General features: G+C 67.4%; 56 protein-coding genes and 2 tRNA genes (2 of these 58 only partly in view). 27 read left to right on the top strand and 31 right to left on the bottom strand.

What is annotated here, in order from left to right; all coding sequences use genetic code 11:
* Nucleotides 1-135: the 3' portion of an undecaprenyl-diphosphate phosphatase gene (locus HW466_RS23650; RefSeq protein ID WP_059448117.1), read on the top strand. 696 nt of this gene lie to the left of the window's left edge; only the last 135 of its 831 coding nucleotides appear in the window; its start codon lies off the left edge, out of view; the stop codon is at nt 133-135.
* Between the two features lie 118 nt (nt 136-253).
* On the opposite strand, the gene trmB is transcribed toward HW466_RS23650, so the two are convergent.
* Entirely contained in the window at nt 254-1,021 is a 768-nt protein-coding gene (trmB, locus tag HW466_RS23645) for a tRNA (guanosine(46)-N7)-methyltransferase TrmB (RefSeq protein ID WP_059507083.1), read from the bottom strand.
* 133 nt (nt 1,022-1,154) lie between these two features.
* Nucleotides 1,155-1,229: transfer RNA gene (locus tag HW466_RS23640), tRNA-Gly, on the bottom strand.
* 281 nt (nt 1,230-1,510) lie between these two features.
* Here HW466_RS23640 and HW466_RS23635 point away from each other — a divergent pair.
* Entirely contained in the window at nt 1,511-1,855 is a 345-nt protein-coding gene (locus HW466_RS23635; protein WP_059448122.1) for a cupin domain-containing protein, read from the top strand.
* Between the two features lie 218 nt (nt 1,856-2,073).
* Here the strand turns inward: HW466_RS23635 and HW466_RS23630 are convergent, their stop codons facing one another.
* The 4 genes from HW466_RS23630 to HW466_RS23615 are packed head-to-tail and all read right to left on the bottom strand — an operon-like array spanning nt 2,074 to nt 3,078.
* On the bottom strand, nt 2,074-2,280 hold the full coding sequence (locus tag HW466_RS23630; protein ID WP_059507087.1) for a hypothetical protein: 207 nt from the start codon (nt 2,278-2,280) through the stop codon (nt 2,074-2,076).
* 9 nt (nt 2,281-2,289) lie between these two features.
* Nucleotides 2,290-2,502 carry a 30S ribosomal protein S21 gene (gene rpsU / locus HW466_RS23625; RefSeq protein ID WP_059448124.1) on the bottom strand — a complete coding sequence of 71 codons (213 nt, stop codon included), beginning with the start codon at nt 2,500-2,502 and terminating at the stop codon, nt 2,290-2,292.
* Nucleotides 2,503-2,536: 34 nt separating this feature from the next.
* Nucleotides 2,537-2,746 (bottom strand): hypothetical protein, encoded by a 210-nt coding sequence (locus HW466_RS23620; protein WP_059448125.1) that lies wholly within the window; start codon nt 2,744-2,746, stop codon nt 2,537-2,539.
* Between the two features lie 47 nt (nt 2,747-2,793).
* The gene (locus HW466_RS23615; RefSeq protein WP_060346012.1) at nt 2,794-3,078 is read right to left on the bottom strand and encodes a hypothetical protein; all 285 of its coding nucleotides are present in this window, start codon (nt 3,076-3,078) and stop codon (nt 2,794-2,796) included.
* A 480-nt stretch (nt 3,079-3,558) separates the two neighbouring features.
* Here HW466_RS23615 and HW466_RS23610 point away from each other — a divergent pair, with 480 nt between their 5' ends.
* On the top strand, nt 3,559-4,719 hold the full coding sequence (locus HW466_RS23610) for an enolase C-terminal domain-like protein (protein ID WP_151005988.1): 1,161 nt from the start codon (nt 3,559-3,561) through the stop codon (nt 4,717-4,719).
* Between the two features lie 148 nt (nt 4,720-4,867).
* Here the strand turns inward: HW466_RS23610 and HW466_RS23605 are convergent, their stop codons facing one another.
* The 3 genes from HW466_RS23605 to HW466_RS23595 all read right to left on the bottom strand — a co-directional run bounded on the left by HW466_RS23605 (nt 4,868) and on the right by HW466_RS23595 (nt 6,872).
* A complete protein-coding gene (locus HW466_RS23605) occupies nt 4,868-5,404 on the bottom strand; it encodes a chromate transporter (RefSeq protein ID WP_174905721.1) in 537 nt (178 codons plus the stop codon).
* Nucleotides 5,401-5,988, bottom strand: coding sequence for a chromate transporter (locus HW466_RS23600; protein ID WP_151006579.1), 588 nt, complete (start codon nt 5,986-5,988; stop codon nt 5,401-5,403). Before HW466_RS23600 ends, HW466_RS23605 begins: the two co-directional genes overlap by 4 nt.
* A gap of 128 nt (nt 5,989-6,116) precedes the next feature.
* Entirely contained in the window at nt 6,117-6,872 is a 756-nt protein-coding gene (locus tag HW466_RS23595; protein ID WP_151006578.1) for a DeoR/GlpR family DNA-binding transcription regulator, read from the bottom strand.
* An 81-nt stretch (nt 6,873-6,953) separates the two neighbouring features.
* Between HW466_RS23595 and HW466_RS23590 the strand changes: the two genes are divergently transcribed.
* From HW466_RS23590 to HW466_RS23575, 4 genes are all read left to right on the top strand, one after another.
* Complete coding sequence (locus HW466_RS23590; RefSeq protein ID WP_059543637.1) at nt 6,954-7,559, top strand: NUDIX domain-containing protein; 606 nt, start codon at nt 6,954-6,956, stop codon at nt 7,557-7,559.
* Between the two features lie 79 nt (nt 7,560-7,638).
* Nucleotides 7,639-8,523: an SIR2 family NAD-dependent protein deacylase gene (locus HW466_RS23585; RefSeq protein WP_174905722.1), complete on the top strand. Its 885-nt coding sequence runs from the start codon at nt 7,639-7,641 to the stop codon at nt 8,521-8,523.
* Between the two features lie 263 nt (nt 8,524-8,786).
* Nucleotides 8,787-9,173 (top strand): fluoride efflux transporter CrcB, encoded by a 387-nt coding sequence (crcB, locus tag HW466_RS23580; protein ID WP_059448132.1) that lies wholly within the window; start codon nt 8,787-8,789, stop codon nt 9,171-9,173.
* Nucleotides 9,174-9,197: 24 nt separating this feature from the next.
* Complete coding sequence (locus HW466_RS23575) at nt 9,198-9,548, top strand: DUF190 domain-containing protein (protein WP_059448133.1); 351 nt, start codon at nt 9,198-9,200, stop codon at nt 9,546-9,548.
* Nucleotides 9,549-9,557: 9 nt separating this feature from the next.
* On the opposite strand, the gene HW466_RS23570 is transcribed toward HW466_RS23575, so the two are convergent.
* Both HW466_RS23570 and HW466_RS23565 read right to left on the bottom strand, forming a co-directional pair.
* A complete protein-coding gene (locus tag HW466_RS23570) occupies nt 9,558-10,121 on the bottom strand; it encodes a YggT family protein (protein ID WP_059448134.1) in 564 nt (187 codons plus the stop codon).
* 76 nt (nt 10,122-10,197) lie between these two features.
* Complete coding sequence (locus HW466_RS23565; protein WP_174905723.1) at nt 10,198-11,127, bottom strand: Rossmann-like and DUF2520 domain-containing protein; 930 nt, start codon at nt 11,125-11,127, stop codon at nt 10,198-10,200.
* A 518-nt stretch (nt 11,128-11,645) separates the two neighbouring features.
* Between HW466_RS23565 and HW466_RS23560 the strand changes: the two genes are divergently transcribed.
* Complete coding sequence (locus HW466_RS23560) at nt 11,646-11,939, top strand: hypothetical protein (RefSeq protein WP_059448136.1); 294 nt, start codon at nt 11,646-11,648, stop codon at nt 11,937-11,939.
* A 108-nt stretch (nt 11,940-12,047) separates the two neighbouring features.
* On the opposite strand, the gene HW466_RS23555 is transcribed toward HW466_RS23560, so the two are convergent.
* Both HW466_RS23555 and HW466_RS23550 read right to left on the bottom strand, forming a co-directional pair.
* Nucleotides 12,048-12,719 carry a LysE family translocator gene (locus HW466_RS23555; RefSeq protein WP_174905724.1) on the bottom strand — a complete coding sequence of 224 codons (672 nt, stop codon included), beginning with the start codon at nt 12,717-12,719 and terminating at the stop codon, nt 12,048-12,050.
* A 32-nt stretch (nt 12,720-12,751) separates the two neighbouring features.
* Nucleotides 12,752-14,308, bottom strand: coding sequence for a UbiD family decarboxylase (locus HW466_RS23550; protein WP_059448138.1), 1,557 nt, complete (start codon nt 14,306-14,308; stop codon nt 12,752-12,754).
* A 596-nt stretch (nt 14,309-14,904) separates the two neighbouring features.
* On the opposite strand from HW466_RS23550, the gene HW466_RS23545 reads away from it, so the two are divergent.
* On the top strand, nt 14,905-16,032 hold the full coding sequence (locus HW466_RS23545; protein ID WP_059543645.1) for a lytic transglycosylase domain-containing protein: 1,128 nt from the start codon (nt 14,905-14,907) through the stop codon (nt 16,030-16,032).
* A 105-nt stretch (nt 16,033-16,137) separates the two neighbouring features.
* On the opposite strand, the gene HW466_RS23540 is transcribed toward HW466_RS23545, so the two are convergent.
* From HW466_RS23540 to HW466_RS23500, 9 genes are all read right to left on the bottom strand, one after another.
* Nucleotides 16,138-17,334 carry a pyridoxal phosphate-dependent aminotransferase gene (locus tag HW466_RS23540; protein ID WP_059448140.1) on the bottom strand — a complete coding sequence of 399 codons (1,197 nt, stop codon included), beginning with the start codon at nt 17,332-17,334 and terminating at the stop codon, nt 16,138-16,140.
* 69 nt (nt 17,335-17,403) lie between these two features.
* On the bottom strand, nt 17,404-17,841 hold the full coding sequence (nusB, locus tag HW466_RS23535; RefSeq protein WP_059507099.1) for a transcription antitermination factor NusB: 438 nt from the start codon (nt 17,839-17,841) through the stop codon (nt 17,404-17,406).
* The gene (ribH, locus tag HW466_RS23530; protein WP_040143614.1) at nt 17,838-18,353 is read right to left on the bottom strand and encodes a 6,7-dimethyl-8-ribityllumazine synthase; all 516 of its coding nucleotides are present in this window, start codon (nt 18,351-18,353) and stop codon (nt 17,838-17,840) included. The genes nusB and ribH overlap by 4 nt, the downstream gene beginning before the upstream one ends.
* 53 nt (nt 18,354-18,406) lie before the next feature.
* Nucleotides 18,407-19,549 (bottom strand): bifunctional 3,4-dihydroxy-2-butanone-4-phosphate synthase/GTP cyclohydrolase II, encoded by a 1,143-nt coding sequence (gene ribBA / locus HW466_RS23525; RefSeq protein WP_151006415.1) that lies wholly within the window; start codon nt 19,547-19,549, stop codon nt 18,407-18,409.
* Between the two features lie 187 nt (nt 19,550-19,736).
* Nucleotides 19,737-20,255: a DUF1993 domain-containing protein gene (locus tag HW466_RS23520; RefSeq protein WP_059448143.1), complete on the bottom strand. Its 519-nt coding sequence runs from the start codon at nt 20,253-20,255 to the stop codon at nt 19,737-19,739.
* Nucleotides 20,256-20,435: 180 nt separating this feature from the next.
* Nucleotides 20,436-21,065: a riboflavin synthase gene (locus HW466_RS23515; protein ID WP_059448144.1), complete on the bottom strand. Its 630-nt coding sequence runs from the start codon at nt 21,063-21,065 to the stop codon at nt 20,436-20,438.
* A 14-nt stretch (nt 21,066-21,079) separates the two neighbouring features.
* Nucleotides 21,080-22,201: a bifunctional diaminohydroxyphosphoribosylaminopyrimidine deaminase/5-amino-6-(5-phosphoribosylamino)uracil reductase RibD gene (ribD, locus tag HW466_RS23510; RefSeq protein WP_174905725.1), complete on the bottom strand. Its 1,122-nt coding sequence runs from the start codon at nt 22,199-22,201 to the stop codon at nt 21,080-21,082.
* Nucleotides 22,202-22,215: 14 nt separating this feature from the next.
* A complete protein-coding gene (gene hemL / locus HW466_RS23505; protein WP_151005974.1) occupies nt 22,216-23,499 on the bottom strand; it encodes a glutamate-1-semialdehyde 2,1-aminomutase in 1,284 nt (427 codons plus the stop codon).
* 172 nt (nt 23,500-23,671) lie between these two features.
* Complete coding sequence (locus tag HW466_RS23500) at nt 23,672-24,124, bottom strand: hypothetical protein (RefSeq protein WP_059448147.1); 453 nt, start codon at nt 24,122-24,124, stop codon at nt 23,672-23,674.
* Between the two features lie 250 nt (nt 24,125-24,374).
* Between HW466_RS23500 and HW466_RS23495 the strand changes: the two genes are divergently transcribed.
* Complete coding sequence (locus HW466_RS23495) at nt 24,375-25,592, top strand: Bcr/CflA family multidrug efflux MFS transporter (RefSeq protein ID WP_151005975.1); 1,218 nt, start codon at nt 24,375-24,377, stop codon at nt 25,590-25,592.
* Nucleotides 25,593-25,704: 112 nt separating this feature from the next.
* Here the strand turns inward: HW466_RS23495 and HW466_RS23490 are convergent, their stop codons facing one another.
* The 3 genes from HW466_RS23490 to zwf form a co-directional block, all read right to left on the bottom strand.
* Entirely contained in the window at nt 25,705-27,633 is a 1,929-nt protein-coding gene (locus tag HW466_RS23490; protein ID WP_059507104.1) for a bifunctional transcriptional regulator/glucokinase, read from the bottom strand.
* Nucleotides 27,611-28,291, bottom strand: a complete 681-nt coding sequence (gene pgl, locus HW466_RS23485; RefSeq protein ID WP_060297543.1) for a 6-phosphogluconolactonase — start codon at nt 28,289-28,291, stop codon at nt 27,611-27,613. The genes HW466_RS23490 and pgl overlap by 23 nt, the downstream gene beginning before the upstream one ends.
* Nucleotides 28,292-28,377: 86 nt before the next feature.
* Complete coding sequence (zwf, locus tag HW466_RS23480) at nt 28,378-29,847, bottom strand: glucose-6-phosphate dehydrogenase (protein WP_060346021.1); 1,470 nt, start codon at nt 29,845-29,847, stop codon at nt 28,378-28,380.
* Nucleotides 29,848-30,277: 430 nt separating this feature from the next.
* Here zwf and HW466_RS23475 point away from each other — a divergent pair, with 430 nt between their 5' ends.
* From HW466_RS23475 to HW466_RS23460, 4 genes are all read left to right on the top strand, one after another.
* Nucleotides 30,278-31,525: an ABC transporter substrate-binding protein gene (locus HW466_RS23475; RefSeq protein WP_059847672.1), complete on the top strand. Its 1,248-nt coding sequence runs from the start codon at nt 30,278-30,280 to the stop codon at nt 31,523-31,525.
* 138 nt (nt 31,526-31,663) lie between these two features.
* Entirely contained in the window at nt 31,664-32,602 is a 939-nt protein-coding gene (locus tag HW466_RS23470; protein WP_011883674.1) for a carbohydrate ABC transporter permease, read from the top strand.
* Nucleotides 32,592-33,449: a carbohydrate ABC transporter permease gene (locus HW466_RS23465; protein WP_059448153.1), complete on the top strand. Its 858-nt coding sequence runs from the start codon at nt 32,592-32,594 to the stop codon at nt 33,447-33,449. The genes HW466_RS23470 and HW466_RS23465 overlap by 11 nt, the downstream gene beginning before the upstream one ends.
* Nucleotides 33,450-33,560: 111 nt before the next feature.
* Entirely contained in the window at nt 33,561-34,679 is a 1,119-nt protein-coding gene (locus HW466_RS23460; RefSeq protein WP_059448154.1) for an ABC transporter ATP-binding protein, read from the top strand.
* 97 nt (nt 34,680-34,776) lie between these two features.
* Here the strand turns inward: HW466_RS23460 and HW466_RS23455 are convergent, their stop codons facing one another.
* The 3 genes from HW466_RS23455 to trxB form a co-directional block, all read right to left on the bottom strand.
* On the bottom strand, nt 34,777-35,400 hold the full coding sequence (locus HW466_RS23455) for a trimeric intracellular cation channel family protein (RefSeq protein WP_059448155.1): 624 nt from the start codon (nt 35,398-35,400) through the stop codon (nt 34,777-34,779).
* Nucleotides 35,387-36,166, bottom strand: coding sequence for a Smr/MutS family protein (locus HW466_RS23450; RefSeq protein WP_059448156.1), 780 nt, complete (start codon nt 36,164-36,166; stop codon nt 35,387-35,389). The genes HW466_RS23455 and HW466_RS23450 overlap by 14 nt, the downstream gene beginning before the upstream one ends.
* 135 nt (nt 36,167-36,301) lie before the next feature.
* Nucleotides 36,302-37,264, bottom strand: a complete 963-nt coding sequence (gene trxB / locus HW466_RS23445; protein ID WP_059448157.1) for a thioredoxin-disulfide reductase — start codon at nt 37,262-37,264, stop codon at nt 36,302-36,304.
* A 287-nt stretch (nt 37,265-37,551) separates the two neighbouring features.
* Here trxB and HW466_RS23440 point away from each other — a divergent pair, with 287 nt between their 5' ends.
* The 3 genes from HW466_RS23440 (at nt 37,552) to HW466_RS23430 (ending at nt 42,191) form a co-directional block, all read left to right on the top strand.
* Entirely contained in the window at nt 37,552-39,861 is a 2,310-nt protein-coding gene (locus tag HW466_RS23440) for a DNA translocase FtsK (RefSeq protein WP_059448158.1), read from the top strand.
* A gap of 46 nt (nt 39,862-39,907) precedes the next feature.
* Nucleotides 39,908-40,597 carry an outer membrane lipoprotein chaperone LolA gene (gene lolA, locus HW466_RS23435; RefSeq protein WP_059467031.1) on the top strand — a complete coding sequence of 230 codons (690 nt, stop codon included), beginning with the start codon at nt 39,908-39,910 and terminating at the stop codon, nt 40,595-40,597.
* Between the two features lie 283 nt (nt 40,598-40,880).
* Entirely contained in the window at nt 40,881-42,191 is a 1,311-nt protein-coding gene (locus HW466_RS23430) for a replication-associated recombination protein A (protein WP_059800358.1), read from the top strand.
* Between the two features lie 25 nt (nt 42,192-42,216).
* On the opposite strand, the gene HW466_RS23425 is transcribed toward HW466_RS23430, so the two are convergent.
* Nucleotides 42,217-42,483 carry a DUF2164 domain-containing protein gene (locus HW466_RS23425; protein ID WP_059448161.1) on the bottom strand — a complete coding sequence of 89 codons (267 nt, stop codon included), beginning with the start codon at nt 42,481-42,483 and terminating at the stop codon, nt 42,217-42,219.
* 250 nt (nt 42,484-42,733) lie between these two features.
* Between HW466_RS23425 and serS the strand changes: the two genes are divergently transcribed.
* From serS to HW466_RS23405, 4 genes are all read left to right on the top strand, one after another.
* The gene (serS, locus tag HW466_RS23420; RefSeq protein ID WP_059507111.1) at nt 42,734-44,035 is read left to right on the top strand and encodes a serine--tRNA ligase; all 1,302 of its coding nucleotides are present in this window, start codon (nt 42,734-42,736) and stop codon (nt 44,033-44,035) included.
* Nucleotides 44,036-44,166: 131 nt separating this feature from the next.
* Nucleotides 44,167-44,257 (top strand) — tRNA-Ser (locus tag HW466_RS23415).
* A 139-nt stretch (nt 44,258-44,396) separates the two neighbouring features.
* On the top strand, nt 44,397-45,344 hold the full coding sequence (locus HW466_RS23410; protein WP_239005925.1) for a phosphatase PAP2 family protein: 948 nt from the start codon (nt 44,397-44,399) through the stop codon (nt 45,342-45,344).
* Nucleotides 45,345-45,553: 209 nt separating this feature from the next.
* Nucleotides 45,554-47,089 carry a methyl-accepting chemotaxis protein gene (locus tag HW466_RS23405; RefSeq protein WP_174905726.1) on the top strand — a complete coding sequence of 512 codons (1,536 nt, stop codon included), beginning with the start codon at nt 45,554-45,556 and terminating at the stop codon, nt 47,087-47,089.
* Between the two features lie 93 nt (nt 47,090-47,182).
* Here HW466_RS23405 and HW466_RS23400 read toward each other — a convergent pair whose 3' ends face one another.
* Nucleotides 47,183-48,343, bottom strand: a complete 1,161-nt coding sequence (locus HW466_RS23400; protein ID WP_151006461.1) for an alkane 1-monooxygenase — start codon at nt 48,341-48,343, stop codon at nt 47,183-47,185.
* Between the two features lie 527 nt (nt 48,344-48,870).
* On the opposite strand from HW466_RS23400, the gene HW466_RS23395 reads away from it, so the two are divergent.
* The 5 genes from HW466_RS23395 to HW466_RS23375 all read left to right on the top strand — a co-directional run bounded on the left by HW466_RS23395 (nt 48,871) and on the right by HW466_RS23375 (nt 52,159).
* Nucleotides 48,871-49,524 carry a GNAT family N-acetyltransferase gene (locus tag HW466_RS23395; RefSeq protein WP_230940509.1) on the top strand — a complete coding sequence of 218 codons (654 nt, stop codon included), beginning with the start codon at nt 48,871-48,873 and terminating at the stop codon, nt 49,522-49,524.
* Between the two features lie 163 nt (nt 49,525-49,687).
* Nucleotides 49,688-50,458: a septum site-determining protein MinC gene (gene minC / locus HW466_RS23390; protein ID WP_059448166.1), complete on the top strand. Its 771-nt coding sequence runs from the start codon at nt 49,688-49,690 to the stop codon at nt 50,456-50,458.
* A 59-nt stretch (nt 50,459-50,517) separates the two neighbouring features.
* A complete protein-coding gene (minD, locus tag HW466_RS23385; protein ID WP_059448167.1) occupies nt 50,518-51,333 on the top strand; it encodes a septum site-determining protein MinD in 816 nt (271 codons plus the stop codon).
* Between the two features lie 12 nt (nt 51,334-51,345).
* On the top strand, nt 51,346-51,600 hold the full coding sequence (gene minE / locus HW466_RS23380; RefSeq protein ID WP_006486661.1) for a cell division topological specificity factor MinE: 255 nt from the start codon (nt 51,346-51,348) through the stop codon (nt 51,598-51,600).
* 157 nt (nt 51,601-51,757) lie between these two features.
* Nucleotides 51,758-52,159: a YXWGXW repeat-containing protein gene (locus HW466_RS23375; RefSeq protein WP_060346023.1), complete on the top strand. Its 402-nt coding sequence runs from the start codon at nt 51,758-51,760 to the stop codon at nt 52,157-52,159.
* A gap of 117 nt (nt 52,160-52,276) precedes the next feature.
* Here the strand turns inward: HW466_RS23375 and HW466_RS23370 are convergent, their stop codons facing one another.
* Nucleotides 52,277-53,827 carry a chloride channel protein gene (locus tag HW466_RS23370; RefSeq protein ID WP_174905727.1) on the bottom strand — a complete coding sequence of 517 codons (1,551 nt, stop codon included), beginning with the start codon at nt 53,825-53,827 and terminating at the stop codon, nt 52,277-52,279.
* 175 nt (nt 53,828-54,002) lie between these two features.
* Between HW466_RS23370 and waaC the strand changes: the two genes are divergently transcribed.
* On the top strand, nt 54,003-54,044 hold the start of the coding sequence (waaC, locus tag HW466_RS23365) for a lipopolysaccharide heptosyltransferase I (RefSeq protein ID WP_151004163.1). 957 nt of this gene lie beyond the right edge of the window; the window shows 42 of its 999 coding nt (coding positions 1-42); it begins with the start codon at nt 54,003-54,005; its stop codon lies beyond the right edge, outside the window.

Raw genomic sequence — 54,044 nt, 5'->3', positions numbered from 1 at the left:
AGCGCGTTCGTGTGCGTGCGCTGGCTGCTGCGTTTCGTCGCGACGCACGACTTCACCGTGTTCGCGTGGTATCGCATTGCGTTCGGCCTGTTCGTGCTGTTAGTGGGTTACAGCGGATGGCTGAACTGGGCGTGATGCCGGGGCGGGGGCAACGGCGCTTCCAATAGCAAACGGCCCGATCGGCAGCAGATGCCGGTCGGGCCGTTCGTCATTGCGCGGCGGGCAGCGTGCGTTGTGCGCGCTGCGTGTTGTATCAGCCGGCGCGTTTGCGGAACACCAGGTCCCACACGCCGTGGCCGAGCCGCAGCCCGCGCCGTTCGAACTTCGTGACGGGGCGGTAGTCGGGGCGCGGCGCGTAGTCGGCGGCCGTGTTTTCGAGCGTCGGTTCGGCGCCGAGCACTTCCAGCATCTGCTCCGCGTAGTTTTGCCAGTCGGTCGCGCAGTGCAGGTACGCGCCGGGCTTCAGGCGCGATGCGAGGTGCGCGACGAGCGGCGGCTGGATCAGCCGGCGCTTGTGGTGGCGCGCCTTGTGCCACGGATCCGGGAAGAAGATGTGCACGCCGTCGAGGCTTTCCGGCGCGAGCATGTGCTCGAGCACCTCGACCGCGTCGTGCTGGATGATGCGGATGTTCGTCAGGTCCTGCTCGCCGATCAGTTTCAGCAGCGCGCCGACACCCGGCTCGTGCACTTCGACGCCGAGGAAGTCGTCGCCCGGGCGATGCGCGGCGATTTCTGCCGTCGATGCGCCCATCCCGAAGCCGATTTCCAGGATGCGCGGCGCGCGGCGGCCGAACACGGCGTCCCAGTCCGGGATCTCCGCCGCATACGGGACGACGAAGCGCGGACCGAGCTCGTCGAGCGCGCGGCGCTGGCCGGTCGACACGCGGCCGGCACGCGTCACGAAGCTGCGGATGCGGCGGCGGTGCAGCGGGTTGACTTCGTCGGCGCCGTCGGCGGCTTCGTCGGGAAGGGCGGCGTCGTCCGGCGGCAGGCCGGCTTCGTTCGGATCGTCGTGCATCATCGGTGACAGAGAAAGGCTCGGTTCGGGCGTGGGCCCGTCATGCGCAGCGGTGCTGCCGGATGAACCGGCAGATGGTACAAAAAAGCCGCCTTCGACGAGGCGGCTCTTGCGCAGGCTGCCGGGCAGCCGAAGGTGGAGCGGGCGATGGGAATCGAACCCACGTCATCAGCTTGGGAAGCTGAGGTAATGGCCATTATACGACGCCCGCAGAACGCGTAATCATACAGGGTTTGCGCCAGATGTTGCAAGCGAGGCGATTTTGGCCGCTTGCGCCGAAGCCGACGGGTTGCGGCGGCGGGCGATGGATGGCAAGGGAACGGACGTCGGGAATCGGTCCATCGCAACACCGACCGGAACCCGCAGCCCGCGCCCCCGCACACAAGCGTCTTGTCGAAAATAGACGAGTCGGTGTCGGACGCATACAAGCCGCGGCGCAGCTTTCGAACTAACGTGACAGACCTCTTACCCGATCGTTAGTCTGGAGCCGACATGTCCGATTTCATCACCGTTCTGCGCAAAACCTGCCCGACCCCGGTCGTCGACGCGACCAAGTGGAAGCGCATCGGCGGCGATCCACACACCGTGAACCTCAACGCCTACGTGTCGAAGGATGGCAGCAAGATCATGGGCACCTGGATCTGCACGCCCGGCAAGTTCGAGGTGAATTACGAGAAATGGGAGTACTGCCACTTCCTCGACGGCTATTGCATCATCACGCCGGAAGGCGAGGAGCCGGTGCACCTGAAGGCCGGCGACGTGTTCGTGATCGAACCCGGCATGAAAGGCACATGGGAAGTGGTCGAGACGGTGCGCAAGTATTTCGTCTTCGCGTGAGCGGGCCTGACGGCCCGACTCGCGCCCCGGCGTCGGTTGATTCGATGCGTTGAAACGCATCCGTACCCGTGCCAACGAGCACGGGTTTCAGCCGGGATCGCCAGCACGTGATTCCAGCTGGACAAAACTCACGTCGACCCGAAATAACGCGCCGAGCGTGGTCGCGCATCCGCGCCACGCCGACCGTCACGACGCGATCCAATATCGTCGAGCGCCGCTCACTGCTCGATGCTCAGCGCCTTTTCGATCGCGGCAATCAATCGGAATGCATCGTCCCGGCCGATCAGGAGGCCGCGACTGGTGTACTCGCAGCCGAACGCGTAGAAACTCGGCAGAAGCGTGATCGCATCGTTCTGTCGATCGAAATCGACCTCACATTTCGTCAACGGGAAGAATGGACGGTCCTCGACGGTCGGCTGGTACACGGCGTTCTCCTAATAGAGCTTGCGAGGCGGCAGCATGCGTTTCGCGCGCAGGCGCTGTCTCGCGACGGCGCTGGCTTTCTTGCGCTTGCGCTCCGTGGTCGGCTTTTCATAGCCGGTTCGACTGCGCAGTTCGCGGATCAGGCCCGTCTTCTCGATGTCTCGCCGGAAGCGCCGGAGCGCGACATCGACAGGTTCGTTGGGCTTGAGGATGATCGTCGTCATGTAGGTCCTGTTTCAAGACGTGCGTGGAGAAAAGCTAGCCGAGCCGGGTCATTACGGCGCTCGCGATCCCGTCGGATTCGAATTCGGAATATCCGGCACGAATCGACAGTGCGCGCACGGCAGCGAACATCTGCAACTCGGGTTGATGCCGCAACGCGGAACCGACGAGACCATCGTGCGGGACGGCGTCTGTCGCGGAGATTTCGCGCCGTTCGATCAGGCGCAGGAGTTCGTCGATGATCATTTCGTCGTCCGAATCAGAATGCCGCCGTAGTGCGGCGGCAGGAGGCGTCAATGGGAATCGGCGAAGAGCGGCTGCTTGCCGCCATTGCCATCGATGATCTCCTCCGCGTAGCGAACGGACGCCCGACGGGCTTCGCCTGCCGATTCGAACGGCGCGTTCTCGAGGAGCCGGAATGTTTCGCTGCGGGTCAGCGTGTCGGTGGTGCCGCGCAGGCAGATCTTCACGGCCGCGTCGAAGCCGCCGGCGTAGTTGTGCGGATTGCCGTTCTGCGACGGAATGTGCGGGTAGATCAGCGGGTAGATTTCGAAGCCGCGATAGAGATGCATGCTCATGATGAACTCCTGGGTTCGGCCGCGACGAATCGCGTGGACGAACGCATCCGACCGGTATCACCGCAGTGCGGCGTGACGGGTGGGGTGAAAAGGGCAGCAATGCGTGCGGGTAACGGCGCGACGCAGCGAGAGGGCAGACGGCGGGGCGAGCGGCGAGTTGAGTGACGCAGGCTCGGACAAAATTCATCATACGCGCTTCGCGTCGGATGTCCATCTAATTCGCGGTGGCGCCACCACGGCGCGAGAGCCGGCGTCGACGCGCCGCGCGCCCCGCGCATGACGCAGAATTCATCCACGCTCCGATGCGGTGCGGCGCGATTCGCGCGATCTCGATCGACCCGGATCGCTTCACCGCATCGCGACGGCCGCGAGCCTGCACGACATCGCGCAAGCGCCTATGATGCAGCGATCCGCCGGTCGCGCCGGCATGCGATGCGCGCATGGCCCGCGAGCGCCGAACGTTTTCCCGGAACCCTGACCATGCGCATCACCGACATCCGCGAGCAAGCGATCCCGGTTTCCCGTTATGCCGATCCGGCGATTCCGTCGGGCGGCCTGACGACGAGCGTCGTCGCGATCGTCACCGACGTCGTGCGCGATGGCCGGCCGGTCACGGGTTACGGCTACGCGTCGGTCGGCCGTCATGCGCAGGGCGGGCTGATTCGCGAACGGTTCGCGCCGCGTCTGCTGGCCGCCGCGCACGCCATCGCGGACGACGCCGGCACGAACCTCGATCCATTTCGCGCATGGCGCGCGATGATGGCGGGCGAGAAGCCCGGCGGGCACGGCGAACGGTGTGTCGCGGTCGGCGTGCTCGACATGGCGATCTGGGATGCCGCCGCGAAGATCGCGGGCCTGCCGCTCCATCGCTTCGTCGCCGACCGGCTCGCGCGCCATGCCGCGCCTCGCGTGCGTGTCTATGCGGGCGGCGGCTACCGTTATCCGCACGACGATCTCGCGCGCCTGTCGGACGAGATGCGCCGCATCGCCGATCTCGGCTACACGCGCGCGAAGATCAAGATCGGCGGCGCGGATGTCGACGACGACCAAAAGCGCATCGAAGCCGCCGCGGCGTGTCTGGCGGACAGCTCGCATCTCGCGGTCGACGCGATGAACATGTACGACGCGACGAGCGGCCGCGCTGCCGCCGCGATGCTGGCACCGTTCGACCTCTGGTGGTTCGAGGACCTTTGCGATCCGCTCGACTTCCCGCTTCACGCGGAGCTTGCCGCGCAATACACGCCGCCGGTCGCGGCCGGCGAGGCATTGTTCTCGCTCGCCGAAGCGAAGCTGCTCGAACGCTACGGCGGCCTGCGCCCGGACCGCGACTTCCTCGTGTTCGATCCGGTGCATTGCTACGGCCTGCCGGGCTATCTGCAGATCGTCGATCATTTCGTGTCGAACGGATGGCGGCGCGACGCATTCTGGCCGCACGGCGGCCATCTGTTCTCGCTGCACGTCGTGTCGGCGCTCGGGCTCGGCGGAGCAGAAGTCAGCCCGTTCGCGTTCCACCCGTTCAACGGGCTGGTGGACGGCGAATCGGTCGATGCCGGTTGCGCGGCCGTGCCGCAGGCGCCGGGCATCGGCTTCGAGCTTCATGCCGCTGCGTACCGCACGTTTCGTGCGGTAGCCGGCTCGTGATCGGCGCGGCTGGCTTGCAGCGCGCGCCGAACGCCAAGCGGGCCGCAAACCCGGGCATCCTCGCCGCGACGAGCCCGTCGAGCGAACGCCCCGCGAGCGCGCGCTCGAACCCTGCGCGGCAGGTCCGTGCGCCGCAGGCGAGCCGCCGTCACCCGATCGCGTGCACGCCGACCAGCAGCAACGCGCCGACGACGATCAGCATCAGCGCGTGGATGCGCGTGACCATCACGCATACCGTCGACGCGACCGCGATCGCCCGCGCGGGCCAGCCGCCGTCGAGCGCCTGCAGCAGCACCCAGACCGACGCGAGGATCATGCCGGCCGCGACCGGGCGCAGGCCGGCCTCGAGCGCGACCTGCCAGCGCGCGCCCTGGTGGCGGCGCCACACATGCGCGATGCCGTAGATCAGGAACGCGGTCGGTCCGAACAGCGCGAGCGTCGCGACGACCGCGCCCCAGAAACCCGCCACCTGCCAGCCGATCAGCGTCGCGAGCAGCGAGCCGGGGCCCGGCGCCATTCGCGCGATCGCGAAGTCGTTCACGAATTGCGTGGCCGTCATCCAGTGATGCACGTCGACGACCTGCCGCTGGATGTCTGCGATGATCGCCTGCCCGCCGCCGATCGTCGCGATCGACAGCGGCGCGAACACGCCGAATAGCGCGGCGCAGCGTGACGGGGCCGTCATCGTTCGTCGCCGCCGACCGTGGCGCCTGCGCGGCGATATTCGAGCGCGACGCTCAGCGTGCCGCCGATCAGCACGGTCCACACGAGCGGCCAGTGCAGTACCGCCACCGACACGAACGTGAGCGCCGTCACCGCGAACGGCAGCGTGCGGCGCGGCAGGCGTCGCACCGCGGTGATCGCCATCGAGATCGACAGCCCGATCGCCGCGGCGGCCGCGCCCGCGAGCGCGACGTGCGTGAGCGTGAAGCGCGTCAGCGTCGAGAACGCGACGCCGAACAGCACGATCAGCACGGCCGGCGGCGCGATGATGCCGGTAAAGCCGGCCACCGCGCCGCGCCATCCGGCCAGCCGGTAGCCGATCCAGATCGCGAGATTCTTCACGTTGACGCCCGGCAGCGCCTGCGACAGCGCAAGGCCGTTGAGGAACGCTTCCTCGTCGAGCCAGCGCCGCACGTGCACGAACTCGCGCAGCATGCGCCCGCTCAGCCCGCCGCCGAAGCTGGTCAGGCCGATCTGCGTAAACGCGACGAACAATGCGAGGACGCCGGGTGGCGCGGCTGTGGGCGGGGCGGAGGATGACGGCATCGGCGAGCGGGACGTGGCAGGTGGGCAGTCGCCCATCGTAGCAAGCGTCACCTGTCGGCACGCTGACATCACGCCGGCGGCGATGTCGGTGCCGCCCACCGCGGGCAGACCTCGAAGCCGCCGCCCGGCTAAGCGCGCACCACGGTCACGCCCGCGGCCTCGATTGGCTCGGTCAGCGCTGCATCGGTTTCACGTTCGACCACGATCGCCTGCGCGAGCGCGAGCTCGCCGATCACGAACTGCGACGCCGCTTGCAGTTTGGATTGCGAAGCCAGCACGACGGTCTCGCCGGCGCGCCCGGCCAGTGCGCGCTTGATCGCGGCTTCCTCGAAATCGCCGGTGCTCAGGCCCGCGACCGGATGAACGCCGGTCACGCCCATGAAATACAGGTCCGCGTGGATGCGCGAGATGCCTTCCATCGCCGCGGCGCCCACCGCGACGATCGAATGCTTGTACAGCCGTCCGCCGATCAGGATCACATCGATCGACGGATGCGCGGCCAACGCGACCGCGACGCTCGGGCTGTGCGTGACGATCGTCGCGCGCAGATCGGGCGGCAACTGGCTGACGAGCAGCGCCGACGTCGTGCCGCCGTCGACGATCACGACCTGCCCGGGCGCGATCATTTGCGCGGCCCGGCGCGCGATGCGCCGCTTTTCGGCGGTTTCGAGCGTTTCGCGTTGCGCGAACGGCGCAACTGCCGGCGACGCCGGCAGCGCGCCGCCGTGCACGCGCTGCAGCAGGCCCTCGGCCGCCAGCTCGCGCAGGTCGCGCCGGATCGTGTCCTCGGACACGCCGAATTGCGCGCTCAGCTCGACGGCCAGCACCTGGCCGTCGCGGGCGAGCGCATCGAGAATCGCCTTCTTGCGTTGGGTGGTCAGCATCGGTTTTGCACGAAATTTCTTGAAATTGCGCGAAGCTGCACGTTACCATGAGCGCCCTCACTTGTCGAATGGGAGACCACCATGGCTGCAACGCGGGAGCGCGTCCGCATCGTCGATACGACGGTGCTGTCCGACGACTGGTATGTGCTGAAGAAGGTAACGTTCGATTTCCAGCGCCGCGACGGCACGTGGCAGCGCCTGAGCCGCGAAACGTACGACCGCGGCAACGGCGCGACCATCCTGCTGCGCAACGCGGCGACGGGCGACGTGCTGCTCACGCGGCAGTTCCGGATGCCGGCGTTCGTCAACGGGCACGACGGGATGCTGCTCGAAGCCGCCGCCGGCCTGCTCGACGACGCGACGCCCGAAGCACGCATCCGCGCGGAAGCCGAGGAGGAAACGGGCTATCGCGTGCGCGGCGTGCGCAAGGTGTTCGAGGCGTTCATGAGTCCGGGCTCGGTGACGGAAAAGCTGCATTTCTTCGTCGGCGAATACGATGCGTCGCTGCGCACCGGCGACGGCGGCGGCATCGCGGAAGAGGGCGAGGATCTCGAGGTCGTCGAGATGCCGCTGCGCGCGGCGCTGGATGCCGTCGAGCGTGGCGACATCGTCGACGCGAAGACGATCATGCTGCTGCAGTACGTCGCGCTGCGCGAACCTGCGGCCGGGCGCACCGCGACTGCGTGATAGCGCGGCGCGGCGCCCGAACCGGCGTATGATCGCGCGACGCCACTCGCGCACCATTCGACGCTCCCGCTGCTTCATCATGCCGATTTCAGATTCGTCCGCTTCCGCCGGTTCCACCGATTCCGGCACCGTCACCACATCGTTGCCGGCCCATCTGGTCGCGACCGCCGTCGAGGCGCTCGCGCGCGCCGACGCGTTGCTCGTGACGGCCGGCGCCGGCATCGGCGTCGATTCGGGGCTGCCCGATTTTCGCGGCACGGACGGCTTCTGGCGCGCGTATCCGGCACTGCGCCACGAGCGTTTCGAATTCCACGAGATCGCTTCCCCGCAGGCGTTTCGCGCGCATCCGCAGCTTGCGTGGGGCTTTTACGGCCACCGTCTCGGACTCTACCGGCAGACGGTGCCGCACGCGGGCTTCGCGATCCTGCGGCGCTGGATGGACGCGATGCCGAACGGCGGCTTCGTGCTGACGAGCAATGTCGACGGCCAGTTCCAGAAGGCCGGTTTCGACCCGGCACGCATCGTCGAGATTCACGGGTCGATTCATGCGATGCAGTGCCTGCGCCCGTGCTCGGACGACACCTGGGACGCCGCGCCGTTCGTGCCCGACGTCGACGCGGCCGCGTGCCGGCTGGTCGGCGAGCTGCCGCGCTGCCCGCGCTGCGGCGGCCTCGCGCGGCCGAACATCCTGATGTTCGGCGACAACGGCTGGCTCGGCGAGCGCTATGAGGCGCAGGCGCGCGCGCTGGAGGACTGGATCGCGCAGGCGGGATGGGTGACCGTCGTCGAGATCGGCGCGGGCACCGCGATTCCGACCGTGCGTCTGTCGAGCGAACGGCTCGGTGCCGACGTGATCCGCATCAACGCGCGCGAAGCGCACGCGCGTCGCGCGGACGTGATCGGGTTGCAGGGCGGCGCACTTACGACGCTCGCCGAGCTCGACCGCGCATGGCGCGGCGGCTGAGCGGCGCGGGACGAATCGTCCGGCCGCGCGCTCACGGCTGCGCGACGAGTGCCTGGACGAGCGCCGGCGCGATTGGCGAGCCGAGGCCCGTCACGTAGTCGTAGCCGCCCGCCGCTACCACGCACGGCGACGCCGTCGGGTACCGGGCGCCGGTGCCGCGCGCTGGACGAACGCTACGAATGTGACGCCCGTCGCGGCGCGATTACGCTTACAGTTCTGCATGGACCGCATCCGCCATGCGGCCTCGTCAGCGAGGAGCTCCCTTGTTCTATTCGATCGTCGCGATCTTCGTCGGCGCCGGGCTCGGCGCATTGCTGCGCTGGTTCCTGAGCCTTGCGCTCAACGCGTTCTTTCCCGCCGTGCCGCTCGGCACGCTCGCCGCGAACCTGATCGGCGGCTACCTGATCGGCATCGCGGCCGTCGCGTTCACCACCCGTGTCGGTCTGCCGCCCGAATGGCGGCTGTTCGTGATCACCGGCTTTCTCGGCGGCCTCACGACCTTCTCGACCTATTCGGTCGAAGTGATGACCCACGCGGTGCAGGGCGAATTGGGATGGGCGTTCGCGGTGGCTGCCCTACACTTGACTGGATCGTTCACGCTGACGGCGCTCGGCATGTGGACCGCGCGTGCGTGGTTCGCGACGGCCTGAGCGCGCCGGCATCGGGAGGACGCGATGGACAAGGTCTTCTTGCGCTTCTACGTGCACGAGCAGCACCGGCTGCACTGGAAGCCGCTGTGGGAATGGTTGCTGGAGGAGGGTAGCCGGATGGGCGTCGCGGGCGGTTCCGCGTTTCGTGCAATGGCCGGCTTCGGCCGGCATCGCGTGCTGCACGAGGACCGCTTCTTCGAGCTGCAGGGTTCGCTGACGATCGAGGTCGAGTTCATCGTCACCGAGGACGAGGCGCAACGGCTGATCGAGCGGGTGGCGCGCGAGAAGGTGCGCGTGTGCTACGCGATGATTCCGGCGCGCTTCGGGGTGATCGACACGCTCGAGGCGCCGCCGGCGCAGGGGCCGGCGGCGTAGCGCAACACGTCAGATGCCGAACATCGTCAGCGACACGGCCGCGCGCGTGACGATCATCAGCAGCACTTGCACGATCACGAACAGCAGGATCGGCGACAGGTCGATGCCGCCCAGGTTCGGGATCACGCGGCGCAGCGGGTTCAGGAACGGCGCGGTGAGCTGGTAGAGGATCGGCATTGCCGGCGAGCGCGGATTGAGCCACGACAGCAGCGCCATCAGGATCGTCATCCAGATCACGAGATTGAGCGCCCACTTCACGACGGTGAGCAGCGCGACCACGACGAGCGTCGCGATTACCGAGGCCGGATCGAAGCCGGCCATCACGACCATCAGTACCACATAGACGAGCGCGGTGAGAAGGGCGGCGACGACGCTTGCCCAGTCGATGCCGCGCACGCCCGCGATTACGCGGCGCAGCGGCAGCACGAGCCAGTTGGTCGCCTGCAGAACGGCCTGCGTGACAGGGTTGTACGGCGGCACGCGAACGGCCTGCATCCAGACACGCAGGATCAGTGCGGCGCCGAACAGCGTGAAGACGGTATTGAGCAGAAAACGGGCGATCTCGCCGAACATCGTTGGCATCCTTTTTATACAGTCGAGTAGCGTGCGGCCGCCAACGCCGGATGGCGGCGCATCGGCCGACACCTTATCACGCCTCGTCTCGCGGCGGGGAGGGGTGCCCGGTCGTGCGCGCGACGAACGTTTCGACGGCCTGCGCAAGCGCCGGCAGCGCGGCCGGCGGCGACGTGCGCTTCGCCGCGAGCGCGACCGCGCGGCGGGTCATCAGCGCATACAGCGTTGCGTGGTCGCCGCCGCGCGCCTCGAGCAGCGCGAGCTGGCGCTCGACGATGCCGGTGTCGCCCCGCGAGACCGGGCCCGCCAGCGCGTTCGCGAGCCCCCTGTCGCGCGCGGTCTCGATCGTGCCGGCGAGCATCGGCAGCAGCGCGCGCAACGCGGCTTCCTCGTCGAAGCCGAGGCCGCGCCACAGCTCGACGGCTTCCGACAGCCCGCACAGCGCGAAGCTCGCCGCGTAATGCGCGGCCGCGTGATACAGCATTCGGCCGCCGGCCGGAATCGACAGCGGATGGCACCCGAGTGCGGCAGCAAGTCGCAGCAGCGTCGCGTGTAGCGCGCCATCGGCTTCGAGCGTGACCGAGCAGCCGTCGATGCGGGCGAGATCGGCGTCCGTGCCGCCGAACAGGTAGAGCGGATGGAAGCCGCCCGTGGCCACGCCTTGGCGCTTTGCCGGGTCAAGCAGTTCGATGGACGACGCGCCGCTGCAATGAACGATCGCCTGGCCCGTCGCGCGCGCCGCGTCGAACCGCAGCGCCGCGGCGGTCGACGCGAGATGGTCGTCGGGTACGGTCAGGAAGAGCAGGTCGGCGGCGTCGACGACCTGCTGCGGCGTGTCGACCGCCCGGCAGCCGTCGATGCGCGCCGCGAGTCCCGTGGCCGATTCCGTCGTGCGGCTCGCGATCGCGACGACCGGAAAGCCGGCCGCGGCGAAACGCCGCGCGAGGCAGCGCGCGAGGCGGCCGGCGCCGATGAAGCCGAGGCGGGGAACGTCGGGAAGAGACATGGCGGGTCGTGAAGCGAAAATGGAGCAGCCGCCAGTATCGCAGGAATGATGCTGCGGTCGCGGATGCGCGTTGGCGGCGCCGGAGAGCGGCCGGGACGCCGGCGTCCGCTCTCGGCACAACCGATGGCAAATATGCGCGGCGGCTCGCCCCAAGAAACGACGGTTCAATCCGGCCCCCAATCTTGCGAGCGCGATGTCCCGCCTGATTTGTCGGCGACTTGTCTCGAATTTGTAATCGTTCATTACGGAAGCGTGCGCGCCGCGCTTGCCGGATCCGGTAAGACTGACCGATCGGCATGTCGCGATATCGCTGGTCCGACGGAATCGCGGCATCCGCACGGGAGAGCGCCGGGCGGCGCGGCGCAGCCGCCCGGTGGCGACAGGCGCGTGGAATTGCAATTTGCAACAAATGCACGATACGCGAGCGCCGGGTTTTCGCTACATTGCATCCATGCGACGTGCATGCCCGCCGTTGCCGACAGGAGCGCACAAATTACCGCTCCAGCAGGAGAATCGAAGTGAAAAAGCTCATTCCGTTCATCGCCGCCGCCGCGCTGGCCCTCGGTGCCGCAAGCGCCGCGCAGGCTCACGTGTCGATCGGGGTCGGCATCGGTATTCCGGTCGCGCCCGCGTATCCCGTCTATGCGCCGCCGCCGCCCGTGTACTACGCACCGCCGCCGCCCGTGTATTACGCGCCGGCGCCGGCCTACTATGCGCCGCCGGCCGTGGTCGTCGGCGGTTACGGCGGCTATTACGGCCGTCCGTACTGGCGTCACGGCTACGGCGGCTGGCACCACGGCTGGCGTCGTTGACGCATTCCGCGCGGCGGCCCGGCCGCGCGCGGCAAAACGGCGCAACGTCCCTCGCGGGGCGTTGCGCCGTTTTTCATTTCGGGCGCGTCGCGGCGCGGCGTGCGGCGGTCACGCCGCGTGGACGATCAGGTCGCGATAGCCGCCGACGATCACGCTGTACGAGAAATACGCGAACAGCAGCGCCGACGCGACGTGGCACGCGCGCATCATCCCGGCGCCCGCGCGCTTGCGGCCCTGGCTCGCGAGCGTGCACATGAAGAGCGTCCACGCGAGGCCGCCGAGGAAAAAGCCGGACAGGAACACCGACGCCGTCGCCGGCGTGGTCGCGCCGGCTTTCGCAATCAGCGCGCCGCCGACGGCCGCGAACCACAGGATCGCGCTCGGCGACGACATCGCGAGCAGCATCCCGCGCACGAAGCTGCGCCGCGCGCTGGCACGCGGCTGCGGCGTGTCGTTTGCCGCGCCGTCGTTGGCGCCGCTGGCCGGCGCGAGCGCTTCACGCGCCATCTTCCACGTGAGGAACAGCAGCACCGCACCGCCGCCGATCCAGACGATCCAGCGCACGGCCTCGAACTGCAGCAGCACGGCCATGCCCGCGAGCGCGAGCGCCGCGTAGACGAGATCGCCGACGCACGAGCCCACGCCGAGCCAGAAGCCCGGCCGGAAGCCGTGCGACAGCGTCAGCGACAGCATCGCGACATTGACGAGGCCGATATCGAGACACAGCGACAGCGACAGGAAGAATCCGTCGGACAGCATCGAGGCGGGGGGAAAGCTCATCGTCGTTCGTAGCGGGTGTTCGAGGCGTGGACTTACAGTCCGATTTCCTGCCAGAGGCGATCGACGCGCGCCTTCACGGCGGCATCCATCTCGATCGGGCGACCCCATTCGCGATTCGTCTCGCCGGGCCACTTGTTGGTCGCGTCGAGGCCCATCTTCGAGCCCAGGCCCGCGACGGGCGACGCGAAATCGAGATAGTCGATCGGCGTGCTGTCGACCATCACAGTGTCGCGCACGGGGTCGACGCGCGTCGTGATCGCCCAGATCACCTCGTTCCAGTCGCGGATGTTCACGTCCTCGTCGACGACCACGATGAACTTCGTATACATGAACTGCCGCAGGAAGCTCCACACGCCGAACATCACGCGCTTCGCATGGCCCGCGTAGCTCTTCTTCATCTGGACGATGGCCATCCGGTAGCTGCAGCCTTCCGGCGGCAGGTAGAAGTCGGTGATCTCGGTGAACTGCTTCTGCAGCAGCGGCACGAACACCTCGTTGAGCGCGACGCCGAGCACGGCCGGCTCGTCGGGCGGTTTGCCCGTGTAGGTCGAGTGATAGATCGCATCGCGGCGCATCGTGATCCGCTCGACGGTGAACACCGGAAACCACTCCTGCTCGTTGTAATAGCCGGTGTGGTCGCCGTACGGGCCTTCGAGCGCGTGCTCGTAGGCGGCAGCCGCGTTGCCGGCCGGCCGTGGCGGTGCGCCGGCCGGGGCAGGGGCGGGCGTGCCTTCCTGCGGATGGATGAAGCCCTCGAGCACGATCTCCGCGCGGGCCGGCACCTGCAGCGTGTCGACGCCGGGTGTCAGGCACTTCGCGAGCTCGGTGCGGCTGCCGCGCAGCAGGCCGGCGAACTGATATTCGGACAGCGAATCGGGTACCGGCGTCACCGCGCCGAGCGTCGTGGCCGGATCGGCGCCGAGCACGACCGCGACCGGATACGGCTTGCCGGGGTTCTTCAGCGCGAATTCGCGGAAGTCCAGCGCCCCGCCGCGATGCGCGAGCCAGCGCATGATCAGCTTGTTGCGGCCGATCAGCTGCTGGCGGTAGATGCCGAGGTTCTGGCGCGGCTTGTTCGGCCCGCGCGTGACCGTGAGGCCCCACGTGACGAGCGGCCCCGCGTCGCCGGGCCAGCAGGTCTGGATCGGCAGCTTGTTCAGGTCGACGTCGGCGCCTTCCCAGACGATCTCCTGACACGGCGGCGACGACACCGATTTCGGCGCCATGTCCCATACGGCCTTCGCGAGCGACAGCAACTTGCCGGCGTCCTTCAGGCTCTTCGGCGGATCCGGTTCCTTCAGTGCCGACAGCAGCCGCCCGAGGTCTCGCAGCGAGCCGAGCGCGGCGTCGTCGCCCGCATCGACGCCCATGCCGAGCGCCACGCGGCGCGGCGTGCCGAACAGGTTGCCGAGCACCGGGAACGTGTTGCCGGGTGGTGCGTCGAACAGCAGCGCCGGGCCGCCGGCGCGCAGCACGCGGTCGCACAGTTCGGTCATTTCGAGCACGGGCGACACGGGCTGCGTGACGCGTCGCAGTTCGCCGAGCGCCTCGAGGCGCTGGATGAAATCGCGTAAGTCTTTGTATTTCATGAAGAAGGTCCGGGCTACCCGCAATGCGGGCAGCGATGGGCGGGTGCAGCGGCCGGCTGCGACCCCGAATCGACCGCCGATTTTACCCGGGTGGCCGCTCGCACGCCCGGTTCAGAAAAAAGTCGACCGCGCGCGGAACCCTTACGGCAGGGGGCTCGCGATCTGAAGGGCGATTCAAAATTACTTTTTGTTATAATTTGAAGGTTTTGTAGTGTTGACGATCTATAAAACCCTGCTAGAATCCGCTCACATTGGTTGCAGGGTAAAAGGCTTCGAGCCGCCAATCACCGATCTTTGACGCAGCGCGTCACCGTCCGCCGAAACCTGCACGGCGTATTCGACGGCCTTTGTCGTAGTCCCAGCCAGCGCCACCAGACGCTGGTTTTTTGCGTGGGTGCCACCGCGTATGCCCGCCTCGCCCATTGTGCGAAGGTGCCGGCCCTCTTACACCGTGGCCTCGAACGGTACTTATACCGTTTCCCCGATGCTTGCGCGTCCCAACCAAGGCGTGCGGCGTCGTGATTCCGCGGCGCGTTTTCCGTCTCGCCATCGAGCTGAGCGAGCCGCACGAGTCATGTTCATGGGAGATGATCTGAATGAACGCTTGGTTATCGTGGCGTCCCAGTGAGCAGCATGCACAAATCGTGCGCAATATGCTGCGTCGCGGGACGCGTGTCAGTCACCATTTATTCAGCGTTGTCGGCTGTCTCGCTGTCGCGGTCGCGCTTGCCCTGTGGCTGCTGCCGACCGTGCGCGGGAACCTCGCCGCGAAGCTGATGCCGGTCGTATCCGCGGCCGTGCAGGCCGGTCCGGCCCGTTTGCTGACCGGTCATCCGCTGCCCAACTTCGCGCCCGCTGGCGCGCAGCCGCAGCAGGAAGACGCGCCCGAAACGGATGCGCTTGCCGTCGGTCTCGACGTCGCACCGGAAACCGCCGCGCAGAACGATGCGTCCGATCCGGCCCGTAACGGCCCGTCGCCCGTCGCGCTGGCCAAACTGATTCCGACCCAGCGGGTCCCGGCCGATGCGCGCGACGATCGTGCACTCGCGTCAAACCGCGAACAGGCGCTCGTCGCCACCTACCTGTCGCGCCGTTACCGCGTCGCGCAGGAGCCGCTCGGCCAGCTCGTCAAGGCTGCGTTCCAGACCGGCCGCGACGTCGGTCTCGATCCGCTGCTGCTGCTGTCCGTGATGGCGATCGAATCGGGCTTCAACCCGTACGCGGAAAGCGGCGTCGGCGCGCAAGGCCTGATGCAGGTCATGTCGAAGGTTCATTCCGACAAGTTCGAATATTTCGGCGGTACCGACACCGCGCTGCAGCCGCTCGCGAACCTGCAGGTCGGCGCGCTCGTGCTGAAGGACTGCATCGCGCGCGGCGGCTCGCTCGCGAACGGCCTGCGCCTGTACAACGGCTCGACCAACCCGGACGACACCGCCTACGGCTCGAAGGTCATGGCCGAGCGCAGCCGCCTGCGCGACGTCGCGCATGGCCGCAGCGTGCCGATCAATGCGCCGCAGGCGCCGGCCCAGCCGTCGAAGCCGATCGTGACCGCCGCCGTGACGGCGGCAGCCGGCGGCGCCAAGCGCGTGCACGCGACGCTCGACGGCGCGCAGCCGATCACCGCGAAGGCGGCTGCCGCACCGAAGGGCGCACCGCAGCAGGACGACGCGAGCGTCGACACCGCGAAGCAGTCGCACGGCGAGCACTCGGAACTCGGCGCGTAACGTCGCGCGGTTTCAAGCAGGCCGCAGCAAAAAGGCACCCGATCCGGGTGCCTTTTCTTTTTTGCGCGGACGGCCGGCGTGCCAGCCGGGAAGGCCGATTGACCGTCAGCGCTGGCCGAACAATGTCGCAAGCCGCTCAACGGCCTCTTCGAGGCGCGAGTACGCGGTCGCATAGGACAGCCGGATGTAGTCGCGCGGCGCATGCACGCCGAAATCCATGCCCGGCACCAGCACGACACCCGCGTCATGCAGCATCGCCTGCGTGAGCGCCGCGCTGTCGCCGGCCGCGGGATGGGCGACGCCGCCGCAATGCGCATACACGTAGAACGCGCCGTCCGGCATCACGGGCACCGTGAAGCCGAGCTTCTCGAGCGCCGGTGCGATGAAGTCGCGGCGGCGCTTGAATTCGAGGCGGCGCGCCTCGTAGATGTCGAGTGTCTCCGGTTCAAAGCATGCGAGCGCTGCATGCTGCGCGAGCGCGGACGGGCAGATGAACAGATTCTGCGACAGCTTTTCGAAGGTGCCGACGAGCGTGGGCGGCACGACGAGCCAGCCGAGCCGCCAGCCGGTCATGCTGAAGTACTTCGAGAAGCTGTTCACGGTGACGACATCGTCGCCGAACGACAGCGCCGACACGGGCGCGGCGTCGTAGCTGAGCCCCTGGTAGATTTCGTCGACGATCGTGAAGCCGCCGCGTGCCCGCACGGCTTCGACGATTCGCTTCAGCTCGTCCGGCTCGAGCGACGTGCCGGTCGGGTTCGACGGCGACGCGAGCAGCACGCCGCGCGTGCGGTTGCCCCAGCGCGTACGGACGTCGTCCGCGGTCAGCTGGAAGCGCGCTTCCGGTCCGCTCGGCACGAGCACCGGGCGGCCCTCGGCCGCCGCGACGAAGTGCCGGTTGCACGGATACGACGGATCGGGCATCAGCACTTCGTCGTCACGGCCGACGAGCGCCAGGCATGCGAGCAGCAGTGCGGCAGACGCGCCGGCCGTCACGACGATCCGCTCGGGGCTGATCGCGAGGCCGTAGGCGCGCGCATAGTGTGCGGCGATCGCTTCGCGCAGCGGCGCGATCCCGAGCGCGCTCGTGTACTGCGTGACGCCGCGGCGCAACGCGGCCGCTGCCGCCTCGACGACGGGCTCCGGCGCGGTGAAGTCCGGTTCGCCGATGCCCATGTGGATAACGTCGCGCCCGGAGGACTCGAGCCGCTGTGCCTCCTTCATCAGTTCCATCACGTAGAAGGGCTGGATCGCGTCGACGCGTGCGGCGAGCGTGATGAGCGAATCGGCGGTGGTATTCATGGGTCGGGCGAAGCGGGGACGGGAGGGAGAACGAAAAACGGGCGCTTGCGCGCCCGTCTGCCTGCGGAATCAGCCGTTGCGGCGCGCCTGCGTTTCGGCGGGGCGCAGCTTCGCGGCGAGCTTGTCGAGCACGCCGTTGACGTACTTGTAGCCGTCGGAGCCGCCGAACGTCTTCGCGAGCTCGACTGCTTCGTTGATGATCACGCGATACGGCGTTTCGACATGGTGCGTGAGCTCGAACGTCGCGATCAGCAGCACCGCGCGTTCGACCGGCGACAGCTGGTCGATCGGACGGTCCAGCGACGGCGTGAGCGCTTCGACGAGCGTTGCATGCTCGCGAATCACGCCGTGCAGGATCGCGTCGAGCAGCTCCTTGTCGGCCTTGTCGTAACCGAGCGCGCCGCGCAGTTGCGCGTCGATCTCGCCGGAGGCCGCGTTCGACAGCAGCCACTGATACAGGCCCTGCGTCGCCAGCTCGCGCGATTGTCGGCGGGCGCTCTTCTTCATGCGCGCTCCTCTTCGTCGTCTTCGTCTTCTTCTTCGTCCTCGTCGTCGCCGAGCTGGTCGAGTGCCATCGTCAGGTTGGCCATCTCGACCGCGACGCGCGCGGCGTCACGACCCTTTTCGGTCATGCGCGCGACGGCCTGCTCGTCGTTTTCGGTCGTGAGGACCGCGTTGGCGATCGGCAGGTTGAAGTCGAGGCCGATGCGGGTGATGCCCGCGCCGCTTTCGTTCGACACGAGTTCGAAGTGGTACGTCTCGCCGCGGATCACCGCGCCGAGCGCGATCAGTGCGTCGAACTGGCCGCTTTCCGCGAGCTTCTGCAGTGCGAGCGGGATTTCCAGCGCGCCGGGTACCGACACGAGCAGCACGTCTTCACCGGAGACGCCGAGGCGCTCGAGTTCCTCGACGCACGCATCGGCGAGGCCGTTGCAGACGGGTTCGTTGAAGCGGGATTGCACGATGCCGATACGCAGGCCGTCGCCTTCGAGATTCGGTTGGTATTGTCCGATTTCCATGATCTGGTCCGTGGTGTGGATGAACGGTTATAGGGCGAAAGCGCCGTGGCGGGTTACGCGTGGGACGCCAGGCAGGACTTGGCTTCGCCGCCGGGCATCGGAATGAAGCCCGTGACTTCGAGGCCGTAGCCGGACATGCTGCCCAGCTTGCGCGGATTCGACAGCACCTGCATCTTGCCGACGCCGACGTCGCGCAGGATCTGCGCGCCGATGCCGAACGTCTTGAAATCGACCGGCCGGCGCTTCAGCGCAGCGGCCTTTTCTTCCTCGTCGAACGCCTTGAAGACGTCGATCAGATGTTCCTTCGTGTCGCCGCAGTTGAGCAGCACGATCACGCCGAGGTCGCGTTCCGCGATGTCGCGCATCGCCGCGTCGAGCGTCCACGAGTGCGTCGAGATGCTCGTCTCGAGCAGATCGAGGACCGACAGCGGCTCGTGCACGCGCACCGGCGTATCGATGTCGGGCGACGGCGTGCCGCGCACCAGCGCGATGTGCGGCGAGCCGCTCGGCTGGTCGCGGTACAGCACCGCGCGGAACGTGCCGTGCGCGGTCTGCATCGTGCGCTCGGCGATCCGCTCGATGATCGATTCGGTGCGGCTGCGGTACTGGATCAGGTCGGCGATCGTGCCGATCTTCAGATCGTGTTCCTTCGCGAACTCGATCAGATCGGGCAGGCGCGCCATCGTGCCGTCGTCCTTGATGATCTCGCAGATCACCGCGGCCGGCGTGAGCCCGGCGAGCGCGGTGAAGTCGCAGCCCGCCTCGGTATGGCCGGCGCGCACGAGCACGCCGCCCGGCTGCGCCATGATCGGAAACACGTGGCCCGGCTGCACGATGTGCTCGGGGCGCACGTCGTGCGCGACCGCCGTGGCGATCGTGTGCGCGCGGTCGGCGGCCGAGATGCCGGTCGTCACGCCTTCGGCCGCTTCGATGCTGACCGTGAACGCGGTGCCGTATTGGGTGCCGTTGCGGTAGGTCATCAGCGGCAGGTGCAGCTGCTTGCAGCGTTCCTGCGTCAACGTCAGACAAATCAGGCCGCGGCCGTACCTGGCCATGAAGTTGATCGCTTCCGGCGTGACGAATTCGGCGGCGATCACGAGGTCGCCTTCGTTTTCGCGGTCTTCTTCGTCGACCAGGATCACCATCCGGCCGGCTTTCAACTCCGCGATGATGTCGAGCGTGGAGGCGAGCGTCATAAAGGGGCGAGAAAGAGGAAAGTGCGTATTTTACGCCAGCCGGAGCGCGTTTCGGCCGGCACCGGCCGCGCGCGGCTGGCGGGCACGCCGGAAAGCGGCGCGACCGGCCGTCGGAACGGGCCTGCCCGGGCCGCCGCGGCCGACCCGCAGACGGGCCGCCGCAGGCCGGGCGCGGCACGGCCGTGTGTCACGCTTGCTCGTTACGACCGCCGAGGTAGTCGAGCTTGCCGAGTTCGACGCCGCTGTGGCGCAGGATGTCGTAAGCCGTCGTCACATGGAAGAAGAAGTTCGGCAGCACGAAGTTCAGCAGATACGACTGGCCGGTGAATTCGATCGGGCCGACGCGCATCTTCAGCACGATCTGACGCGCCTCGCTGCCGTCGATCTGTGCGGCATCGAAGCCTTTCAGATAGTCGATCGTCTTCTGGATGCGCGCGTGCAGTTCGTCGAAGGTCTGCTCGACGTCGGGATAGCTCGGGATGTCGACGCCGGCGAGGCGCGCAGCGCAGCCCTTGGCCGTGTCGGTCGCGATGTACACCTGGCGGACGAGCGGCAGCATGTCCGGATAGAGGCGTGCGCCGATGAACACCGACGGGTCGATCTGCTTCTCGGCCGCGTGCGCCTGCGCCTTGCCGAGGATGTGCTGCAGGTTGGTGAGGCCGCGGATCAGGACGGGCAGCGAAGCCTGGTACATCGAGATGGACATGGGACGACTCCTGGAGGAAAGGGGGCAGCCGGCATGCGGCGCACCGTGCGCCGCGGCGCCGAAAACGCTGCCGTTGCATCTTAGCGCGACGGGATGACCCGTGCGCGTCGTTGGCCATCGGGCCAGGTGCCGGAGCGCACGGCCGGCCGCCATCCTCGTGCGGCGGGCGCAACTGCGTCGTCAGTCCTGATGCACGCCTTGCGATGCCGACATCATCCGCTCCACATACCGCGCGATCATGTCGATTTCGAGATTGACCTTGTCGCCGGCCTTTACGTGACGCAGTGTCGTCACCTCGACCGTGTGCGGGATCAGATTGATCGAGAATTCGCAGCCGTCGGCGCGATCGTCGACCGAGTTGACGGTCAGGCTCACGCCGTTGACCGTGATCGAGCCCTTGTACGCGAGATAGCGGCCGAGCTCGCGCGGCGCGACGATCCGCAGCTCGTGCGATTCGCCGACCGGCGCGAAGCGCGTGACGGTGCCGAGACCGTCGACGTGGCCCGACACGATGTGCCCGCCGAGGCGGTCATGCGCGCGCAGCGCCTTCTCGAGGTTCACTTCGCCCGGCTGAGCGAGGCCGACCGTGCGGTTCAGGCTTTCGCGCGACACGTCGACGTCGAACCCGGTGTCGGTCTTTTCGATCACCGTCATGCACGCGCCCTGGATCGCGATGCTGTCGCCGAGCGCGACATCGGCCAGGTCGAGCCCGCCGGCTTGCACGGTCAGCCGCACGCCCGCGTCGGGCGATGTGCCGAGCGGGGTGATCGCCTCGATGCGGCCGACGGCCGCGACAATTCCGGTAAACATCGTGACGACTCCGTTCAAGGTGTGGCGGCGGGCGGCGCGATGCGCGCGAGGATCCGCAGATCGTCGCCGATCCGCTCGACGCTGTGGAATGCGAGTCGCGTCCGGGCGTCGAGGCTCGCGGGCGCGGCGATGTCGAACATGCCGGCCGCGTCGCTGCCGAGCAGGCTCGGCGCGAGATAGACGAGCAGTTCGTCGACGCATTGCTCGCGCAACAGCGAGCCGTTCAGCTTGTGGCCGGCCTCGACGTGCAGCTCGTTGACGCCGCGCGCGCCGAGCGCGGCCAGCATCGCGGGCAGGTCGACCTTGCCGTGCGCGTTCGCGAGCGGCACGATTTCCGCGCCGCGCGACTTCAGCACGTTCGTGCGTACTTCGCCGGCGGCATCGAGCCGGCCGCAGAAGATCAGCAGCGGCGCGCCTTCGAGCAGGCGCGCATCGAGCGGCAGGTCGAGGCGGCTGTCGACCAGCACGCGTTGCGGCTGGCGCGGCGTGTCGATGCCGCGCACGGTCAGGAGCGGGTTGTCCTCGCGCACGGTGCCGATGCCGGTGAGGATCGCGCACGCGCGCGCGCGCCATGCGTGGCCGTCGAGGCGCGCGGCCTCGCCGGTGATCCACTGGCTTTCGCCGGACGGCAGCGCGGTGCGCGCATCGAGCGACGCGGCCGTCTTCATCCGCACCCACGGGCGGCCGCGCGTCATCCGCGACACGAAGCCGATGTTCAGTTCGCCCGCCTCGTTCGCGAGCAGCCCGCAACGCACGTCGATGCCCGCGTCGCGCAGCATCCCGAGGCCGCGCCCCGAGACCTGCGGATTCGGGTCTTCCATTGCCGCGACGACCTTCGCGACGCGCGCGTCGATCAGCGCGTTCGCGCACGGCGGCGTGCGGCCGAAGTGGCTGCACGGCTCGAGCGTCACGTACACGGTCGAGCCGGCGACGTCATGGCCGCGCGCGCGCGCGTCCTTCAGCGCCTGCACTTCCGCGTGATCCTGGCCGGCCGGCTGCGTGAAGCCTTCGCCGATCACGTCGCCGTCCTTGACGATCACGCAGCCGACGCGCGGGTTCGGCGCCGTCGTATACATGCCGAGCGCCGCGAGCGCGAGCGCGCGCTGCATGTGGGCGAAATCGGTATCCGAGAACATGCGCGCGGACCCGGTCAGGCGGCGAGGGCCGCGAACGCACGGCGCGCGGCCGCGAGCGTCGCGTCGATCACCGCGTCGTCGTGCGTGCTCGACACGAAGCCGGCCTCGTACGCGGACGGTGCGAAATACACGCCTTCGTCGAGCATCAGGTGGAAGAAGCGGTTGAAGCGCTCGATGTTGCTCTGCGTGACTTCCGCGAAGCTGGCGGGCACGCGCTCGGCGAAGTACAGGCCGAACATCGCGCCGATCGAGTCGGCCGCGAACGGCACGCCGGCGGCGCGCGCTTCGGCCGCGAGGCCGTCGGCGAGGCGCTTGGTCTGCGCGGTCAGCGCATCGTAGAAGCCGGGGGCCTGGATCAGCTGCAGCGTCTTCAGGCCCGCCGCGACCGCGATCGGGTTGCCCGACAGCGTGCCGGCCTGGTACACGCCGCCGAGCGGCGCGAGATGGGCCATGATGTCGCGGCGTCCGCCGAACGCGGCAGCCGGCATCCCGCCGCCGATCACCTTGCCGAGGCAGGTGAGGTCGGCCGCGATCCCGTAGTACGCCTGCGCGCCGCCCAGCGCGACGCGGAAACCGCACATCACCTCGTCGAAGATCAGCACGGCGCCGTGCTTCGTGCACAGCGCGCGCAGCGCATTCAGGAACTCGGCCGTGCCGCGCACGAGGTTCATGTTGCCCGCGACGGGCTCGACGATCACCGCCGCGATCTCGTCGCCGAACGCGCCGAACGCTTCTTCGAGCGCGGCGACGTTGTTGTATTCGAGGACGGTCGTGTGTTTCGCGATGTCGGCGGGCACGCCGGCCGACGTCGGGTTGCCGAACGTCAGCAGGCCGGAGCCGGCCTTGACCAGCAGGCTGTCCGCGTGACCGTGGTAGCAGCCCTCGAACTTCACGATGCGGCTGCGGCCCGTGAAGCCGCGCGCGAGACGCAGCGCGCTCATCGTGGCCTCGGTGCCGCTCGACACCATGCGCACCTGCTCGATCGACGGCACGAGCTTGCAGATTTCCTCGGCGATCTCGATTTCCGCCTCGGTCGGCGCGCCGAACGAGAAGCCGTCGGCGAGCACGTTCTGCACGGCCGACAGCACTTCCGGATGAACGTGGCCGACGATCATCGGGCCCCACGAGCCGATGTAGTCGATGTACTGCTTGCCGTCGGCATCCCAGAAGTACGGGCCTTGCGCGCGCGCGACGAAGCGCGGCGTGCCGCCGACCGAACGGAAGGCGCGCACCGGCGAGTTGACGCCGCCCGGAATGGTCTTCTGGGCGCGTTCGAAGAGGATCTGATTGTTGGACATGTGCGAAACCTGCGAGAGAAGGGCGCGGGGGCCTCGTGCACGGGCCGCGGCGCCTGGGCGGAACGATCGTCCGATTGTACCGGAGACGCGCATGACAGGCCGCCGGGCCGATCTGCGGCGTTTCGGCGCGCGCGGGAGCGGCCGGCGCCCGGCTGCGCGAGATCCGGCCCGTTTATCGCGGCGGCTTGCGCTTGCCGGTCAGTTCCGCCCAGCGTTTCTCGAGCGGGCCTTCGACCATCGGCTTGATCGACGTGCCGGAGGACTGCGCGTCCCAGGTCTGCACCGAGTACGGATGCACGCGCAGCGCGTCGCGCGGGATCACGACGTCCTGATGGGCGTCGACCAGCCAGTCGTAGACGAAATCGATGCACAGCCGGTAGCCGCGCTTCGTCGCCGGATCGGGCACCTCGTACGGTGCCCGGGTCACGTAGCCCGAGCCGAACACGCCCTTCGGCTCCTTCGCGACGCGGTGCAGGAACACACGATCGCCAGGCAGGATGCCGCGCGCGAAGCCGCAGCCCCACACGTCGTGCACGGCCTCGCCGGCCTTCACGCGCGCGGCGACGTCGGGCAGCTCGGGCCACGGCCATTTCTTGGGGCTCCAGATCAGCAGGAAGGCGGTCATCGGTCGGGACGTGCGTCGATCGGGGCGGACAATGGAAGCGGGAAGCCGCAAGCTTAATCGAATCCGCGCGCGGCCACGTGCAGTCTCGTGCGGTCTCATGCGATGGCGGCGATCGCCCGCGCGGCGCCCGGCCGACGGCACGCGAAAAAGTTGCGCGTACAATCATGGGTCCGAGCGCCGTTCGCGGCGCAGCCTCCCGTCTTTACCGCCACGCGCGCCCGGATGCGCGCGGGCTCCATTCCGGATACCCATGTCCCACGTCGTCCGGCGCCGGCCCGATGCCCGGCTGATCCTGTTGCTTGGCGCGCTCGCCGCTTGCGGGCCGATCGCCACCGACATGTACCTTCCGAGCCTGCCGTCGATCGCCGCCGGCTTTTCCGTGAGCCCGGGCGCCGCGCAGCGCACGCTGACGAGCTTCATGGCCGGCTTCTCGATCGGCATGCTGCTGTACGGCCCGCTGTCCGACACGTGGGGCCGCCGGCCCGTGCTGCTCGGCGGCATCGCGCTGTTCACGCTCGCGAGCGTCGGCTGTTTCATCTCGAACTCGATCGACATGCTGATCCTCGTGCGGTTCCTGCAGGCACTCGGCGCCGGCGCGGCGTCGGTGCTGTCGCGTGCAATCGCGCGCGACGCGCACGAGCCGACCGATGCGGCGAAGGTGCTGTCGATGGTGGCGATCGTCACGGCGGTCGGGCCGCTGCTCGCGCCGCTGATCGGCGGGCAGATCCTGCGCTTCTCCGGCTGGCGCGGCGTGTTCGTCGTGCTGGCCGTGTTCGGCGCGGTGTGCGCGGCGACCGCGTACCTGCGCGTGCCGGAAACGTGGCCGAAGGAGCGGCGCAAGAGCGCGGCCGTGCTGGCGTCGTTCGCATCGTACGGGCGCATCCTGTCGGATCCGGTCGCGTGGGGGCACATGCTGTGCGGCGGGATGGCGTTCGCGTCGATGTTCTCGTACATCACCGCGACGCCGTTCGTGTACATCGAGTACTTCCACGTGTCGCCGCAGCACTACGGGCTGCTGTTCGGCCTGAACGTGGTCGGCATCATGATCGGCAACTTCACGAACACGCGGCTCGTCGGCCACATCGGCTCGCTGCGCATCATCGCGGCCGCATCGCTGGTGAGCTGCATCGCGTCGCTTGCGGTCGCGCTCGTCGCGCTGACCGGCTGGGGCGGGTTGTGGTCGATCGTCGTGTGCCTGTTCTTCGTGGTCGGCGTGGTCGGCATCCTTTCCGCGAACTGCACGACCGACCTGATGCATCGCTATCCGCACAACGCGGGCGCGTCCGCGGCCGTGTTCGGCGCGATGCAGCTCGCACTCGGCGCGCTCGCGAGCGTCGCGATCGGCGCACTCGCGGACGGCACGCCGTTCGCGATGGGCGTGACGATCGGCGTCACCGGCGTGCTGTGTTTCGTCGGCCGCTGCCTCGTGCTGCGCTGGCATGGCCGGCCGGTGAAAGCCGGCGCCTGACGCAGCGCGGCGGCCGCCGCCTCGACATGAAAAAAACGCCACCGCGCGATATGCGTCGGTGGCGTTTTTTTCGGGCGGCCGAAAAGCGGCCGCTGCCGTGCCGTGTCGGGCGTCAGTCGCGCGCGACGTCCTTCGCCGCCGGCGATGCGCCGTGGCTCAGCCAGTCGAGCACGTCGGCCGTTTCGTCGTCGCTCGCGCGTGCGCGTGCCTGCGCGACGGCCTCCGGCAGCTCGCCGTTGGTGGACGCGCGACGGATCGCGACGCCGACCGCGAGGATGTCGATCATCAGCAGATGCAGGATGCGCGAAATCATCGACAGCTGCGATTCGCGCATCTCGATGTGATCGGTCTCGAGCGCGACGGTCGCGCGCTTCGCAAGCGGCGTATTGCTCGACGTGATCGCGATCACCTTCGCGCCGGCCTGCATCGCGACGTCGAGCACGCGCAGCAATTCCGGCGCGCGTCCCGATTTCGACACCGCGACGATCACGTCGCCCTTGCCGAGCAGCGCGGCCGATGCGGCCTGCATGTACAGGTCGCCGTACGCGATCGTCGGGATCCCGAAGCGGAAGAACTTGTAATGCGCGTCCTGCGCGACGATGTTCGAGTTGCCGAGCCCGTAGAACTCGATGCGACGCGCGCCGTTCAGGATCTCGATCGCGTTCTCGACGTGCTCGAAGTTCAGGTGTTCGCGCAGTTGCAGGATCGCGGATACCGTGTTGTCGAGCACCTTCGCGCCGAAGTCGGTGGCCGTGTCGCCGAGATGCACCTGGCTGTGGCTCATCGGAATCGTGCCGGTGAGGCCGGTCGCGAGCTTCAGCTTGAAATCCGACAGCCCCTGGCAGCCGAGCGAGCGGCAGAAGCGGATCACCGTCGGCTGGCTCACGTCCGCCTTGCGTGCGATGTCGACGATCGGGTCGTTGATGATCGAGCGCGGATGATTCAGCGCGAGATCGGCGACGCGGCGCTCGGCCGGCGTCAGCGCGTCGCGCATCTGGCGGATCCGCTCGAACACGGCCGACGATGCGCCGCCCGAGCGGTTCGACAACTGTTCCGCGAGGATCGCCGACACGCCGAGGAACGCCGGATATTCGGCGGTGATCAGGTAGGTCGGGATGTTCTGCAGATAATGCGCGAAGCGGCCCTTCGCCTCGAAGCGCGCGCGGAACGACGAGCGCGTGAACAGCTCGCCGAGCTTCAGCGCGACGCCGCCGCCGATGTACACGCCGCCGAGCGCGCCGAGCGTCAGCGCCAGGCTGCCGGCGAACGAGCCGAGGATCCCGCAGAAGCATTCGACCGCCTCGAGCGCGAGATCGTCGCCCGCATGCGCGCGCTCGACAATCTCCGCCGTGTCGACGGTCGCGGCCACGCGCTTCTTGTCGCGCGCGGCGAGCGCGCGATAGATGACCTCGATGCCGGGGCCCGCGCACACGCGTTCGAACGATACGTGCGGAAACTTCTTGCGCGCGTACTGCAGCACGAGATCCTCGCGCTCGTCCTGCGGCGCGAACGATGCATGACCGCCTTCGCTGCCGAGCGCGATCCAGCGGTCGTCCGCGGGAATCAGGCCGGACACGCCGAGCCCGGTGCCGGGCCCGAGCAGCCCGATCACGCTGTTCTGGCGGCGCGCGCCGCCGCCGATCTGCACGCGCTGCGCATCGGTGAGGCCCGGCAGCGCCATCGCGAGCGCGGTGAAGTCGTTCACGACGAGCAGCGTGTCGAAGCCGAGCGCGCGGCGCGTGGCTTCGATCGAGAAACTCCAGTCGTGATTGGTCATCGTGACCTGGTCGCCGTCGACCGGGTTCGCGATCGCGATCGCCGCGTGGTTCACGCGGCTGATCTTGACGTCCTTCAGATACTTGCGGATCGCGTCGGTAAGCGTCGGATAGTCGGCGCCGGGGTAGACGCGGATCTGCGTGATCTCGCCGGGGCCGGTTTCCAGCGCGAAACGCGCGTTGGTGCCGCCGACGTCCGCGAGCAGGCGCGGGCCGTCGGCATGCTGGCCCGCGACGACGGCCTTACTTTGCGCACCAGTAGACATCGAGCTTGGTCCCCTTGTCGTTGGCCAGTTGGGAAATCGCGTTCTTTTGCAGCGATGCGGCTGCCGCGTCAAGCACCGCGCGTTTGCGTTCGCCCGCGATCAGCAGGAACAACCGGTCGACGCGCTTGAGCGCATCGAGCGAGAAGCTCACGCGCGCATGCGGCGCGGCGCCCGGATGCACGGCGACGAAGCGCTCGGGCGTCGCGATCGCGTGATCCCATTCGGGCGCGTCCGCGAAGATCGACGCGGTGTGGCCGTCCTCGCCCATGCCGAGCACGGCGACATTCGGTATGCGGTAGTCGGCGTTCGCGTTGAGCGCGGCGACGTGCGCGTCGAGCGACACGCGCGTGTCGACGAGCGGCAGGAAGCGGGCAGGGGCTGCCGCGTGCTGCAGCAGCGTGTCGCGCACGAGGTGCGCGTTGCTGGCCGCATCGTCTTCCGGCACCCAGCGGTCGTCGACCAGCGTGACGTCGACGCCCGCCCAGTCGAGCGCCGCGTGCGACAGCGTTTGCAGGAACGGGCGCGGGCTCGTGCCGCCGGACACCGCGAGCGTCGGGCGCGCGGGGCCGCCGAGCGCGGCACGCAGCGCGTCGCCGACGGCGCGCGCGAGCGCTTCACTTTGCGCTTCCTGGGTGTCGAAAGCGTGGATCTCGATCACATCTCCTCCGGACTGCTTTGTCTGTTCAATTCGTGCGAATCATGGGGCACGTTGCCGCGCGCTTGCATGCGCGACAACGGCTTGCATCAGTTTTCTTCCTCGAGCCAGCAGGTGCCGTGCTGCGCGAGCATCGCGCTCGCCGCGGCCGGCCCCCACGTGCCCGCCGCATACGGCTTCGGCGGCTTCAGCGAGCGGGCCCATTCGTTCAGGATCGGCTCGACCCAGCGCCACGCGGCTTCCTGCTCGTCGCGACGCACGAACAGTGCGAGGCGGCCGTTGATCACGTCGAGCAACAGGCGCTGGTACGCCTCCATTTGCCCTTCCTTGAAGAACCGGTCGAACGCGAGGTCGAGGTGTACGCTCGCGAGGTTCATCCCTTCGCCGGGCTGCTTCGCGAGGCAGTACAGGCGAATCGTCTCGTTCGGCTGCAGCCGGATCACGAGGCGGTTCGAACCGGCGCGCAGCGCGGTCGGCCCGAGGGCCGAGTGCGGCACCGGCCGGAAGTTGACGACGATCTCCGCGACGCGATCGGCAAGACGCTTGCCGGTGCGCAGGAAGAACGGCACGCCGGCCCAGCGCCAGTTCTCGATCTCGACCTTCAGCGCGACGAAGGTTTCGGTCGCGCTGTCCGGCTTCACGCCGGGCTCCGTTGCATAGGCCGGCACCTGCACGCCCTTGATCACGCCCGCATGATACTGGCCGCGCACTGCGACCTTGCCGATGTCGCGCGAATCGACGGGCTTGAGCGCGCGCAGCACGCGCAGCTTCTCGTCGCGCACCGAGTCGGAGTCCATCGAATGCGGCGGCTCCATCGCGACGATCGACAGCAGCTGCAGCAGGTGGTTCTGCACCATGTCGCGCAGCGCGCCCGTATTGTCGTAGAAATCGCCACGCGCCTCGACGCCGAGTTCCTCGGCGATCGTGATCTGGATGCTCTCGACCCATTCGCGGCGCCACAGCGGCTCGAACAGCGCATTGCCGAAGCGCAGCGCGAGCAGGTTCTGCACCGGTTCTTTCCCGAGGTAGTGGTCGATCCGGTAGATCTGGTCTTCCGCGAAGATCTCGCCGACCGCGTCGTTGATCGCGTTCGACGAACGCAGGTCGTAGCCGAGCGGCTTCTCGAGCACGATGCGCGCGCCTTCGTTCAGCCCGACCGACGCGAGCGCCTTGCAGATCGGCACGAACAGCGACGGCCCCGTCGCGAGATAGAACACGCGGATGCCGGGCAACTGCGCGACCGCGTCGCGCAGCACGACGTAGTCCTCCGCGCGGCCGAGGTCGAGCTTCACGTATTCGATGCGTTCCAGGAAGGATTGCCACGCGGCGTCGTCGAAGGCCTTGCCGGCCGCCTTCACCGCGTGCGGCTTCACATGCGTGTCGACCCACTCGAGATAGCCCGCCCGATCCGATTCGTGCCGCGCGACGGCAACGATCCGGCCGCTTTCCGCGAGCATGCTGCCGCGGTGCGCTTCGAACAGCGCGGGCAGGATCTTGCGCATCGACAGGTCGCCGGTGCCGCCGAAAAGTACGAAGGTAAAGCTGGAATCGGTATGCATGTGTCTCCGCCGGTTGGGGTGCTGGGAAGCGATCCGTAGTGCGATAAAAATATTTTTGACACTGAATTGTAGTTTAACTACAATCCGCCGCAAGGGGTAGCACCTGGGTGAAGAAAAAAAGAAGTGCGGTCGATGAACTGCGCGAGCTTCGCCTTCGGGAACGCCTTGTGCCGAATGTTATCGGACATTGGCGGTGCGCATCGTCCGCGCGCCGTCGCCCCCGGGCTTGCGCCGCGGCATCGCGGCGGGCCAGAAACACAAAGAGGAGACACGCCGTTGAATCTCGATTCACGCTTTCTGTAAGAGCCCGGCCGGTCATCGGCCCCGTACGCTGCATGCGTCCCGCGGCTCGATTTCCCCGTCGTTTATCAAGAAGCCGGTTCCCCGTCGGGGAACTTCACGAGTTGATTCAGTCTGGAGGAGATAAGTAATGAAAGTTCGCTCGATCATGGGCGCGCTCTGCGCCGCGGGTCTGATGGCTGGCGCCGTGGCGGCGCAGGCGGCCGAGAACGTAACCGTGCTGCACTGGTGGACCTCGGGCGGCGAGTCGAAGGCCGTCGGCGTGCTGAAGGACGACATGCAGAAGCAGGGCTACGTGTGGAAGGACTTCGCGGTCGCGGGCGGCGCCGGCGCCGCGGCGATGACCGCGCTGAAGACCAAGGTGATCAGCGGCGACTCACCGTCGGCCGCGCAGATCAAGGGCCCGCTGATCCAGGACTGGGCCGACCAGGGCGTGCTCGTCAACATCGATTCCGCCGCCGGCGACTGGAAGCAGAACCTGCCGCCGGAAATCGACAAGATCATCAAGTACAAGGGCCACACCGTCGCCGCGCCGTTCTCGGTGCACCGCGTGAACTGGCTCTACATCAACAAGGCCGCGCTCGACAAGGTCGGCGCGAAAGTGCCGACCACCTGGCCCGAATTCTTCGCGGTGGCCGACAAGCTGAAGGCCGCGGGCATCCAGCCGGTCGCGATGGGCGGCCAGCCGTGGCAGGACCTGACGCTGTGGGAAGACGTCGTGCTGTCGCAGGGCCCGGCGTTCTACAAGAAGGCGCTGGTCGATCTCGACCAGGCGACGCTCACGTCGCCGCAGATGGTGTCGGTGTTCGACACGGTGCGCAAGATCCAGGGTTACTTCGACACCGGCCGCAACGGCCGCGACTGGAACCTCGCGACCGCGATGGTCATCAACGGCAAGGCCGGCATGCAGTTCATGGGCGACTGGGCGAAGGGCGAGTTCGAGAACGCCGGCAAGAAGGCGGGCAAGGACTACATCTGCGCGCCGGTGCCGGGCACCGCGAACTCGTACACGTTCAACGTCGACTCGTTCGTGTTCTTCCAGCAGAAGGGCCAGAAGGATGCGACGCCCGGCCAGATCGCACTGGCGAAGACCATCATGACGCCGGGCTTCCAGGAGCAGTTCAGCCTGCTGAAGGGCTCGGTGCCGGTGCGCCTCGGCGTGAAGATGGACAAGTTCGACGACTGCGCGAAGAAGTCGTATGCCGACGAGCAGACCGCGATCAAGTCGGGCGGCTTCGTGCCGTCGCTCGCGCACGGGATGGCGCAGGGCGACGCAACGGCCGGCGCGATCACCGACGTCGTGACGAAGTTCATGAACTCGCAGCAGGATTCGAAGAGCGCGGTCGCCGCGCTCGCGAAAGCCGCGAAGGTGAAGTAAAGCGCGACAGGCGCCCGGCCGGAAACGCTTCGTCGGCCGGGCGTTTTTGCAAGTGCAGCAAACGGGCGCGCCCGCGGGCCCGTGCCGTACCCGGCGCCGGCCCGGCCTGCGTCACCCTCGTTCCAGGAGTCGAATCAAGTGGCTGCCCCTCTTAGCGGAAACGGATCCGGCGCTGCCGTCGCGCGGCGCACGTCGCCGATGTCGGCTTTCGCCGATCGCTGGATCCCGAAGCTCGTGCTCGCGCCGAGCCTCGCGATCGCCGTGGTGTTCATCTACGGCTTCATCCTGATTACCGGCTATCTGTCGCTGACCAACTCGCGGCTGTTGCCGAACTACGAATTCGACGGCTTCGGCCGTTACACGGACCTGTTCCAGAACGACGTGTGGTGGACTTCCGCCGCGAACCTCGGCTGGTTCGGGATTCCGTTCATCGCGATCTGCGTCGGGCTCGGGCTGTTCCTCGCGATCCTGCTCGACCAGCGGATCCGCAACGAAGGCGCGCTGCGCGCGATCTTCCTGTATCCGATGGCGCTGTCGTTCATCGTCACGGGCACCGCATGGCAGTGGATCCTGAACCCGGGCCTCGGCCTGGAGAAGGTGATGCACGACTGGGGCTGGACGAGCTTCTCGTTCGGCTGGCTCGACGATCCGGACAAGGCGATCTTCTGTATCGTGATCGCCGCCGTGTGGCAGTCGACCGGCTTCGTGATGGCGCTGTTCCTCGCCGGGTTACGCGGTGTCGACGCGGAGATCTTCAAGGCCGCGCAGGTCGACGGCGCGACGCTGCCGACCATCTACCGCAAGATCGTGATCCCGAGCATGCGTCCGGTGTTCTTCTCGGTGCTGCTGATTCTCTGCCACATCACGATCAAGACGTTCGACCTGGTGGTCGCGTTGACGGCGGGCGGCCCCGGCACGTCGTCGTCGTTGCCGGCCATGTTCATGTACACGTTTTCGTTCAACCGCGGCCAGCTCGGGCTCGGTGCGGCGTCGTCGGTGATGATGCTCGCGACCGTGGTCGCGGTGCTGGTGCCGCTGATGTATATGGAATCGAGGAGCACCCGCAATGCAGCCTAAGATGACGATCAGCCGGGCAGTGATCTATGCGGCGCTGATCCTGTTCGCGCTGTATTTCCTGTTCCCGATCTACGTGATGCTGTCGACGTCCTTCAAGGATCTCGACCAGCTGCGCACCGGCAACCTGCTGACGCCGCCGACGCACTGGACCGTCGATCCGTGGGTGAAGGCGTGGAGCGGCGCGTGTACCGGCGTGCGCTGCGACGGCATGAAGCCGTTCTTCCTGAACTCGCTGCAGATGGTGATCCCGGCCGTGCTGATCTCGTCGCTGATCGGCGCGTTCAACGGCTATGTGCTCACGCACTGGCGCTTTCGCGGCGCGGATGCGCTGTTCACGATGATGCTGGTCGGCTGCTTCATTCCGTTCCAGGTGATCCTGCTGCCGATGGCGCGCCTGCAGGGGATGCTCGGCCTCGCCAACACGATTCCGGGCCTGGTGTTCGTGCACGTCGTGTACGGGATCGCGTTCACGACGATGTTCTTCCGCAACTTCTACGTGAGCGTGCCGGCCGAGCTCGTGAAGGCCGCGCGCATCGACGGCGCGGGCTTCTTCACGATCTTCACGAAGATCCTGCTGCCCGTGTCGCTGCCGATCTTCATGGTGTGCCTGATCTGGCAATTCACGCAGATCTGGAACGACTTCCTGTTCGGGATCGTGTTCTCCGGCGTCGACTCGATGCCGATCACGGTCGCGCTGAACAACCTGGTCAACACGTCGACGGGCGTGAAGGAATACAACGTCGACATGGCGGGCGCCATCATCGCCGCGCTGCCGACGCTGCTCGTCTACGTGGTCGCCGGCCGCTACTTCGTGCGCGGGCTGACGGCGGGCGCGGTGAAGGGGTAAGCGCGGTTTCATCCGATACGACGAACCGGCCGCGCACGACGCGCGGCGCATCGAAACGAACCGACGCGGCGCCGCAGTGCGCCGCGCGAGACGAGACAGAGGATTCACAGCATGGCAAGCCTTTCCATCCGTGACGTGTACAAGACCTACCCGAACGGGGTGCCGGTCCTGAAGGGTGTCGACATCGAGATCGAGGACGGACAGTTCCTGATCCTGGTCGGCGGGTCGGGCTGCGGGAAGTCGACGCTGCTCAACATGATCGCCGGCCTCGAGACCGTGACGAGCGGCGAGATCTGCATCGACGGCAAGGTCGTGAACGACCTGTCGCCGAAGGATCGCGACATCGCGATGGTGTTCCAGTCGTACGCGCTGTATCCGTCGATGACGGTGCGCGAGAACATCTCGTTCGGGCTGAACATTCGCAAGGTGCCGAAGAGCGAGCAGCAGCAGATCGTCGAGCGCGTGTCGGCGATGCTGCAGATCCAGCATCTGCTCGACCGCAAGCCGGGCCAGCTGTCGGGCGGCCAGCGCCAGCGTGTCGCGATGGGCCGTGCGCTCGCGCGCGATCCGTCGCTGTTCCTGTTCGACGAACCGCTGTCGAACCTCGACGCGAAGCTGCGCATCGAAATGCGCGCGGAAATCAAGCTGCTGCACCAGCGCCTCGGCACGACGATCGTGTACGTGACGCACGACCAGATCGAGGCGATGACGCTCGGCGACCGGATCGCGGTGATGAAGGATGGCGTGGTCCAGCAGTTCGGCGCACCGCAGGACATCTACGATTCCCCGTCGAACCTGTTCGTCGCCGGCTTCATCGGCGCGCCGCCGATGAACTTCATCAACGGCAAGCTGGTCGAGCAGGGCAGCGGGGTCGCGCTCGAAATCGACACGGGCCTTGCGCGCGGCGCGCTGAACCTGCCGTTCGACGCGAAGCGGATGAACGGCCACGTGGGCCGCGAGGTGATCCTCGGCCTGCGCCCGGAGCGCATCACCGACGTGCGCAACGCGCACCACGGGGAGACGTCGCAGCTGCAGCCGATCGACGTGCGCGTCGACGTGACGGAGCCGACCGGCCCGGACACGCACGTGTTCGCGCAGGTCAACGGCAAGCGGATCGTGAGCCGCGTGCATCCGGCCGCGAATCCGCAGCCGGGGCAGACGCAGTCGCTGCTGTTCGACGTGTCGAAGGCGGTGCTGTTCGATCCGGCGTCGGAAGAGCGGATCGCGTGAGGCGGAGTAAGCGCTGAACGAAAGAGAAGGGGCCGTGTCGATGAACGGCCCCTTTCGTTTTGGCGTGCCGGCGACGTGGCATGGCAGCGCGGTCGCTTCAGTGCGGCAACCGCACGTCGAACTTGAACGTCGCGAGCCGCGCGACGAGGATGAAAGCGGTCGCGAGCAGCACGCTATAGACCGAATCGAACTGCAGCCACGCGAGCAGCAGGTAGAACCAGCAGCCGACGAACGCGCAGGTCGCGTACGGCCGCGAATCGCGCAGGATCAGCGGGATGTCGTTGCACAGCACGTCGCGGATGATCCCGCCGACCACGCCCGTGATCACGCCCATCATCACCGCGATGAAGCGCGGCATCTCGGCATCGAGCGCGATCGCGGTGCCGGAGATGCTGAAGATGCCGAGCCCGATCGCATCGGCCACCAGCAGCAGCCGCTCGGCGGACAGCCGCGACAGCATCCGCAGCACGAACGGCGCGAACAGCGCGAGCACGAAGATCGCGATCACGTAGTCGTCGTGCACGACCCAGTAGAACGGCCGGCGCTCGAGCAGGATGTCGCGCAGCGTGCCGCCGCCGAACGCGGTGGCGAGCGCGACGACGAACGTGCCGACCGAGTCGAGCCGGTTTTTGCGTGCCTCGATGAAGCCCGAGATCGCGAACGCCAGCGTCGCGATCGCTTCCAGCACCGCGATCGCGAGCGTCAGCCTAGGATGCGGCACGCGGCCCCCGGTCGGCGGGCGCCGCGAGCGGCTGAAGCAGCACGAGCACCGCGCCCGCGCCGCCGTCGTGGCTGCGCGCCTCGCAGAACGCGATCACTTCTTCCTTCTGCACGAGCCACGCGCGCACCTTGCCCTTCAGCACGGGCTCCTTGCCGATCGAGCCGAGCCCCTTGCCGTGAATCACGCGCAGGCAGCGCAGCCCTTTCTTGCCGGCCTCGCGGATGAATTCCGCGAGTGCGTCGCGCGCTTCGTCGCGCCGCATTCCGTGCAGGTCGAGCTGCGCCTGCACGATCCATGCGCCGCTCCTCAGCTTGCGCACGACGTCGCGGCTGATGCCTGGACGGTGGTAGTACAGCGACTCGTCGCTGTCGAGCAGCGTCTCGGGATCGAATTCGTCGGACAGCGTCGCATTCAGCACGGCTTCCTCGTCGCGCTGCGTCTGCTTCGGCACCGGATCGGGCGGCGTGCGGCCGGACTTCGCGCGCGGCGGTGCGTTCAGCGGCTGGATCGCACCGATTTCGTTGCGGAACAGGTTCGCGTCGGCTTCCGCCTGGCGGGCGGCCTTCGCGGTTTCGACGCGGGCGCGCTCGCGCCGGTCGGCTTCGCCTTGCAGCGACTTGCGCAATGCGCCGAGACCGGCCAGCCCCTGGCCGCGCAGGGCGGCGGCATCGGGGGCGGGTGGCGGCGCGGCGGGCGCCGGATTCGCGGGACGGGCGGCGATCTGCCGCTTCGCGGGATCGCTCGGATGAGGCTGGTTCTTCGCCATGATTCGGTAACCGGGCAGGCGCGTTCGCACGCGCGGGCACAAAAAAGCCGCTGCGCGGCGGCAGCGGCTTTCCGGTCAAGCCCGCTTCGCGGCAGCGGACGCCATTGTAGCGCCCGGCGCACGAATGCCTGGTGCTTACTTCTTGTCGTGCAGGCTTTCGAGGTAGCGCTGCGCGTCGAGCGCGGCCATGCAGCCCGTGCCGGCGCTCGTGATCGCCTGGCGATACACGTTGTCCTGCACGTCGCCGGCGGCGAACACGCCCGGCACGCTCGTCGACGTCGCGTTGCCCTGCAGGCCGCTCTTCGTCAGGATGTAGCCGTCCTTCATCTCGAGCTGGCCCTGGAACAGGTCGGTGTTCGGCTTGTGGCCGATCGCGACGAACACGCCCTGCACGCTGAGGTCCTGCGTTTCGCCGGTCTTCACGTTCTTGATGCGCAGGCCCGTGACGCCCGACTCCTCGCCCGTCACTTCGTCGAGCACGTGATCCCACTTGATGTCGACGACGCCTTCCTTTTCCTTCTCCAGCAGGCGGTCGATCAGGATCGGCTCGGCGCGGAACTTGTCGCGGCGGTGGATCACCGTGACCTTCTTCGCGATGCCCGTCAGGTAGAGCGCTTCCTCGACGGCCGTGTTGCCGCCGCCGATCACCGCGACTTCCTGGTTGCGATAGAAGAAACCGTCGCAGGTCGCGCAGGCCGACACGCCCTTGCCCATGAACGCTTCTTCCGAAGCCAGGCCGAGATACTGCGCGGACGCGCCGGTCGCGATGATCAGCGAGTCGCACGTGTATTCGCCCGAGTCGCCGATCAGCCGGATCGGCTTTTCGTGCAGTTTCGCGGTGTGGATGTGGTCGAATACGATTTCGGTGTTGAAACGCTCGGCGTGCTCCTGGAAGCGCGCCATCAGTTCCGGGCCTTGCACGCCCTTCGCGTCCGCCGGCCAGTTTTCGACGTCGGTCGTCGTCATCAGCTGGCCGCCCTGCGCGATGCCTGTGATCAGCACCGGGGACAGGTTGGCGCGTGCCGCATAGACGGCAGCCGTGTAGCCGGCGGGGCCGGAACCGAGAATCAGGACTTTGGCGTGTTTGGGCGTGGACATGTGCGAATCCGTAAAAGGCGGCCGCGGCGGGCGGGGTAAGGCTCGCCGTACGATCCGGGTTGACCGGGATGCCGTCATAGATGGGTATCAGACGCGCATTATAAAGGCCCCGTTGCTGCGGTGCCGAACGAGAGTTTCAATCGCGGCGATAGCGTTGCCGCGATCGCTTCGGGCGCCCCGGCCCTCTTATGTAACCGTCATTTACACTTGACGGCCCGGTGCAGCGTTTACAATAAGCGCGATCGAACGACAGGCGGGCGTGCGGCCCGTCCTCTTTATACGGATTCATGGCAAAAGCTCCTTATTCCGCCCAGGCACAGGCGTTGCCGCACCGGATGTCGAAGCTCCTCACGGAGATCCGCTGGATTCTCCAGGTCGCGCTCTGCGCTTTTCTGGTGATGGCCCTGCTGAGCTACAGCCGGCGCGATCCGAGCTGGACGCACGCCGCGCAGGTGGACCACATCTCGAACTGGGCCGGCCGCGTCGGCGCATGGACGGCCGACATCATCCTGCTGCTGTTCGGCCTGTCGGCCTACTGGCTGATCGTGCCGCTCGGGCGGCGCATCGCGGTCAACTACCGGCGCATCACGCGTCACGAGGCGGTCGCCGACGAACCCGAGCGGCCGATCGGCTGGCTCACCGAGATCTTCGCGTTCGTGCTCGTCGTGCTCGCGTGCGACGGCATCGAGGCGCTGCGCATGTGGTCGCTGAAGGTGCAGCTGCCGCGCGCGCCGGGCGGTGTGATCGGCGAGGCGGTGGCGGGCGCGATGTCGCATGCGTTCGGCTTCACCGGCGGCACGCTGCTGCTGCTGATCCTGCTCGCGATCGGCCTGTCGCTGTATTTCCGTTTCTCGTGGCTGTCGGTCGCCGAGCGCGTCGGCGGTGCGATCCTGTCCGCCGTCAACGTCGCGAAGCTGCGCCGCGAGGCCGAACGCGACCGCAAGCTCGGCGAAGCCGCGGCCGTGCGCCGCGAAGGGAAGGTTGAAGAGGAGCGCGTGCGCATCGAGGATCACGAGCCGGTGACGATCGTGCCGCCGGTCGTCACGCCGGCGAAGTCCGAGCGCGTCGAGCGCGAGCGCCAGGTCCCGCTGTTTACCGACCTGCCGGGCGATTCGACGCTGCCGCCGGTGTCGCTGCTCGATCCCGCGCCGAAGACGCAGGAAGCGATTTCCGCCGACACGCTCGAATTCACGTCGCGCCTGATCGAGAAGAAGCTGAAGGACTTCGGTGTCGAGGCGAGCGTCGTCGCCGCGTACCCGGGGCCGGTCGTCACGCGCTATGAAATCGAGCCGGCCACCGGCGTGAAGGGCAGCCAGATCGTCAACCTCGCGAAGGATCTCGCGCGTTCGCTGTCGCTCGTGTCGATCCGCGTGGTCGAGACGATCCCGGGCAAGAACTACATGGCGCTCGAGCTGCCGAACCAGCGCCGCCAGACGGTCCATCTGTCCGAAATCATCGGCTCGGAAGTCTATGCGGCCGCGTCGTCGGCGCTGACCTTGAGCCTCGGCAAGGACATCGGCGGCAAGCCGGTGTGCGCGGATCTCGCGAAAATGCCGCACCTGCTGGTCGCCGGCACGACCGGTTCGGGCAAGTCGGTCGGGATCAACGCGATGATCCTGTCGCTGCTCTACAAGGCCACCGCCGAGCAGGTGCGCCTGATCCTGATCGATCCGAAGATGCTCGAAATGAGCGTCTACGAGGGCATTCCGCACCTGCTGTGCCCGGTCGTCACCGACATGCGCCAGGCCGGCCACGCGCTGAACTGGACGGTCGCGGAGATGGAGCGCCGCTACAAGCTGATGAGCAAGCTCGGCGTGCGCAACCTCGCGGGCTACAACAACAAGATCGACGAAGCGGCGAAGCGCGAGGAAAAGATTCCGAATCCGTTCAGCCTGACGCCGGACGATCCCGAACCGCTCGGCCGTCTGCCGAACATCGTCGTCGTGATCGACGAGCTGGCCGACCTGATGATGGTCGTCGGCAAGAAGGTCGAGGAACTGATCGCGCGGATCGCGCAGAAGGCGCGCGCGGCCGGCATCCACCTGATCCTCGCGACGCAGCGTCCGTCGGTCGACGTGATCACCGGCCTGATCAAGGCGAACGTGCCGACGCGGATCGCGTTCCAGGTGTCGTCGAAGATCGACTCGCGCACGATTCTCGACCAGATGGGCGCCGAATCGCTGCTCGGGATGGGCGACATGCTGTACCTGCCGCCGGGCACCGGATTGCCGGTGCGCGTGCACGGCGCGTTCGTCGCCGACGACGAAGTGCATCGCGTCGTCGAGAAGCTCAAGGAGCAGGGCGAGCCGAACTACGTCGAAGGGCTGCTCGAGGGCGGCACCGCCGACGGCGACGAGGGTTCGGCCGGCGCGGGAACCGGCGAAGGCGGCGGCGAGTCTGATCCGCTGTACGATCAGGCGGTCGAGATCGTCATCAAGAACCGCCGCGCGTCGATTTCGCTCGTGCAGCGCCATTTGCGGATCGGCTACAACCGCGCGGCGCGGCTGCTCGAACAGATGGAACAGTCGGGGCTCGTGTCGGCGATGTCGTCGAGCGGCAACCGCGAAATTCTTGTGCCGGCGCGCGACGCGGAATGAGTCCGCGGCGCCCGCAGCGCCGGCCACCCAGGGAGAAAACCGCAACATGCAGCAACTTTCGTTCGTTCCTTCCCTTCGTTCGACGCGGCGCTGGCTCGGCGCGGCGTTCGCCGGCGCATCGCTGATGCTCGCGGCGACGCATGCGTTCGCGGGCGGCACCGAGCAACTGAAGGCCTTCGTGTCGCAGGTGCGTTCGGCGAAAGGCGATTTCACGCAGCAGATCGTCAAGGCGCCGGCCAAGGGCGCGAGCGCCGCACAGGCCGCACCGAAGCCGAACGACAACTCGAGCGGCACGTTCGTGTTCTCGCGTCCGGGCAAGTTCATCTGGACGTACCAGAAGCCGTACCAGCAGGTGCTGCAGGCCGACGGCGACAAGCTCTACGTGTACGACCGCGACCTCAATCAGGTCACCGAGCGCAAGCTAAACGGCGCGCTGGGCGCGAGCCCGGCCGCGATCCTGTTCGGCAGCAACGATCTCGACAAGAACTACACGCTGCGCGATGCGGGCGAGAAGGGCGGCATCGAGTGGCTGGAGATGCTGCCGAAGGCGCAGGACACGCAATTCCAGCGGATCGGCATCGGCTTCCGCAACGGCACGCTCGCCGCGATGGAACTGCACGACGTGTTCGGCAACGTCACGCTGCTCACCTTCACGAACATCCAGACGAATCCGCCGCTGAAGAGCGATGCGTTCAAGTTCGTCGTGCCGAAGGGCGCGGATGTGATCACAGGCTGATCTGCGCTGCACGCTTTCCCGACACGGGCCTGCCGGCGACGGCAGGCCCGTGTTGTTTGGGGGCGCGGGCACCGGACGCGGGCACCAGGCGCGGGTACCGGACGCGGGTACCAGGCGCGGGCACCGGGCGCGGGCACCGGGCGCGGGCACCGGGCGCGGGCCCCGCGCGCGATCACCGGCCTCGCCTGCGGCGGCCCGCACCGGCGGTGCCGTCGTGCGGCTGTCATAATGTCGGGTCCGGCGGCCGGTTCGGCCGCCATCGTTTGATCTGGAGCGAGGGTTCATGTCCGACCTGTTTCAAGTCGAGCCGCGCCGGCCGCTCGCCGAGGCGCTGCGGCCGAAGACGCTCGCCGAGGTAATTGGCCAGACGCATCTGCTCGGCGAAGGCAAGCCGCTGCGGCTCGCGTTCGAGTCCGGCAAGCCGCATTCGATGATCCTTTGGGGGCCGCCCGGCGTCGGCAAGACGACGCTTGCGCGCCTCACCGCGCTCGCGTTCGACTGCGAGTTCATCGCGCTGTCGGCGGTGCTCGGCGGCGTGAAGGACATCCGCGAGGCGATGGAGCAGGCGAAGGACACGCTGAACCGCACCGGCCGCCATACGATCCTGTTCGTCGACGAAATCCACCGCTTCAACAAGGGGCAGCAGGATGCGCTGCTGCCGTTCGTCGAGTCGGGGCTCGTGACCTTCATCGGCGCGACGACCGAAAACCCGAGCTTCGAAGTCAACTCGGCGCTGCTGTCGCGCGCGCAGGTGTACGTGCTGCAGTCGCTGAACGACGACGAGATGCGTCAGCTGCTCAAGCGCGCGCAGGACATCGCGCTCGACGGCCTCGCGTTCGACGACAAGGCGATCGATACGCTCATCGGTTACGCCGACGGCGACGCGCGGCGCTTCCTGAACCTGCTCGAGCAGGCGCAGACGGCCGCATCGTCCGCCGGGGTCACGACCATCGACGCCGATTTCGTCAGCAGCGCGATGACGCTGAACGCGCGGCGCTTCGACAAGGGCGGCGACAATTTCTACGATCAGATCTCGGCGCTGCACAAGTCGGTGCGCGGTTCGAGCCCGGACGGCGCGCTGTACTGGTTCTGCCGGATGCTCGACGGCGGCGCGGATCCGAAATATCTCGCGCGCCGGATCGTGCGGATGGCGTGGGAAGACATCGGCCTCGCCGACCCGCGCGCGCTGCAGGTGGCGAACGACGCGGCCGAGACCTACGAGCGGCTGGGCTCGCCCGAAGGCGAGCTCGCGCTCGGGCAGGCGGTGATCTATCTCGCGTGCGCGGCGAAGAGCAACGCGGGCTACAACGCGTTCAACCAGGCGATGGCGTTCGTGAAGCAGGACAAGTCGCGCGAGGTCCCCGTGCATCTGCGCAATGCGCCGACCAAGCTGATGAAGGAACTCGGCTACGGTCACGCGTATCGCTACGCGCACGACGAGCCGAATGCCTATGCGGCCGGCGAGTCGTACCTGCCGGAAGGAATGCGCGAGCCGCGCTGGTACAAGCCGGTGCCGCGCGGGCTCGAATCGAAGATCGCCGACAAGCTCGCGTGGCTGCGCGAGCTCGATCGCGAGGCCGGCAAGAAGGACTGACCGGCCGTTCGCTGCCCGCGGGTGCTCAGCGCCTGCGGCCCGGCTGTTTCTTCCAGTACTCGAACGGCTCGGCGTGGCAGTCGATGTCGAGTTCGGCGACTCGTGCGTGCAGGCGCTCCTGTGCGTCGGCAATCGCGAGGTTGTAGACGGCCGGCGCGATTTCCTCGACGAAGAAGTGCAGCAGCGCGCCGGCCTGGATGTTGCCGATCGGCTCGTCCATGTTCTCCGTGAAATAGCGTTGCAGCGACGCGATCGCGCGGTCGCGGACGTCCTTGTCCAGTTCGATGGCCATCGGGTTCCCTCGGGTGATGGTGATGCGGCGCGGGGGCGTTGCCTGCCGGGACGTGCACGGCCTGGTCGGCTTCCGCTCGCTGTTCAGCCGCGCCGCGCAATGCGTTTCGCCTTCTGCCGGCACGCGGCCCGGCAATGCGATACTGCCACGCGCGTCGCGCATTTGCGGCGCTGTCCGTTCGGCCAATGCCGTGGCGGCCTCGCGGTGCGTTAGAATTCCCGTCTTACACAACGATTTTCCAAGTCCTCCCATGCTCGACATCCAGTTGCTGCGCAAAGACCTCGACGGCGTCGCCAAGCGCCTCGCCGATCGCGGCTACACCCTCGACGTCGCCGCGTTCTCCGCCCTCGAAGCGGAACGCCGCGCGATCCAGACCCGTACCGAAGAGCTCCAGGCGCGCCGTAACAGCCTGTCGAAGCAGATCGGCGCGATGAAGGGCAAGGGCGAGGATACGTCGGCCGTCATGGCCGAAGTCGGCGGAATCGGCGACGAGATGAAGGCGTCGGAGGCCAAGCTCGGCGAGATCCAGGCGCGCCTGTCCGACCTGATGCTGGGCATGCCGAACATCGCGCACGAAAGCGTGCCGGTCGGCAAGGACGAAGCCGACAACGTGGAAGTGCGCCGCTGGGGCACGCCGCGCGAGTTCGACTTCGAGGTGAAGGATCACGTCGACGTCGGCACGCCGCTCGGCCTCGATTTCGAAACCGGCGCGAAGCTCGCCGGCGCGCGCTTCACGATGCTGCGCGGTCCGATCGCACGGCTGCACCGCGCGCTCGCGCAGTTCATGATCGACACGCACACGCTGCAGCACGGCTACACCGAGGCGTACACGCCGTACATCGTGAACCCGGAAATCCTGTACGGCACCGGCCAGCTGCCGAAGTTCGCCGACGACATGTTCCGTGTCGAGAAGGGCGGCGCCGAAAACACGATCACGCAGTATCTGATCTCGACGTCCGAAATTTCGCTGACGAACACCGTGCGCGAATCGATCGTCGAAGGCACCGCGCTGCCGATCAAGCTGACCGCGCATTCGCCGTGCTTCCGCTCGGAAGCCGGTTCGTACGGCCGCGACACGCGCGGCATGATCCGCCAGCACCAGTTCGACAAGGTCGAGATGGTGCAGGTCGTCGCGCCGGACGCTTCGTATGCGGCACTCGACGAAATGGTCGGCCACGCGGAAGCGATCCTGCAGAAGCTCGGCCTGCCGTACCGCGTGATCACGCTTTGCACGGGCGACATGGGCTTTTCGGCCGCGAAGACGTTCGACCTTGAAGTATGGCTGCCCGCGCAGAACACTTATCGCGAGATCTCGAGCTGCTCGAACACCGAGGCGTTCCAGGCGCGCCGCATGCAGGCACGCTTCCGCAACGCGCAGGGCAAGCCCGAGCTCGTGCATACGCTGAACGGTTCCGGCCTCGCGGTCGGCCGCACGCTCGTCGCCGTGCTGGAGAACTACCAGAATGCCGACGGGTCGGTCACCGTGCCGGAGGCACTGCGCCCGTACATGGGCGGCATGGAGCGAATCGAAGCGCCTGCACAGGCGTCGTGAGGTCGCTCCGCGATCGGTCTCCGAAGGCTCCGCAAAAAAATTTGCAAAAAGGGCTTGTGAGTTTCAAAGAGATCGTTCTATAATCTTTTCTTTCCCGGACACGACCAACCGGGAAATGAAGCAGGAAGGAAGGAGAGGTGGCAGAGTGGTCGAATGTACCTGACTCGAAATCAGGCGTACGGTTTCCCCGTACCGTGGGTTCGAATCCCACCCTCTCCGCCAAAATACGAAGCCCCGTGATTCGCAAGGATCACGGGGTTTTTCGTTTGGGTCGCGCGCAAGTGAACGCTGCTGCATCGACGACGATGTACGATAGCGTGCAGGCGCAGGAGCCGGCCACACGAACCGCGAAAAAAACACGATGAAAGCGACCACGCGAATCTGGGGGATGCTGACCGGGGTTGTATTGCTGACAGCGCTTGCCGCCGGCATGTGCGTGATGCAAACCGACTGGGTCGTGAATCGGGGAAGCGTCGTCGAATTCGCGCGGCGCGTTGCGTTCGGGTTCGGCGCAAGCGCGGTCCTCGCCCTGCTGTCCCGGGTGGGCCGCTATCGCGACATCACGCGCGCGCTGCGCTGCCGCGAATTCGCGTTCGCGCTACTGAGCGTGGCGCTGCTCGCAACGCTCTGCGCGGCCGTCGCGGTGCTCGACTATCTTTGCGTGGCGATCGGGCCGCCTTCGATCGAAAGCCATCTCGTCCGCTTCGATGCGATGCTCGGTTTCCATTGGCCGGATGTGTATCGATGGGTGACGGCGCGCCCCGGCCTGCACCGTGTGCTCGATCTCGCGTATCGCAGCGGCATGCTGCAACTGCTCGCGGTGCCGTTCATCCTCGCGGCGGTCCGTCGCGTCGACGATCTTGCCGAGTTCGTCGTGCAATTCATGTTCGCGGTGATCGTGGCCGTGCTCGTCTCCACGCCGTTGCCCGCCGCCAGCGCATTCGTCCATTTCGGCATCACCGATCCGGGAACCGCGTCGACGGTGACGCACTACGGCCTGTTGCGCAGCGGGCAGTTCCGTCAACTGAATCTGGCCGATGTGCAGGGGCTCGTGTCGTTGCCGTCGTTTCACGTGATGCTGGCGCTGCTGTTCGCCTACGCGCTGCGGCATGTCCGCTACGTGTTCGCGGCCGCGATCGTGCTGAATGCGGCGATGATCGCGTCGACGCCGACCCAGGGCGGTCACTACCTCGCCGACGTGATCGCCGGAATCGTGTGCGGCGCGCTGTCGATCGCCGCGGTGCGTCGCTGGACGGCCGCGCGGCGCCCAGCCGAGGCGGCCGGACCGCACGCGGCAAGCCCGACCTGATTGCGCGACGCCAGAGTCGCAACCTACCTGCCGGCATTCGCTTGCGGGCGCTCCGGTTCTCGTCGTTGCCGGATCGCCGTCTGCGTCGCGGCCCCCGCCGGATTCCCGCTGCCGTCGTCCTGCTTCAGCCTTCGCTTCGCGCGCCGTTAACAGTGAACGGCGGCAAGCGCCTTTTGCGCTGTCGTCGTTTCCCGTCGATTCAAGGTCCCATGAAGCTGAGCTACAAGATTCCCCTCGCATTCGCCCTCGCGCTGCTGCTGATGTTCTGCGGCGCGCTGTACGGCATCCGCATCCTCAACCGCTCGATCGACACGTTCGCGAACGACGTGCAGACCCGTGTCGCCGACGAACGGCTCGTGTCGGCGACGCTGGTGCAGTTCAAGCTGCAGGTCCAGGAATGGAAGGACACGCTGCTGCGCGGCAAGCAGCCCGACAAGCTCGACAAGTACTGGCAGGCATTCCAGACGCGCGAGCGCACGGTCGATACGCTCGCCGCGCAACTCGTGAACCAGTTGCCGCCCGGCGAGAGCCGTACGCTCGTCGAGCAGTTCATGCGCGCGCATGCGGCGATGGGTGACGGCTACCGGCGCGGGTTCGACGCGTTCAAGGCCGCCGGCTTCGAGCCGACGGCCGGGGATGCGGCCGTCGCGGGCGTCGACCGCGCACCCGCCGCGCTGCTCGAGCGCGCGGCGAAGCGCATCGCCGACGAGAGCGCCACCGTGTCGGCGCAAGCGAGCCGCGATGCGAGCCACGCCACCGCGGCGAGCGTCGTGCTGATGCTGATCGTGCTCGGCATCGCGATGATCGGCGCGTTCCTGTTCAGCCGCGCGATCCTGCGGCCGCTCGATCGCGCGGTGGCCTGTGCGCAGGCGGTAGCCGGCGGCGACCTCACGCGCGACGTCGACGCGGCCGGTCGCGACGAGATCGCCGATCTGCTGCGCGCGCTGCGGACGATGCAGGCGAGCCTGTCGGGCGTCGTACTCGAGGTGCGCACGCACGCCGAAGCCGTCGCGACCGCGAGTGCGCAGATCGCGGCGGGCAATCACGACCTGTCGTCGCGCACCGAGGCACAGGCCGCGTCGATCGAGGAAACCGCGGCGAGCATGACCGAACTGACGGGTATCGTGCGCCAGTCGGCCGAACACGCGCAGCACGCGGCGCAGCTGGCGCGGGACGCATCGGAAATCGCATCCGTGGGCGGCGGCGTGATGACCGACGCCGTCGACACGATGAACGGGATTGCCTCCAGCTCGGCGAAGGTCGGCGAGATCATCGCGGTCATCGACAGCATCGCGTTCCAGACCAACATCCTCGCGCTGAACGCGGCCGTCGAGGCGGCGCGTGCGGGCGAGCAGGGGCGCGGCTTCGCGGTGGTCGCGTCGGAGGTGCGCACGCTCGCGCAGCGCAGCGCGGCCGCCGCGAAGGAGATCAAGGCGCTGATCGAGCAATCGACGCGGCGGGTCGACGAAGGTGCCGTGCTGATCGCGCGCGCGGGCGAATCGATCCACGAGATCGTCGGTGCGGTGCAGCGGGTCACGTCGATCGTCGGTGAGATTTCGTCCGCATCGCAGGAGCAGAGCGGCGGCATCCAGCAGGTGAATGTCGCGGTCTCCCAGATGGACGAAGCGACGCAGCGCAACGCGGCGCTGGTCGAGCAGGCGTCGGCCGCGACGCAGGCGCTGGCGGAGCAGGCGAGCGCGTTGCGAAACGCGGTCGCCGTGTTCAGGCTGCCGCAGGCCGCGTGACGATATTGCCGACCGCGACCGCGACCGCGACCGCGACCGCGACCGCGACCGCGACCGCGACCGCGACCGCGACCGCGACCGCGCCGTGCAGCATCACGCCGCGGCGGAATATTGGGCGAGCACGCGAGCGCGGATCGACGGCTTGATGTTCGATTGCGCCATGTTGCCGCCGTAATGCGCGACGACACGCGGATTCATCACGCGATACCAGAGCGGCGGCACATACGCGAACAGGATCATCGTCGCGTAGCCGGCCGGCAGTTGCGGCGAGTCGTCGAAGTGGCGCAGCGCCTGGTACGAGCGCGTCGGGTTCGCGTGGTGGTCGGCGTGCCGCTGCAACTGGTACAGGAACAGGTTGGTGACGACGTGATTGCTGTTCCACGAATGCTGCGGCGTGCAGCGTTCGTAGCGGCCGCTCGGCAGCTTGCGGCGGCCGAGCCCGTAGTGTTCGACATAGTTGACGACTTCGAGCAGCGACGCGCCGTACGCGGCCTGGATCACGAGGAACGGAATCACGACCTTGCCGGCCATCGCGATCGCGACGCCCCATACGACGACGGTCATCGCCCATGCGTGCAGCACTTCGTTACGCCAGGTCCATGGCGAATGTCCGAGGCGCTCCAGGCGAGCCTTCTCGAGACGCCACGCCGAGTGGATGCTGCCCGTCACCGTGCGCGGCAGGAATGCCCAGAACGATTCGCCGTAGCGCGCACTCGCCGGATCCTCGGCGGTCGCGACGCGCACGTGATGGCCGCGGTTGTGCTCGACGAAGAAGTGCCCGTACGCGACCGGCGCGAGCGTGACTTTCGCGAGCCAGCGCTCGAAGCGGCTGGTCTTGTGGCCGAGTTCGTGCGCGGTGTTGATCGAGATGCCCGTCGCGGCGCCGAGCGACAGCGCGAAGCCGACGTAGTCGTACCACGCGAGCGCATGCGTGCCGACGATCCACACGCACATGAAGAACGCGACATATTCGACCAGCGTCGCGAGATAGACGATGTAGCGGTAGTAGCGCTCGCGTTCGAGTTGCGGAACCACGGCTTCGGGCGGATTGTCGCGATCGTCGCCGATCAGCGTATCGAGGATCGGGATCACGCCGAACGCGAACAGCGGGCCGAACCACCAGAACACGTGAAGGCCCGTCGACAGTGCGAGCTGGGCCGACAGGATCGGCAGCGTGATCGTCACCGCGCCGAGCAGCCACAGATAACGTTTGCCATCCGACCAGCCCGAGGCCGATGCGTCGGTCATTGCCATTGTCTTCCTCCTTGTTGGGCCAGCGCCCGCGCGTGCGGGCGCGGCGGCCGGGTGACGCGTTTGTCGTCGTTCGAATCGTCGCGGGTCCGCGGCACCGGATCGGTCGTCCGGTTGTGCCAGTTATACGACCGTCGCGCACGCTTTCCAAACCCGCGCGCTAGGCGCGCAACTCCAAACGGTCGGCTGCCCATGACGCCGGTCGGGAAGGGCTGGCACGCGGTGATTGAAACAGGGCACGCTCGCGCCGATCGGTCTGTCGGTGGGCGTTGTTGTCAGATGAATGGCCGGGATGACACATGCGTGCATCCGTCGGCGAAACTCGCAACGAATGTTGCGATGCAGCAGGTTTAGGGCGACGCCGTGCGGCTGCGCGGTTCTTTCGCATCCATATGTAACGAACCATTACGGTGTCGAAGGCGAAATGCAGCACACTTGCCGCGTGAGGGCGCATGAACGGCAAGGCGGGCGGGGCTGCGCGTCGGATCTTGCAGGCCGCGTTGCATGCGCAGTCCCCGGTCGATGCATCGATGCTGCACCTGCACACCGGCGCATGCGCGACATCGGTTGCCTTTCGATCGGCGCTGCCATTTGAAAATAACGATTTGACTCATGCCCCGCTTTCGGTTGAAGCTAATAGCTTGCTGTCCGAAGGGGGCTGTGCCTGCATGAGTTCGACCTTGACCGTTCGTCGTATCGCTGCCGACCAGGGCGGCGTGTATCGCGAACTCCGCGCCGCATCGCTGCGCGAGCCCTACGCGCCCGGCGAAGCGCCGGAGGCCGAATTGCTGAACGTCGATTCCGACGCAGCGGCGGCCGTCGCCGCGCTGCGCGCCGAATCCGACGAGTCGACGACTTTCCTGCTGTACACCGAGGGCCATCCGGCCGGCATGATCGGCGCATATTTCGACAATACGCCCGAGCGGCGCGCGTTCGTCAGCGAGCTGTGGGTCGCTCATGCGGTCCGCCACCTGCGCGGCGGCGTGCTGCTGCTCGAGACCGCCACCGCGTGGCTGGCCGAACGCGGCGCGCAGGACGTCTATGCGTGGATCGCCGATGCGAACCGCAACGCGATCCGGTTTTACGAACGCGCGGGTTTCGGCAACACGGGCGAGCATGCGCCGATCGCACGGATGCCCGGCGCGATGAAGTCGTTGTTCGTGTCGCACGTCGACACGCCCTGAGCATGCATGCGCGGGCCGCACGGCGCGATCGTGGCCCGTCGGCCGTCCGGCCACCCGCCCGCCGGCGTGCGCTCGCCACGCCCGTCGCCGCCCGGTTCCCCAAAAATAATGGCCGCACGCGTGGACGCCTGTAAAATACGCAAAAAATTTTTGCAGAGTGTCCATGTCGCTTAAAAAATCGCCATTCTTCGAGCTGCGCAGCGGATCGGTCGATACGTTGCTGTTCACCGTGAAGACGACCGATCTCGATGCGTTGCGTGCCGAACTGGTCAAGCGCTTCGAAGCGACTCCCGAGTTTTTTGCCGATGATGTCGTCGCGATCGACGTCCGCCGCCTCGAGGGCGACGAACGCGTCGCACTTGCCGACATCCGCCAGATGCTGAACGACGTGCGGATGCGCCCGGTGGGCGTCGTCGCGCTCGCCACGCAGGGCTGGGCGGCGGAAGCCGGCCTGCCGCTGCTCGAGGCGCGCGACCGCCGCGCGCCGGCCGCGAAGCCGGCCGAGGACGCAGAGCAGGCGCCGGCCGCTGCCGCAGCTGCGGCCGTGGCGGCCGAACCGGCACCGGAGCCAGCGGCGCCGACGCCGGTTGCGGCCGGTGGCCAGACGCTGGTGATCGATCGGCCGCTGCGTTCGGGGCAGCAGATTTACGCGAAAGGAGACCTCGTGGTGCTGGCGCCGGTCAGTCACGGCGCCGAGATCATCGCGGAAGGCAACATCCACATCTACGCGCCGTTGCGCGGCCGCGCACTCGCGGGTGTGCACGGCAATCACGACGCGCGCATTTTCTGCACGTGTCTGGAGCCGGAACTGATTTCGATCGCGGGTATCTATCGAACGACCGAGAACCCGTTGCCCGCCGACATACTGGGCAAATCGGTGCAGATCCGGCTCGAAGAGGAAAAACTGATGATCGAACCGCTGCGCCTGACGTGATTCACGCGGTACGCTCCGGATCGATCGGCTCTCATTGACGAACACAGGGTATTGGGTAAATGGCAAAAATCATCGTGGTGACTTCGGGCAAGGGCGGCGTGGGCAAGACGACGACCAGCGCGAGCTTCGCGTCCGGCCTCGCGCTGCGCGGCCACAAGACGGCCGTGATCGACTTCGACGTCGGCCTGCGCAACCTCGATCTCATCATGGGCTGCGAGCGTCGCGTGGTGTACGACCTCGTCAACGTGATCCAGGGCGAAGCGAACCTGAACCAGGCGCTGATCAAGGACAAGAAGTGCGAGAACCTGTTCATCCTGCCGGCGTCGCAGACGCGCGACAAGGATGCGCTCACGCGTGAAGGCGTCGAGAAGGTGCTGAACGACCTGGTTGCGATGGACTTCGAATACATCGTCTGCGATTCGCCGGCCGGTATCGAGGCGGGCGCGCTGCACGCGATGTACTTCGCGGACGAAGCGCTGATCGTCACGAACCCGGAAGTGTCGTCGGTGCGCGACTCGGACCGCATTCTCGGCATCCTGTCGTCGAAGACCAAGCGCGCGACCGAAGGCAAGGAGCCGATCAAGGAACACCTGCTGATCACGCGCTACAGCCCGAAGCGCGTGAGCGAAGGCGAAATGCTCTCGCTCGAGGACATCAGCGAGATCCTGCGCATCAAGCTGATCGGCGTGGTGCCGGAGTCGGAAGCCGTGCTGCACGCATCGAACCAGGGGCTGCCGGCCGTGCATATCGACGGCACCGACGTTGCGGAAGCGTACAAGGACGTCGTCGCCCGTTTCCTCGGCGAGGACAAGCCGCTGCGCTTCACCGATTACCAGAAGCCGGGCCTGCTGCAGCGCCTCTTCGGCAGCAAGTAACGGAGGCCGCCCATGTCCATCCTTTCGTTTCTCCTCGGCGAGAAGAAGAAGTCCGCATCGGTCGCGAAGGAGCGCCTGCAGCTCATCATCGCGCACGAGCGGGTCGGCGGCCGGCCGCCGGCCGATTATCTGCCGGCGCTGCAGAAGGAGCTCGTCGCGGTCATCTCGAAGTACGTGCATATTTCGAACGATGACATCCGCGTGAGCCTTGAGCGCCAGGACGATCTCGAAGTCCTCGAAGTGAAGATCGAGATTCCGCAAGCCTGATTCCTGGTTGTCCCTCCGCACGACGGCGCATGCCGTCGTGCGCGTCTTACGCCCTGTTGCACTTTCGGGCGCGCCGTAACACGGCGTCTGTCGGCCGTTGGCCGACCTCCCGCATTGAACGAATACGCTCGCGTCATTTGTCAATCAGGAGGTTGTCATGGCTGTCTCTACCGTTCGACGTCGTATCGTTTCGCTCGCGCTGCTCGCCGCGGGCTTGTCGGCCGTCGCCGCGCCGCTTGCCGCACGCGCGGACGAGATTCTCGTCGGTGCGCCGATGATGGTGCAGTCGGGCCGCATGGTCGTCGCCGAACCGGTGGCCGCGCCGGTCGAGGAAGTCGTCGTCATCGCGCCGAATGCGCCGCCGCCCGTGCGCTACGAGGTCGTGCCCGCCGCGCGCGTGGGTTATGTGTGGGAGCGCGGGCACTGGCACTGGGATCATGGCCGCTACGTGTGGATCGGCGGCCACTGGGAAACCGAGCGCATCGGCATGCACTGGGTGCCGGGCCACTGGGATCAGCGCGGCCCGAACTGGTTCTGGACACGTGGCCACTGGGCCTGACGGGAGGCGTGCGATGAAGCGAACCGCCATTGCCATCGCGCTCGTCGCGATCACGCTCGCCGGCTGTGTCGTGGTGCCGGCCCGGCCCGTCTACTACCGGCCGGCGCCGGTGGTGATCTACTGAGGATCACGCGGGTCCGTGTGCGCCGGGCCGCTCGCACCGGCTCCTGACGGGCCGCGCTCGTTCGGCGTCGCCGGCGCGTGCGTGGCGACGTTGCCGGCCGCCGCGGCTTCCGGCTCGCCATCGTCCTGCTCGCGCAGCGTGTCGAGCGGATCGGCGGGTGCGGCCGCCGCATCCTGCGGCGCCACGACACCGGCCGCGGCAGCCGGTGCCGCTGCGGGCTCGGCGGCAGCCGCGGGCGGCGCGAGATAGCGCTCGGCGAGTGTTTCGTAGAGCGGCGGCGCGAAGAAACGCGCCATGCGGCTCGACACCAGTGCGGTTGCCATCAGCGAAATCACGAGCGCGTGACCGTTGATCATCTCCATCACGATCACGAACGACGTGATCGGCGACTGCGTGACCGCCGCGAGGTAGCCGACCATCGCGAGCGCGATCAGCATTGGCAGGCTCAGGTCGCCGAACACAAGATGCAGCAGGTTGCCGAACCCGGCGCCGATCGACAGCGAAGGCGCGAAGATCCCGCCCGGGATGCCCGGCAGGTAAGACGCGACCATCGACACCATCTTCAGGAACGGATAAAGCACCGACAGCCGCTCATGGCCGTCGAGCAGGCCGCGCGCTTCCGCGTAGCCGCTGCCGAACGTCGTCCCGCCCGATACGAGGCCGACGAGCGCGATCACGAAGCCGCACAGCGCCGCGAACGCGATCGGGCGTTCGCGATACAGGCCGAGCAGGCGCGCGGGCAGCCAACGGCCCGTATTGAGCAGCAGCCAGCTGAACAGGCCGCCCGCGATGCCCGTCACGATCGCGGTGACGAGCACGGCGACCGCAAGCATCTTCGGAAAATGCTTGCCGGCGTCGATCGTGCCGAAGTACGTGTAGTTGCCGTTCAGGCCCAATGCGACGACACCGGCGAGAATGATCGCGGTGATCAGCACGCCGCTGGCGCGGGCGGAGAAGCTGCGGGTCAGCTCCTCGATCGCGAACACGATCCCGGCGAGCGGCGTATTGAATGCCGCCGACAGGCCGGCCGCCGCGCCGGCGAGCACAAGTTGCCGTTCGATCTGCGCGTTCGAGCGCGGGTAGAAGCGCCGCAGGTTGAACATCAGCGCCGCGCCGACCTGCACGGTCGGGCCTTCGCGGCCGATCGTGAAGCCGCCGAGGATTCCCAGGAACGAGATCAGAACCTTGCCGAACAGGATGCGCAGCGTCAGCAGCCGCGCGCCGAATGCGCTCGGGCTCGCATGCAGTGTCGCGATCACCTGCGGGATCCCGCTGCCCTCGGCGCCGCGGAAGAAGCGCCGCGTGAGCCATACCGACGCCGCGGCGATCGACGGCGTGAGCAGCAGCGGCAGCCACGCGGCGTGCTCGCGCATCGTGCGGAAGGTATCGTAGCCCCAGTCGATCAGCCGCGCGTACAGCACGGCCGCGAGACCGACCGCGATCGCGCCGAGCCAGAATACGCCGTACTGGCGCCAGATCCGCATCGAGCGGCGGGTGAGGGCGGGAAAAAGCGCAGGGAGTGCGGGGAGGGCGGGGCGGGGCATCGGCAGCGGGCCGGGAGGGCAAAGGAAGCATTATAAAAAGAACCGGCTGTGTCCGGGGCTCGACAAATATCTACACAAGCGTCGCATTTTGTTGCAAATGTAATGTTGACGTAATGTTTGCGCACCACAAGCATCGTTAGCATGGCGAAATGGCCAGCCATTCATCAGAACGAACGTGAAACGCATCCTCATCGTGAAAGTGACGTCGCTCGGCGAC

It is taken from the genome of Burkholderia territorii, assembly GCF_902833055.1.
In the GTDB taxonomy this organism is placed as follows: domain Bacteria; phylum Pseudomonadota; class Gammaproteobacteria; order Burkholderiales; family Burkholderiaceae; genus Burkholderia; species Burkholderia territorii.
Note: the sequence above shows the minus strand (reverse complement) of the source record. Positions and strands in the feature narration are given on the sequence as shown.

Excerpts from the sequence above, each read along its gene's own strand:
- HW466_RS23450 (WP_059448156.1), bottom strand. The coding sequence starts at position 36,166 with ATGGCGAAGAACCAGCCTCATCCGAGCGATCCCGCGAAGCGGCAGATC.
- HW466_RS23605 (WP_174905721.1), bottom strand. The coding sequence starts at position 5,404 with ATGACGGCCCCGTCACGCTGCGCCGCGCTATTCGGCGTGTTCGCGCCG.
- HW466_RS23600 (WP_151006579.1), bottom strand. The coding sequence starts at position 5,988 with ATGCCGTCATCCTCCGCCCCGCCCACAGCCGCGCCACCCGGCGTCCTC.
- HW466_RS23460 (WP_059448154.1), top strand. The coding sequence starts at position 33,561 with ATGGCAAGCCTTTCCATCCGTGACGTGTACAAGACCTACCCGAACGGG.
- trxB (WP_059448157.1), bottom strand. The coding sequence starts at position 37,264 with ATGTCCACGCCCAAACACGCCAAAGTCCTGATTCTCGGTTCCGGCCCC.
- HW466_RS23545 (WP_059543645.1), top strand. The coding sequence starts at position 14,905 with ATGAACGCTTGGTTATCGTGGCGTCCCAGTGAGCAGCATGCACAAATC.
- HW466_RS23620 (WP_059448125.1), bottom strand. The coding sequence starts at position 2,746 with ATGATCATCGACGAACTCCTGCGCCTGATCGAACGGCGCGAAATCTCC.
- HW466_RS23425 (WP_059448161.1), bottom strand. The coding sequence starts at position 42,483 with ATGGCCATCGAACTGGACAAGGACGTCCGCGACCGCGCGATCGCGTCG.
- minC (WP_059448166.1), top strand. The coding sequence starts at position 49,688 with ATGTCGCTTAAAAAATCGCCATTCTTCGAGCTGCGCAGCGGATCGGTC.
- HW466_RS23430 (WP_059800358.1), top strand. The coding sequence starts at position 40,881 with ATGTCCGACCTGTTTCAAGTCGAGCCGCGCCGGCCGCTCGCCGAGGCG.
- lolA (WP_059467031.1), top strand. The coding sequence starts at position 39,908 with ATGCAGCAACTTTCGTTCGTTCCTTCCCTTCGTTCGACGCGGCGCTGG.
- HW466_RS23635 (WP_059448122.1), top strand. The coding sequence starts at position 1,511 with ATGTCCGATTTCATCACCGTTCTGCGCAAAACCTGCCCGACCCCGGTC.
- HW466_RS23500 (WP_059448147.1), bottom strand. The coding sequence starts at position 24,124 with ATGACCGCCTTCCTGCTGATCTGGAGCCCCAAGAAATGGCCGTGGCCC.
- zwf (WP_060346021.1), bottom strand. The coding sequence starts at position 29,847 with ATGCATACCGATTCCAGCTTTACCTTCGTACTTTTCGGCGGCACCGGC.
- HW466_RS23370 (WP_174905727.1), bottom strand. The coding sequence starts at position 53,827 with ATGCCCCGCCCCGCCCTCCCCGCACTCCCTGCGCTTTTTCCCGCCCTC.
- HW466_RS23400 (WP_151006461.1), bottom strand. The coding sequence starts at position 48,343 with ATGGCAATGACCGACGCATCGGCCTCGGGCTGGTCGGATGGCAAACGT.
- HW466_RS23395 (WP_230940509.1), top strand. The coding sequence starts at position 48,871 with ATGCTGCACCTGCACACCGGCGCATGCGCGACATCGGTTGCCTTTCGA.
- nusB (WP_059507099.1), bottom strand. The coding sequence starts at position 17,841 with ATGAAGAAGAGCGCCCGCCGACAATCGCGCGAGCTGGCGACGCAGGGC.
- ribBA (WP_151006415.1), bottom strand. The coding sequence starts at position 19,549 with ATGACGCTCGCCTCCACGCTCGACATCATCGCGGAGTTGAAAGCCGGC.
- trmB (WP_059507083.1), bottom strand. The coding sequence starts at position 1,021 with ATGATGCACGACGATCCGAACGAAGCCGGCCTGCCGCCGGACGACGCC.
- HW466_RS23520 (WP_059448143.1), bottom strand. The coding sequence starts at position 20,255 with ATGTCCATCTCGATGTACCAGGCTTCGCTGCCCGTCCTGATCCGCGGC.
- HW466_RS23585 (WP_174905722.1), top strand. The coding sequence starts at position 7,639 with ATGCCGATTTCAGATTCGTCCGCTTCCGCCGGTTCCACCGATTCCGGC.
- ribH (WP_040143614.1), bottom strand. The coding sequence starts at position 18,353 with ATGGAAATCGGACAATACCAACCGAATCTCGAAGGCGACGGCCTGCGT.
- HW466_RS23495 (WP_151005975.1), top strand. The coding sequence starts at position 24,375 with ATGTCCCACGTCGTCCGGCGCCGGCCCGATGCCCGGCTGATCCTGTTG.
- HW466_RS23465 (WP_059448153.1), top strand. The coding sequence starts at position 32,592 with ATGCAGCCTAAGATGACGATCAGCCGGGCAGTGATCTATGCGGCGCTG.
- HW466_RS23555 (WP_174905724.1), bottom strand. The coding sequence starts at position 12,719 with ATGAGCTTTCCCCCCGCCTCGATGCTGTCCGACGGATTCTTCCTGTCG.
- HW466_RS23595 (WP_151006578.1), bottom strand. The coding sequence starts at position 6,872 with ATGCTGACCACCCAACGCAAGAAGGCGATTCTCGATGCGCTCGCCCGC.
- HW466_RS23610 (WP_151005988.1), top strand. The coding sequence starts at position 3,559 with ATGCGCATCACCGACATCCGCGAGCAAGCGATCCCGGTTTCCCGTTAT.
- HW466_RS23475 (WP_059847672.1), top strand. The coding sequence starts at position 30,278 with ATGAAAGTTCGCTCGATCATGGGCGCGCTCTGCGCCGCGGGTCTGATG.
- HW466_RS23615 (WP_060346012.1), bottom strand. The coding sequence starts at position 3,078 with ATGAGCATGCATCTCTATCGCGGCTTCGAAATCTACCCGCTGATCTAC.
- ribD (WP_174905725.1), bottom strand. The coding sequence starts at position 22,201 with ATGTTCTCGGATACCGATTTCGCCCACATGCAGCGCGCGCTCGCGCTC.
- HW466_RS23565 (WP_174905723.1), bottom strand. The coding sequence starts at position 11,127 with ATGTCTCTTCCCGACGTTCCCCGCCTCGGCTTCATCGGCGCCGGCCGC.
- HW466_RS23590 (WP_059543637.1), top strand. The coding sequence starts at position 6,954 with ATGGCTGCAACGCGGGAGCGCGTCCGCATCGTCGATACGACGGTGCTG.
- HW466_RS23570 (WP_059448134.1), bottom strand. The coding sequence starts at position 10,121 with ATGTTCGGCGAGATCGCCCGTTTTCTGCTCAATACCGTCTTCACGCTG.
- serS (WP_059507111.1), top strand. The coding sequence starts at position 42,734 with ATGCTCGACATCCAGTTGCTGCGCAAAGACCTCGACGGCGTCGCCAAG.
- HW466_RS23575 (WP_059448133.1), top strand. The coding sequence starts at position 9,198 with ATGGACAAGGTCTTCTTGCGCTTCTACGTGCACGAGCAGCACCGGCTG.
- HW466_RS23515 (WP_059448144.1), bottom strand. The coding sequence starts at position 21,065 with ATGTTTACCGGAATTGTCGCGGCCGTCGGCCGCATCGAGGCGATCACC.
- hemL (WP_151005974.1), bottom strand. The coding sequence starts at position 23,499 with ATGTCCAACAATCAGATCCTCTTCGAACGCGCCCAGAAGACCATTCCG.
- HW466_RS23440 (WP_059448158.1), top strand. The coding sequence starts at position 37,552 with ATGGCAAAAGCTCCTTATTCCGCCCAGGCACAGGCGTTGCCGCACCGG.
- rpsU (WP_059448124.1), bottom strand. The coding sequence starts at position 2,502 with ATGACGACGATCATCCTCAAGCCCAACGAACCTGTCGATGTCGCGCTC.
- HW466_RS23375 (WP_060346023.1), top strand. The coding sequence starts at position 51,758 with ATGGCTGTCTCTACCGTTCGACGTCGTATCGTTTCGCTCGCGCTGCTC.
- HW466_RS23550 (WP_059448138.1), bottom strand. The coding sequence starts at position 14,308 with ATGAAATACAAAGACTTACGCGATTTCATCCAGCGCCTCGAGGCGCTC.
- HW466_RS23540 (WP_059448140.1), bottom strand. The coding sequence starts at position 17,334 with ATGAATACCACCGCCGATTCGCTCATCACGCTCGCCGCACGCGTCGAC.
- minD (WP_059448167.1), top strand. The coding sequence starts at position 50,518 with ATGGCAAAAATCATCGTGGTGACTTCGGGCAAGGGCGGCGTGGGCAAG.
- HW466_RS23410 (WP_239005925.1), top strand. The coding sequence starts at position 44,397 with ATGAAAGCGACCACGCGAATCTGGGGGATGCTGACCGGGGTTGTATTG.
- HW466_RS23405 (WP_174905726.1), top strand. The coding sequence starts at position 45,554 with ATGAAGCTGAGCTACAAGATTCCCCTCGCATTCGCCCTCGCGCTGCTG.
- HW466_RS23490 (WP_059507104.1), bottom strand. The coding sequence starts at position 27,633 with ATGTCTACTGGTGCGCAAAGTAAGGCCGTCGTCGCGGGCCAGCATGCC.
- minE (WP_006486661.1), top strand. The coding sequence starts at position 51,346 with ATGTCCATCCTTTCGTTTCTCCTCGGCGAGAAGAAGAAGTCCGCATCG.